At 42.0% G+C, this 54379-nt stretch carries 73 protein-coding genes, 2 tRNA genes and 4 pseudogenes (1 of these 79 cut by a window edge); 10 read left to right on the top strand and 69 right to left on the bottom strand.

Translation table 11 applies throughout. The features are described from left to right. A protein-coding gene (typA, locus tag C1E58_RS04935) for a translational GTPase TypA (protein ID WP_105209579.1) crosses the window boundary here: on the bottom strand, positions 1–382 show its beginning. 1466 nt of this gene lie to the left of the window's left edge; only the first 382 of its 1848 coding nucleotides appear in the window; its start codon is at positions 380–382; its stop codon lies off the left edge, out of view. Between the two features lie 280 nt (positions 383–662). Between typA and C1E58_RS04930 the strand changes: the two genes are divergently transcribed. From C1E58_RS04930 to C1E58_RS04920, 3 genes and pseudogenes are all read left to right on the top strand, one after another. Further along, positions 663–1412 (top strand): excalibur calcium-binding domain-containing protein, encoded by a 750-nt coding sequence (locus C1E58_RS04930; RefSeq protein WP_161951278.1) that lies wholly within the window; start codon positions 663–665, stop codon positions 1410–1412. An 8-nt stretch (positions 1413–1420) separates the two neighbouring features. Continuing rightward, complete coding sequence (locus tag C1E58_RS04925) at positions 1421–1846, top strand: thioredoxin family protein (protein ID WP_105113699.1); 426 nt, start codon at positions 1421–1423, stop codon at positions 1844–1846. A gap of 368 nt (positions 1847–2214) precedes the next feature. Next, positions 2215–2461: pseudogene (locus tag C1E58_RS04920) on the top strand (transposase); the annotation flags it as partial. A 161-nt stretch (positions 2462–2622) separates the two neighbouring features. On the opposite strand, the gene hpf reads toward C1E58_RS04920, so the two are convergent. The 3 genes from hpf to C1E58_RS04905 form a co-directional block, all read right to left on the bottom strand. Beyond that, positions 2623–3165 (bottom strand): ribosome hibernation-promoting factor, HPF/YfiA family, encoded by a 543-nt coding sequence (gene hpf, locus C1E58_RS04915; protein WP_105124376.1) that lies wholly within the window; start codon positions 3163–3165, stop codon positions 2623–2625. A 76-nt stretch (positions 3166–3241) separates the two neighbouring features. Beyond that, entirely contained in the window at positions 3242–3907 is a 666-nt protein-coding gene (locus tag C1E58_RS04910; RefSeq protein ID WP_105209577.1) for a ComF family protein, read from the bottom strand. After that, positions 3900–5192 carry a DEAD/DEAH box helicase gene (locus C1E58_RS04905; protein WP_105209576.1) on the bottom strand — a complete coding sequence of 431 codons (1293 nt, stop codon included), beginning with the start codon at positions 5190–5192 and terminating at the stop codon, positions 3900–3902. Before C1E58_RS04905 ends, C1E58_RS04910 begins: the two co-directional genes overlap by 8 nt. 56 nt (positions 5193–5248) lie before the next feature. Here C1E58_RS04905 and C1E58_RS04900 point away from each other — a divergent pair, with 56 nt between their 5' ends. Further along, positions 5249–5881 (top strand): YigZ family protein, encoded by a 633-nt coding sequence (locus C1E58_RS04900; RefSeq protein WP_161951277.1) that lies wholly within the window; start codon positions 5249–5251, stop codon positions 5879–5881. A gap of 372 nt (positions 5882–6253) precedes the next feature. Here C1E58_RS04900 and C1E58_RS04895 read toward each other — a convergent pair whose 3' ends face one another. From C1E58_RS04895 to C1E58_RS04605, 60 genes and pseudogenes are all read right to left on the bottom strand, one after another. Next, a complete protein-coding gene (locus C1E58_RS04895) occupies positions 6254–6916 on the bottom strand; it encodes a hypothetical protein (protein WP_105209574.1) in 663 nt (220 codons plus the stop codon). A 9-nt stretch (positions 6917–6925) separates the two neighbouring features. Then, on the bottom strand, positions 6926–7246 hold the full coding sequence (locus tag C1E58_RS04890) for a hypothetical protein (RefSeq protein ID WP_105209573.1): 321 nt from the start codon (positions 7244–7246) through the stop codon (positions 6926–6928). Between the two features lie 3 nt (positions 7247–7249). Then, positions 7250–7675, bottom strand: coding sequence for a hypothetical protein (locus C1E58_RS04885; protein ID WP_105209572.1), 426 nt, complete (start codon positions 7673–7675; stop codon positions 7250–7252). A gap of 18 nt (positions 7676–7693) precedes the next feature. Further along, entirely contained in the window at positions 7694–8380 is a 687-nt protein-coding gene (locus tag C1E58_RS04880; protein WP_105209571.1) for a CHAP domain-containing protein, read from the bottom strand. 86 nt (positions 8381–8466) lie between these two features. Beyond that, positions 8467–8721 carry a phage holin gene (locus C1E58_RS04875; RefSeq protein ID WP_105209570.1) on the bottom strand — a complete coding sequence of 85 codons (255 nt, stop codon included), beginning with the start codon at positions 8719–8721 and terminating at the stop codon, positions 8467–8469. A gap of 3 nt (positions 8722–8724) precedes the next feature. Further along, positions 8725–9138: a hypothetical protein gene (locus C1E58_RS04870; protein WP_105209569.1), complete on the bottom strand. Its 414-nt coding sequence runs from the start codon at positions 9136–9138 to the stop codon at positions 8725–8727. A gap of 2 nt (positions 9139–9140) precedes the next feature. Next, positions 9141–9386 (bottom strand): hypothetical protein, encoded by a 246-nt coding sequence (locus C1E58_RS04865; RefSeq protein WP_105209568.1) that lies wholly within the window; start codon positions 9384–9386, stop codon positions 9141–9143. Positions 9387–9388: 2 nt separating this feature from the next. Then, positions 9389–9598 carry a hypothetical protein gene (locus C1E58_RS04860; protein WP_105209567.1) on the bottom strand — a complete coding sequence of 70 codons (210 nt, stop codon included), beginning with the start codon at positions 9596–9598 and terminating at the stop codon, positions 9389–9391. 9 nt (positions 9599–9607) lie between these two features. Next, positions 9608–12964, bottom strand: a complete 3357-nt coding sequence (locus C1E58_RS12085) for a gp58-like family protein (RefSeq protein ID WP_419579956.1) — start codon at positions 12962–12964, stop codon at positions 9608–9610. A 31-nt stretch (positions 12965–12995) separates the two neighbouring features. After that, entirely contained in the window at positions 12996–13346 is a 351-nt protein-coding gene (locus tag C1E58_RS04850; protein WP_105209566.1) for a DUF6711 family protein, read from the bottom strand. A 9-nt stretch (positions 13347–13355) separates the two neighbouring features. Next, positions 13356–16514, bottom strand: a complete 3159-nt coding sequence (locus C1E58_RS04845; RefSeq protein WP_105209565.1) for a hypothetical protein — start codon at positions 16512–16514, stop codon at positions 13356–13358. Positions 16515–16538: 24 nt separating this feature from the next. Next, positions 16539–16826, bottom strand: coding sequence for a hypothetical protein (locus C1E58_RS04840; protein WP_238142242.1), 288 nt, complete (start codon positions 16824–16826; stop codon positions 16539–16541). Between the two features lie 98 nt (positions 16827–16924). Next, entirely contained in the window at positions 16925–17299 is a 375-nt protein-coding gene (locus tag C1E58_RS04835) for a DUF6096 family protein (protein ID WP_105209563.1), read from the bottom strand. Between the two features lie 10 nt (positions 17300–17309). Continuing rightward, a complete protein-coding gene (locus C1E58_RS04830; RefSeq protein WP_105209562.1) occupies positions 17310–17726 on the bottom strand; it encodes a phage tail tube protein in 417 nt (138 codons plus the stop codon). Positions 17727–17729: 3 nt separating this feature from the next. Beyond that, positions 17730–18098, bottom strand: coding sequence for a hypothetical protein (locus C1E58_RS04825; RefSeq protein ID WP_105209561.1), 369 nt, complete (start codon positions 18096–18098; stop codon positions 17730–17732). Beyond that, complete coding sequence (locus C1E58_RS04820) at positions 18095–18607, bottom strand: HK97-gp10 family putative phage morphogenesis protein (RefSeq protein ID WP_105209560.1); 513 nt, start codon at positions 18605–18607, stop codon at positions 18095–18097. Before C1E58_RS04820 ends, C1E58_RS04825 begins: the two co-directional genes overlap by 4 nt. After that, positions 18595–18885: a hypothetical protein gene (locus tag C1E58_RS04815; RefSeq protein ID WP_238142241.1), complete on the bottom strand. Its 291-nt coding sequence runs from the start codon at positions 18883–18885 to the stop codon at positions 18595–18597. Before C1E58_RS04815 ends, C1E58_RS04820 begins: the two co-directional genes overlap by 13 nt. Further along, positions 18875–19204: a phage head-tail connector protein gene (locus C1E58_RS04810; RefSeq protein WP_105209558.1), complete on the bottom strand. Its 330-nt coding sequence runs from the start codon at positions 19202–19204 to the stop codon at positions 18875–18877. The genes C1E58_RS04815 and C1E58_RS04810 overlap by 11 nt, the downstream gene beginning before the upstream one ends. Before the next feature lie 9 nt (positions 19205–19213). Beyond that, the gene (locus C1E58_RS04805) at positions 19214–19402 is read right to left on the bottom strand and encodes a hypothetical protein (RefSeq protein ID WP_105209557.1); all 189 of its coding nucleotides are present in this window, start codon (positions 19400–19402) and stop codon (positions 19214–19216) included. Further along, positions 19392–19550 carry a Rho termination factor N-terminal domain-containing protein gene (locus C1E58_RS04800; protein ID WP_105209556.1) on the bottom strand — a complete coding sequence of 53 codons (159 nt, stop codon included), beginning with the start codon at positions 19548–19550 and terminating at the stop codon, positions 19392–19394. The genes C1E58_RS04805 and C1E58_RS04800 overlap by 11 nt, the downstream gene beginning before the upstream one ends. Beyond that, entirely contained in the window at positions 19550–20398 is an 849-nt protein-coding gene (locus tag C1E58_RS04795; RefSeq protein ID WP_105209555.1) for a N4-gp56 family major capsid protein, read from the bottom strand. Before C1E58_RS04795 ends, C1E58_RS04800 begins: the two co-directional genes overlap by 1 nt. 6 nt (positions 20399–20404) lie before the next feature. Then, the gene (locus C1E58_RS04790) at positions 20405–21010 is read right to left on the bottom strand and encodes a DUF4355 domain-containing protein (protein WP_105209554.1); all 606 of its coding nucleotides are present in this window, start codon (positions 21008–21010) and stop codon (positions 20405–20407) included. 166 nt (positions 21011–21176) lie between these two features. Then, a complete protein-coding gene (locus C1E58_RS04785; RefSeq protein ID WP_105209553.1) occupies positions 21177–21410 on the bottom strand; it encodes a hypothetical protein in 234 nt (77 codons plus the stop codon). A 54-nt stretch (positions 21411–21464) separates the two neighbouring features. Continuing rightward, complete coding sequence (locus C1E58_RS12200; protein WP_044767090.1) at positions 21465–21701, bottom strand: hypothetical protein; 237 nt, start codon at positions 21699–21701, stop codon at positions 21465–21467. Further along, on the bottom strand, positions 21701–23224 hold the full coding sequence (locus tag C1E58_RS12375; protein WP_238142240.1) for a minor capsid protein: 1524 nt from the start codon (positions 23222–23224) through the stop codon (positions 21701–21703). The genes C1E58_RS12200 and C1E58_RS12375 overlap by 1 nt, the downstream gene beginning before the upstream one ends. Further along, on the bottom strand, positions 23112–23579 hold the full coding sequence (locus C1E58_RS04770) for a phage portal protein (protein WP_105209552.1): 468 nt from the start codon (positions 23577–23579) through the stop codon (positions 23112–23114). The genes C1E58_RS12375 and C1E58_RS04770 overlap by 113 nt, the downstream gene beginning before the upstream one ends. 301 nt (positions 23580–23880) lie before the next feature. Beyond that, positions 23881–24879, bottom strand: a pseudogene (locus C1E58_RS04765) (phage portal protein); the annotation flags it as partial. A gap of 11 nt (positions 24880–24890) precedes the next feature. Beyond that, a complete protein-coding gene (locus C1E58_RS04760; protein WP_105209550.1) occupies positions 24891–26123 on the bottom strand; it encodes a PBSX family phage terminase large subunit in 1233 nt (410 codons plus the stop codon). Next, a complete protein-coding gene (locus C1E58_RS04755) occupies positions 26113–26568 on the bottom strand; it encodes a stress-induced protein (protein WP_202862933.1) in 456 nt (151 codons plus the stop codon). Before C1E58_RS04755 ends, C1E58_RS04760 begins: the two co-directional genes overlap by 11 nt. A gap of 429 nt (positions 26569–26997) precedes the next feature. Then, a complete protein-coding gene (locus C1E58_RS04740) occupies positions 26998–28086 on the bottom strand; it encodes a DUF4417 domain-containing protein (RefSeq protein ID WP_105209547.1) in 1089 nt (362 codons plus the stop codon). A gap of 142 nt (positions 28087–28228) precedes the next feature. After that, a tRNA-OTHER gene (locus C1E58_RS12000) sits at positions 28229–28334 on the bottom strand. 3 nt (positions 28335–28337) lie between these two features. Beyond that, a tRNA-Ser gene (locus C1E58_RS04735) sits at positions 28338–28427 on the bottom strand. Positions 28428–28564: 137 nt separating this feature from the next. Next, the gene (locus C1E58_RS04730) at positions 28565–29086 is read right to left on the bottom strand and encodes an ArpU family phage packaging/lysis transcriptional regulator (RefSeq protein WP_161951275.1); all 522 of its coding nucleotides are present in this window, start codon (positions 29084–29086) and stop codon (positions 28565–28567) included. Next, on the bottom strand, positions 29077–29250 hold the full coding sequence (locus C1E58_RS12080) for a hypothetical protein (protein WP_161951274.1): 174 nt from the start codon (positions 29248–29250) through the stop codon (positions 29077–29079). The genes C1E58_RS04730 and C1E58_RS12080 overlap by 10 nt, the downstream gene beginning before the upstream one ends. A gap of 268 nt (positions 29251–29518) precedes the next feature. Continuing rightward, positions 29519–30049, bottom strand: coding sequence for a helix-turn-helix transcriptional regulator (locus C1E58_RS04725; protein WP_105209546.1), 531 nt, complete (start codon positions 30047–30049; stop codon positions 29519–29521). After that, positions 30042–30266, bottom strand: a complete 225-nt coding sequence (locus tag C1E58_RS04720; protein ID WP_105209545.1) for a hypothetical protein — start codon at positions 30264–30266, stop codon at positions 30042–30044. The genes C1E58_RS04725 and C1E58_RS04720 overlap by 8 nt, the downstream gene beginning before the upstream one ends. Then, complete coding sequence (locus C1E58_RS04715) at positions 30259–30615, bottom strand: YopX family protein (protein WP_161951273.1); 357 nt, start codon at positions 30613–30615, stop codon at positions 30259–30261. Before C1E58_RS04715 ends, C1E58_RS04720 begins: the two co-directional genes overlap by 8 nt. Continuing rightward, complete coding sequence (locus tag C1E58_RS12075) at positions 30599–30742, bottom strand: hypothetical protein (protein WP_161951272.1); 144 nt, start codon at positions 30740–30742, stop codon at positions 30599–30601. The genes C1E58_RS04715 and C1E58_RS12075 overlap by 17 nt, the downstream gene beginning before the upstream one ends. Beyond that, positions 30739–31245 (bottom strand): DUF1642 domain-containing protein, encoded by a 507-nt coding sequence (locus tag C1E58_RS04710; RefSeq protein WP_161951271.1) that lies wholly within the window; start codon positions 31243–31245, stop codon positions 30739–30741. The genes C1E58_RS12075 and C1E58_RS04710 overlap by 4 nt, the downstream gene beginning before the upstream one ends. Continuing rightward, the gene (locus C1E58_RS04705) at positions 31238–31570 is read right to left on the bottom strand and encodes a hypothetical protein (RefSeq protein ID WP_105209542.1); all 333 of its coding nucleotides are present in this window, start codon (positions 31568–31570) and stop codon (positions 31238–31240) included. The genes C1E58_RS04710 and C1E58_RS04705 overlap by 8 nt, the downstream gene beginning before the upstream one ends. After that, entirely contained in the window at positions 31557–31817 is a 261-nt protein-coding gene (locus C1E58_RS11995) for a hypothetical protein (protein ID WP_153055822.1), read from the bottom strand. The genes C1E58_RS04705 and C1E58_RS11995 overlap by 14 nt, the downstream gene beginning before the upstream one ends. Positions 31818–32080: 263 nt before the next feature. Next, a complete protein-coding gene (locus C1E58_RS04695) occupies positions 32081–32287 on the bottom strand; it encodes a hypothetical protein (RefSeq protein ID WP_105209540.1) in 207 nt (68 codons plus the stop codon). Further along, positions 32288–32590 (bottom strand): DUF1372 family protein, encoded by a 303-nt coding sequence (locus tag C1E58_RS04690; protein WP_105209539.1) that lies wholly within the window; start codon positions 32588–32590, stop codon positions 32288–32290. Next, positions 32587–32817, bottom strand: coding sequence for a DUF3310 domain-containing protein (locus C1E58_RS04685; RefSeq protein WP_105209538.1), 231 nt, complete (start codon positions 32815–32817; stop codon positions 32587–32589). The genes C1E58_RS04690 and C1E58_RS04685 overlap by 4 nt, the downstream gene beginning before the upstream one ends. Further along, positions 32804–33022: a hypothetical protein gene (locus C1E58_RS04680; RefSeq protein WP_105209537.1), complete on the bottom strand. Its 219-nt coding sequence runs from the start codon at positions 33020–33022 to the stop codon at positions 32804–32806. The genes C1E58_RS04685 and C1E58_RS04680 overlap by 14 nt, the downstream gene beginning before the upstream one ends. Beyond that, on the bottom strand, positions 33009–33416 hold the full coding sequence (locus tag C1E58_RS04675; protein WP_105209639.1) for a RusA family crossover junction endodeoxyribonuclease: 408 nt from the start codon (positions 33414–33416) through the stop codon (positions 33009–33011). The genes C1E58_RS04680 and C1E58_RS04675 overlap by 14 nt, the downstream gene beginning before the upstream one ends. Then, positions 33409–33591, bottom strand: coding sequence for a hypothetical protein (locus tag C1E58_RS04670; RefSeq protein WP_238142239.1), 183 nt, complete (start codon positions 33589–33591; stop codon positions 33409–33411). The genes C1E58_RS04675 and C1E58_RS04670 overlap by 8 nt, the downstream gene beginning before the upstream one ends. 389 nt (positions 33592–33980) lie before the next feature. Beyond that, on the bottom strand, positions 33981–36248 hold the full coding sequence (locus tag C1E58_RS04665; RefSeq protein ID WP_105209535.1) for an AAA family ATPase: 2268 nt from the start codon (positions 36246–36248) through the stop codon (positions 33981–33983). An 8-nt stretch (positions 36249–36256) separates the two neighbouring features. Next, a complete protein-coding gene (locus C1E58_RS04660; protein ID WP_105209534.1) occupies positions 36257–37840 on the bottom strand; it encodes a DEAD/DEAH box helicase in 1584 nt (527 codons plus the stop codon). Positions 37841–37849: 9 nt separating this feature from the next. Next, the gene (locus tag C1E58_RS04655) at positions 37850–38413 is read right to left on the bottom strand and encodes a hypothetical protein (RefSeq protein ID WP_105209533.1); all 564 of its coding nucleotides are present in this window, start codon (positions 38411–38413) and stop codon (positions 37850–37852) included. Positions 38414–38431: 18 nt separating this feature from the next. After that, positions 38432–39166, bottom strand: coding sequence for a hypothetical protein (locus tag C1E58_RS04650; RefSeq protein ID WP_105209532.1), 735 nt, complete (start codon positions 39164–39166; stop codon positions 38432–38434). A gap of 1 nt (position 39167) precedes the next feature. Further along, complete coding sequence (locus C1E58_RS04645; protein ID WP_105209531.1) at positions 39168–39587, bottom strand: hypothetical protein; 420 nt, start codon at positions 39585–39587, stop codon at positions 39168–39170. Positions 39588–39634: 47 nt separating this feature from the next. Next, positions 39635–40722: pseudogene (locus C1E58_RS04640) on the bottom strand (ATP-binding protein). A 500-nt stretch (positions 40723–41222) separates the two neighbouring features. Further along, positions 41223–42524, bottom strand: coding sequence for an AAA family ATPase (locus C1E58_RS04630; protein WP_105209530.1), 1302 nt, complete (start codon positions 42522–42524; stop codon positions 41223–41225). Next, positions 42508–42732, bottom strand: a complete 225-nt coding sequence (locus tag C1E58_RS04625) for a hypothetical protein (RefSeq protein ID WP_105209529.1) — start codon at positions 42730–42732, stop codon at positions 42508–42510. Before C1E58_RS04625 ends, C1E58_RS04630 begins: the two co-directional genes overlap by 17 nt. 12 nt (positions 42733–42744) lie before the next feature. Beyond that, the gene (locus tag C1E58_RS12070) at positions 42745–42897 is read right to left on the bottom strand and encodes a hypothetical protein (protein WP_161951270.1); all 153 of its coding nucleotides are present in this window, start codon (positions 42895–42897) and stop codon (positions 42745–42747) included. Further along, positions 42887–43135 (bottom strand): hypothetical protein, encoded by a 249-nt coding sequence (locus C1E58_RS04620; protein ID WP_105209528.1) that lies wholly within the window; start codon positions 43133–43135, stop codon positions 42887–42889. The genes C1E58_RS12070 and C1E58_RS04620 overlap by 11 nt, the downstream gene beginning before the upstream one ends. A gap of 40 nt (positions 43136–43175) precedes the next feature. Then, entirely contained in the window at positions 43176–43430 is a 255-nt protein-coding gene (locus C1E58_RS04615; RefSeq protein WP_002936992.1) for a hypothetical protein, read from the bottom strand. 73 nt (positions 43431–43503) lie between these two features. Next, positions 43504–43830 carry a hypothetical protein gene (locus tag C1E58_RS04610; RefSeq protein WP_105209527.1) on the bottom strand — a complete coding sequence of 109 codons (327 nt, stop codon included), beginning with the start codon at positions 43828–43830 and terminating at the stop codon, positions 43504–43506. A 70-nt stretch (positions 43831–43900) separates the two neighbouring features. After that, positions 43901–44101 (bottom strand): helix-turn-helix domain-containing protein, encoded by a 201-nt coding sequence (locus tag C1E58_RS04605; RefSeq protein ID WP_105209526.1) that lies wholly within the window; start codon positions 44099–44101, stop codon positions 43901–43903. A gap of 49 nt (positions 44102–44150) precedes the next feature. Between C1E58_RS04605 and C1E58_RS04600 the strand changes: the two genes are divergently transcribed. The 5 genes from C1E58_RS04600 to cysK all read left to right on the top strand — a co-directional run bounded on the left by C1E58_RS04600 (position 44151) and on the right by cysK (position 48546). Next, positions 44151–44666: a helix-turn-helix domain-containing protein gene (locus tag C1E58_RS04600; RefSeq protein WP_238142238.1), complete on the top strand. Its 516-nt coding sequence runs from the start codon at positions 44151–44153 to the stop codon at positions 44664–44666. A gap of 6 nt (positions 44667–44672) precedes the next feature. After that, the gene (locus tag C1E58_RS04595) at positions 44673–45056 is read left to right on the top strand and encodes an ImmA/IrrE family metallo-endopeptidase (RefSeq protein ID WP_105209525.1); all 384 of its coding nucleotides are present in this window, start codon (positions 44673–44675) and stop codon (positions 45054–45056) included. A gap of 12 nt (positions 45057–45068) precedes the next feature. Next, complete coding sequence (locus C1E58_RS04590) at positions 45069–45905, top strand: type II toxin-antitoxin system PemK/MazF family toxin (protein ID WP_105209524.1); 837 nt, start codon at positions 45069–45071, stop codon at positions 45903–45905. 328 nt (positions 45906–46233) lie between these two features. Beyond that, positions 46234–47391: a tyrosine-type recombinase/integrase gene (locus C1E58_RS04585; RefSeq protein WP_105209523.1), complete on the top strand. Its 1158-nt coding sequence runs from the start codon at positions 46234–46236 to the stop codon at positions 47389–47391. Between the two features lie 228 nt (positions 47392–47619). Further along, positions 47620–48546 carry a cysteine synthase A gene (gene cysK, locus C1E58_RS04580; RefSeq protein WP_105209522.1) on the top strand — a complete coding sequence of 309 codons (927 nt, stop codon included), beginning with the start codon at positions 47620–47622 and terminating at the stop codon, positions 48544–48546. Positions 48547–48566: 20 nt separating this feature from the next. Here cysK and C1E58_RS04575 read toward each other — a convergent pair whose 3' ends face one another. From C1E58_RS04575 to liaF, 5 genes are all read right to left on the bottom strand, one after another. Beyond that, a complete protein-coding gene (locus C1E58_RS04575) occupies positions 48567–48938 on the bottom strand; it encodes a S1 RNA-binding domain-containing protein (RefSeq protein ID WP_105114523.1) in 372 nt (123 codons plus the stop codon). 1 nt (position 48939) lies between these two features. Continuing rightward, positions 48940–50340 (bottom strand): bifunctional Cof-type HAD-IIB family hydrolase/peptidylprolyl isomerase, encoded by a 1401-nt coding sequence (locus C1E58_RS04570; RefSeq protein WP_105209521.1) that lies wholly within the window; start codon positions 50338–50340, stop codon positions 48940–48942. Between the two features lie 198 nt (positions 50341–50538). Beyond that, a complete protein-coding gene (locus tag C1E58_RS04565; RefSeq protein ID WP_105209520.1) occupies positions 50539–51180 on the bottom strand; it encodes a response regulator transcription factor in 642 nt (213 codons plus the stop codon). Then, positions 51152–52168 (bottom strand): sensor histidine kinase, encoded by a 1017-nt coding sequence (locus C1E58_RS04560; protein WP_105114520.1) that lies wholly within the window; start codon positions 52166–52168, stop codon positions 51152–51154. The genes C1E58_RS04565 and C1E58_RS04560 overlap by 29 nt, the downstream gene beginning before the upstream one ends. Further along, on the bottom strand, positions 52165–52860 hold the full coding sequence (gene liaF / locus C1E58_RS04555; protein WP_105209519.1) for a cell wall-active antibiotics response protein LiaF: 696 nt from the start codon (positions 52858–52860) through the stop codon (positions 52165–52167). Before liaF ends, C1E58_RS04560 begins: the two co-directional genes overlap by 4 nt. Positions 52861–52951: 91 nt before the next feature. Between liaF and C1E58_RS04550 the strand changes: the two are divergent. After that, positions 52952–54068, top strand: a pseudogene (locus C1E58_RS04550) (IS3 family transposase). Positions 54069–54379 lie beyond the last annotated feature (311 nt).

Here is a 54379-nt window from a genome sequence, read left to right as displayed (position 1 = left end):
CGATTGGTGTCAAGTTTTGCTCAAGAGCTTTTTTCAATACGAAACGAGTCTGTGGCATAGTCCCTTCGTAAGCATCCACGACAAGCACAACACCGTCAACCATTTTCATGATACGCTCAACCTCACCACCGAAGTCCGCGTGTCCTGGCGTATCCATGATGTTGATACGAGTACCGTTATAAGCTACGGCAGTGTTTTTAGCAAGGATAGTGATACCACGCTCTTTTTCAAGATCGTTAGAGTCCATGGCACGCTCATCAAGGTTTGTGCGCTCATCAAGCGTTTGAGATTGTTTCAATAATTCATCAACGAGGGTTGTTTTTCCGTGGTCAACGTGAGCAATAATGGCTACATTACGGATGTCTTCTCTAAGTTTTGTCATAATATCCTCTGTATCTTTTAATTTAACTAAAAAAGTATATCATAGATTAGCAAAAAAATCACAGATAATCACATTGTAAATGTTTTCAGACAGTAGTTTGGAAGAATCTATGAAAGAATCTGTAGCTAGCGTCGAAGCTATAGTTGAATAATCCGCTCTACCACCTATCTCTACCCATTTCAAACACTAGCCTTTTTATATAATAACATGTATAGAAAACACTTTTATTTTATGGTTGAATATGATATACTTAAAGAAATATGAAAGGAGATTCTTCAAAATGAAAGTGAAGACATTCGTTATATCGTTAGCTACTCTCTTTATCGGAGCAAGTATCCAAACAAGCGTTTCTGCAGATACTCCTATCTATCGCCTATATAACCGACAGAATGGTGAACATCTTTATACCACTGATGCAAATGAAAAAGATGTTTTATATAACCAACATGGTTGGGGATACGAAGGCATTGGTTGGAATGCCCCTGATACTGGCACCCCTGTATACAGGCTTTATAATGCAGGTCTACAAAACCATCTCTATACTAGCGACACCAATGAAGTAGCCGTTTTAACTGCTAAACATGGTTGGACTTCCGATAACAATGGACAGCCAGTATTCTACTCTGGTGGTACTGTTCCAATTTACCGCGTTTATAACTTCAAACTTCGTGGACTTCACCACTGGACAACCGACCTAAATGAATATAATGTTCTCCCTAGTCATGGCTGGTCACAAGAAGGTGTTAAATTCTATGCGACATCCCTAGGACAACAAATTACAACTCAGTATGTTACTCCTCCTGCACCGCCTACTGTACAAACAACTCAGACTCCTGTTCAAACCGAACCAGCAACACCTACACAAACTGAGCCAGCAACACCTACACAAACTGAGCCAGCAGCTCCATACTATCCGAATTGCTCTGCTGTTCCTGAACATTTGAAACCTATCCTATCCGGCCAACCTGGTTATGGCCCACATTTAGATAGAGATGGGGATGGCCGTGCATGCGAACCAACTAGGCAGTGATAGAAACTATGATTAAAAAATTTGTCAGCTGTATTTCTTTATTGCTCTGTTTAGTGATCTTCTATGCCTGCCAACCCTCTCAGGAAGCTAAATCAGAGGTTATCACCTCCACCCAGTCTATTTCGCTCGAAGAAGTGGAAGAAAAGATACAAAGCCAGGAAGACTTCTACCTCTATGTAGGACGTCCAACCTGTCCTTATTGTCAAAAATTCTTTCCAAATTTAGAAAAAGCCATTCAAGATACACAAGTCCCCGTTTACTATCTCAATACAGATGAAGAATCTAGTGACCTTGTAAAAAGTTTTGTATCGTCTCAAAATATACAAACAGTTCCTCACTTAACCTACTATCAAAATGGTGAGAAACAGGCTTATCTTGAAAAAGGTAGTCAAACTCCAATTGAAGAAATTGAGCAATTCTTGAAACAATATTAAATCATGACCACCCGTCGGAAACAATTGGATTCTATACCGTATTTCTTCGTTTCACTCCAACAACGTAGAAAGCGTTCGTTGAACTGCGTTCAAGTTAAGGCTATGACTACATGACTAAAGTCAGTTACAACAAACCTTTATCTTGTTCTAATGTTTCAACTTAACGTAGGATTTATGTATGTCAAATTTTAGTTTCAGTACGACTCCCTAAAACGAGACACAAAAAAACACTCCTATTGAACAGGAGTGTTTCAGATTGAAGAAAAAGTCCATTTTGGACAATTTTCTTCAATCTTTTTTCTTTATGTTGAAAATAAAAAACTCTCAGAAATACCGAAATATCAACGTTCCTAAGAGTTTATTGACTTCATTTCTTCAGTCTCATCGAACAGGAAATAGCCTCTGCTAATCCTATTTCCTAGACGGTATTTAAGACATTTCTAAAGGATAAAGACAAGGTTTTGAATGCTCTAGAATTGCCTTATTCCAACGCCAAATTGGAGGCTACCAACAATCTCATCAAAGTCATTAAAAGAAATGCCCTCGATTTCAGGAAGATGAAAACTTAAAAAATGCATTTTGATTGCCTTGAACAGTGAAAAGGGCTGGGGATAGCCCTTTTCAGCTTATCTCCTGAAAATAGGAAAGAGATAAAGAAAGAGAGAACGGATTTCGTCCTCTCTAGGTGTTAGCTTTTCATCTACCCACTACAGTTGACAAAGAGCCCTTTTTTTGAACATCAAAAAACAGCTACATGGTGTAGCTGTTCAGTATGCTTATTGGCGAACTTCTAAAAGTCCCAAATCTCCGTCCTCACGTTTATATAGGACATTGGTTGTTCCGTCGTTGGCATCAGTATAGATAAAGAAGTCATGTCCTAGCAATTCTAATTGAAGGATGGCTTCTTCCATATCCATTGGTTTCAAGTCAACTTGTTTGGTACGAACAACTTTTACTTCTTCTTCAACTTGTTCTACAAGTTCATCAGTAAAGACTTGGCCTGTGGCAACTTTTTGACGGTGTTTTCTTTCAATCTTGGTTTTGTTGCGACGAATTTGACGTTCAATTTTATCTACTACAAGGTCGATAGAGCCATACATTTCTTGTGAAATATCTTCGGCACGCAGAGTAACAGTTCCTACTGGAATCGTCACTTCCACTTTGGCACGTTTATCACGGTAAACTTTTAGATTGACCTTCGCATTCAACTCTTGGTCCTCATTGAAGTATTTCTCAATCTTTGCTACTTTCTCTTCTACATAAGTACGAAGTGCTTCTGTAACTTCAAGGTTTTCTCCACGAATACTGAATTTAATCATATTAGTACCTCTTTCTTGGCTTTCGCCTTTCTTCACTATTATTATATCACATTATTAAATAATTGCAACCGTTTTCTTATCTACAAAGTGAAAATGTTTTGATTTCTTTCTGTCCGGTTTTCATGAAAAGACTTTTTGCAAGCTGAATTGTAGCTCCTGTTGTGTAAATATCGTCGATTAATAAAATTTTTTCTGGTAGATTTTTTTCATCTAATAGGTAAAATGTTTGTTCTGTTTCTAACCTCTCTTCTCGACTTTTAGAAGATTGCTTTTTACTATCTCGTTTGCCCAGCAACTCTTGATAAGGAATCTTAGCGGCTTCTAATAGACCAGTCACCTGGTTAAAACCTCGTTCGTCTAATCGTTCTTGACTGAGGGGAATGGGAACGATGGTGTAATCGGAAAAATCTGCTAGTGCTTTTTTGAGTTCTGATGCAAAGATTTTTCTGAGAACATAGTCGCCTTGAAATTTGTATCGGCTAAAGTATGCTGCCATGGCTTCATTGTACTGAAAAATGGCCGTGTGGGAAACTGATTTTCCTTGGCTTAGCCAGTAGCGACAATCCTTGCAGCTTCCTTCTTCTCCGCTTTTAAAACAATGCGGACAGTGGCGCTCTGCTATTTTTTCAAAAGTAGCAAGACAAGCATGACAAACTCCTGACTGGGTTTTGCCAAAGAAAATTATCTCAGAAAAGGTTTGTCTGGATTTCAAGTTTTGATCACAGAGTAAGCAGTTAGACATAGCCGGCCTCCTTGTTCATTTGTTTGATTTCAGCAATGGCCTTTTCAATGGAACGGGTAGACCCCTCGTGGAAAAACTGGAGTAGGCCAGTCGGACGATCCATACTCCTGCCGACTCGACCTGCAATCTGCACAAGACTGGATGAGGTGTAGAGGTAATGATTAGCTTGGACAACGATGACATCAACACCAGGGAAGGTTACCCCACGTTCTAGAATGGTGGTAGAAATTAGGATTGTAACGTCTTTATTGCGAAAGCCTTCTACTATTTCAAGACGATTTTCAGTTTGACTGGATACAAAGCCAATTGTTTCATCTGGAAATGTTTTTTCCATTATCTTAGCAAAATCTTGACCTTTGGAAATTTCTGGTACAAAAATGAGCAAGGGAAAGCCTGATTTTCTCTGTTCTTGGATCGCCTTCGTAAGTTTGGGGACCAGTTTATTTTGCTTTAGGTTGGCATCAAACTTGGAAAACCAAACCTTTTGCGGCACAACAAGTGGATTTCCATGAAAACGTCTGGGTAGGCTGAGGCGTTTTAGTTTGCCTGTTTTGACTTTTTTATCCAATTCATCTGTTGATGTTGCTGTCAAAAATACTTGAACACCGTCTTCCTTGGCCGCATTATCTGCCGCTCGATAAAGCATGGGGTTGTCTGCGTAGGGGAAGGCGTCTACTTCATCAATCAAAACCAAATCAAAGGCCTGATAAAATTTTAACAACTGATGTGTCGTTGCAACAACGAGAGGCGTTCGGAAATAGGGTTCGGACTCTCCGTGTAAGAGACTAATGGGGACTGAAAAGTCATTTTGCAGTCGCTTATAGAGTTCGATGCAGACATCAATTCGTGGACTGGCCAGACAGACTGCCCCACCTTTGTCAATCACAGAGGCAACCGTGTGGTAAATCATTTCTGTCTTGCCAGCACCCGTTACGGCATGAACCAAGGTCGCTTGTCTTTTTTCAACATTTGCTAGCAAGCCGTCAGAAATCCCTGCTTGCCAATCGGTTAATGTCCCCTTCCATTTCAAACAAGAATTTACAGGAAATTCTTGTTGTGGAAAATGGTAGAGTCTTTCATCTGATCGGACCCTGCCCAAAAGCAAGCAGGCTCTACAGTAAGTTGCATCATTTGGCAACTTGTTTTCTTCTTCAAACACTGTTCCACATCGAAAGCAGGCATTCTTTTCAACAACACTGGGTATTGAAACTGCCTTTTCTCTTTCTTCTGCTGTCAACTGATACTTGGTAAAAAGTCTTCCATAGTAATCTTCTAATTCTTTCATCACTTATTTATTCGGAATTTCTTGTCAGTTTTGAAAAAAATTAGTACAATTTGGTTATGAAAGAATTTAAGACGATTAAAGAAGACGGTATTGTTGAGGAAGAGATAAAGAAATCACGCTTTATCTGTTTTATGAAACGAGTGACTAGCGAAGAGGAAGCTCGCGACTTTATCAACAAAATCAAGAAAGAACATTACAAGGCCACCCATAACTGCTCTGCTTTTGTCCTCGGAGAAAATATGGAAATCAAGCGTTCTTCAGATGATGGAGAGCCGTCTGGAACTGCTGGTGTGCCAATGCTGACGGTTTTAGAAAATCACGAACTGACCAATGTCGCAACGGTGGTTACTCGCTATTTTGGCGGCATCAAACTGGGTGCTGGTGGTTTAATCCGTGCTTACGCTGGAGCCGTTGCTAATGCAGTCAAGGAAATCGGTGTTGTGGAAGTCAAGGAACAAGAGGGAATCTCCATCACCATGTCCTATGCCCAATACCAAGAGTTTGCTAATTGGCGAGCGGAGCAAGGTTTGGAAGAATTCGATACCCAGTTCACGACCGAGGTTACAACCATGGTTTTTGTAGATAATGAATGCTTAGAACAAACCTTGGCAAGTCTGACAGAATTTTACCATGGTAAAGTCCATGCTGAGAAGGCTGACAGCCGAATTGTAGAGGTTCCTGTCTATTAAAAAAGACTATCGTTATGATAGTTTTTTTACTTATTATATAGCTGTTTATAGTTACAACTCCCCGACTATTCCCCGACCTCTGGACAAGGTCTTTTTTATGTCCGCAAAAACGTCATTTTGCCCATTTTGAGCAAATAGAAATCAAATCTCGCAACCATTATTGTCAAATTTGCGATTTTGTCAATAATACACATGATGTTTATTTTCTATGTACGAATAAAAATCGTGTAAACCATTGGTACGACTGCGTTTGTCTATTTTCCAAATAAATTCCATGTGCGAATTAATGTGCGGTTCCATCCTATCTTGAGATTATCTTGAGACTATTTTGAGCAAACAAAAAACGCCCCCAGCAATCGCTGAGGGCTTTTCTTACATCTTTGTACCTGGCAAAACCTCTGGCCAAGCTTCGTCGCTTATATATGTCAACATCGGCAAGCGCATGACTGCACCGGATGACTGCATGGTATCCTTGTAGTTGTGTATTCCAAGCCAGTTACTATCTCCAGTTCCAGCCAAATACAAAGTACCATCTAAGACTTTACCATCGTGGGCAATAGGCAGAAAGAGTGACACGGAACTACGGAAACCGACCGGCACTTCTCCTACTTTTAGTAAGCGCAAAGAGCCGTTGGAAAATCGGTAGCCATCCGTATTATTCTCCGGACGGAGTAGGGTTACAGTCCCCCACCGTCCACCAGTTGCGTTAATGAAGCACTGGTTGTTTATTCTCCTGATAGTCAAGTAGCCAGCCGTCAGCCCTGGAGTAGTAATTTTACGCCATCCAGTATCAGCATTTGAAACAACCCAAGCAGTCCCCCGCTTGCGCCACTCCCAAGCACCGCTATCTGCGCCATCAGTGGACAGATAGACCGTGCCAGCAATCTCGGAGCCTGTAATAACCCCAGTGGTCGTTTCTGGCTTGTCAGGGCGCCCAGGACCGACAAGGAAGCGGGCTGTGGGCTTACTCAGTTCGGCATTGATAGCCTTAATGTCTGCACCTACAGCCTCCGCAAATTGAGTAAGATTATTCATAATCTACTCCTAAACCTTTGCGGCTGTGTAAGTGGCAACCAGATCAAGATTGGCAATATTGTCCAACTGGTTCCCATGGTTCGCCAATTTTTCAACGATAGCACTCTCAGCACTGCTATTCATATTTTTAATGGCATCTGCCAGCTCCTTGAGCGTGTCCAACTGCTCTGGCACACCTTCCCCAAGGATTTCCGATTTGATAGCGGTCTTGAATTCAGCAATCGCCTGGGTGACACTTTCCTGTGTCGCCTTAGTCGCCAGTTGGGCATTGATAGCCTTGATATCTGTCCCCACAGCCGTAGCAAACTGTGTTAATTTACTTGTATTCATTGTTTACACCTTCCCGATATTATAAAACATAAGCAAGTCAGGAATGTCCTGCTCTTGCTCTACATACTCTTTGACAATGCCTTTTAAGCCATAGAGCTCAATTGCCTTGCCCGAAACATACTCGCCAAGATTTTCATTGACCGTCAGAATAGCTGAATCAGTCGACGGAAAAACATAGCCCGCATGCTCTACCTCCACCACATAACTCCCAACAGGTAGGGCTTTTTCTAAACGGAAGCTGACCACATTGTCCGCCACTTCTGCTTCAAACTCCGTCATACCCTTGGAACTATGGATGAGCTGGACCCTTGCGGGCCCGTTTAGGCGCATTTTATCATCCGTTTTTAACTTGAGCTTAAAGACAGATGAGGTGTCGCCTTGCTTGACAATTGAACCATTGACCCATGATAATGTTGTTTTATTAGCCATAGGACCTCCAAAAAGGCCTTATTTTAGACCTTTGATTAGTTTGTTAACTGTCTCATCATCCAAGCGATCCAAATTAGACTTGTGTTGGAAGTTGTCAAATGTCGCCTGTGAGATTTGCATATGTGGCACACCCTTGTCCCAAAATGCGACAGGGTCTTTTGCGTCAAGCAATGCGTAAAATGTACCGCCTGCTACTAAGGCGATTCCACGTCCTGGTGCTGAAATTGTAAACATATCTTGTTCCTCTACTTTCTTTTCTTCTGGTTGTTGCGCTTCCTCTTCATACGGTGGGTAAAACCATCCCACCAACCGGCTGATTCGTTGGCTAGTATATTGGGCAGGGCTACCTACATAGAGGTTTCCTGCCAAATTTTGCTCCACAGTCTGGGCAATATCCCCATCCACACTGATAATCACACCAGTGTGACCATAATTGACCCCATCCCTTGCTACATAATCTTTGACAAAGATTGCACCAGGTTTAGGACGGGCTGATGTTGGTAAGCGGTGAACCTCAAAACCATGTTGCTGGGCTGAGGTCAATAAATCAATAGCATTGCCCCACAAGGGTTTGCCAAAGAATTTTCCACAAATCCAGTTAGGCAAATCCACGCACTGCATGCCGTAAGCCCCGTCATAATTCACACCAGCACCACGGTCTGCCAGGTCGGTGACAAATGTAACGGCTTCATTCGCTGTTGTCATGTGCTAGATCCTTTCTATCCAAAAACGGACTAAGTACAAAAGCAAGGGGCGCAAGCACCACCAAAGCCACTATACAGATGACTAATTTAAGCTTTTCCATGTCTATCCACCTTTGGTCTATGATAATGCAAGGCCTGCTGGCTATCTGCCACTCCTGCCGTCGTCGGGTCGTTGATGATTCCAACAACCGTCAAAATAGACATGACAGTGCCAAAGATAGCCTCCCAATTTTCAGGTACCCAGTTAAACCCCAGTTGTTGCATCAATAACACGCCTAACGGTACCAAGGTCCACCAAAAAGTACTATTGCGTAAACGTACTCCCCAGTTGATTTTATTCATAATCTACTCCTTTTCTAGCGGTAATTCGCAATAAATGCCGTACATGGTCTCAATCTCTCCATTACCACCCAAAACCTTGTAACTCTCAAAGAGCTTAGCAATCTCCCTACGCTCCTCAAGTGTGGTCCAACCACGTTCAATGGCTGTGTCCAAATCCTTGTAAAGCGTATAGCGCCGACTGCTTCGACTGCTGCTTTTAAGACTGTCCATCTCATTTTTGACATCTTTTAAATCTGTCTGATTATCGTCTGCGACTTTTTGCAAGGTTGTCAAACGAGCATTGATGGTGGTCAACTCATTTTTTGCATTTGACCCTATCTTAGCTATCACAATACCGCCGACTGTGGTCAAAAATGGACCCGCAATCGGCGTGATAGCTGTTAAGATTTGGATGATAAGGTTTGGTTCATGTTCCATGATTAGGCTTCCGCGCTTGCCAACTCGGCAAGGATAGCATCTTCAATCTCGTAGCGTTTTTCTCTAAATGCTGCTTCTTGCTTGCGCATTTCCAGGCGGTTGCTACTATAGAGAGTCGGATTTTGTACCCATTCAGAAACGGTAGAAACTCCATTTTCGTCAATGTTTACATTGTAAGTCTTAGCGATTTCTTCGCCAATTTTCAAATTACCGACCAAGGTGGTCATTTTCTTAATTTCAAGTGCCATGTTTATTCTCCTTCAATGATTTCTGCTGGTTTTGTAGCTTCGTCCAGTTGCTGAGTCAGTTCTTTATTTTTCGCTTCTAATTCGGCGATGTATTCCCTCGCTGTTGCCAGCTGCAAAGATAAGATGTTCTTTACCGTCATCTCTTCGGTCAAACGTTTGGAAGTGTCCTCTAAAGACATCCGCAAAGCGTGTTCAATGTATTCTTGTTGCATATGTTTCTCCTATTGGATTCTATTAAATACGTTTGTAAGATTATCTTTAATTAGTTTATACGTATCTGGCGTCATGCCTCCGTGTCCGATTTGTTGGAAACATGCTCGGACAGCATCTAAAAATGTTCTTAAGCTGACTGCGTTTTGACCTACATAGTAATCAAATGCGTACACATTATTCCATCGATTGCTTAATCGACCTAAATTGAGCATGCCGGATGATTGTGGATAGAAAGCCATTCTATTTTTAAAAACAAATCCATCTGGTTGTCCGCCACCGCCATCTACAACGAATTCATCAGCATATGCATAGATTTTATCTATAAGACCGCCTCTATCATCCGAACGGGACTGGATTTGGATACCAGTAAATGTCGCAGTGCCAATAAATTCATCCAAAGCAACACGGCTAGCCCCAATGGTTGTATAGGTACCACCGTCCTTCGACGCAAATTTAATAAACTGTGACTGTCCATCAGTTACACGACGAATAGCAGATTTATCACTGTTAAATTCGATAGATGGACTACCATTTTTAAATGTTAGTTTGCCAGTAAGTAAATCAAAGGTTGTTCGTTCGTTTAAAGATTTTAAAACACCGCTCTGTATCTGCGTAGCGGATAGGGTTACTGTTTGAAGACTTGTTGCCACAACACTATTTGCAAAGAAGTTTTTAACATTAGCTACATCAGCAGCGAGTTTATCAAAAAGAGCTTTATCAACTTTCAATTTTTCGGCAGTAATACTGTTCGCTCTGAAGCGTTCTCCGCTAATATAGCCGCTCGTAATCTTACCAGCGTCTAGACTAGCAATTTTGGCGGATGCAATAGCTGCATCATCTATAACCGTCTGGCCAGTAATATGTACCAACTTACCATCAATCTTAACAGACCCGTCCTTGTTTAAATTGAGCTGATTAAGCACCGTGCCAGCACTTGTCAGATTTTGCACTGCCCAGGAACCTGCAAGTTGGCTTACTTGTGTAGCTGTACCCCTGATAGTATCCTTAACTTCCGTTTGAAACAAGCTGTCAGCCATGACCATACGAGCCACTTTTTCTCTGACTGCATCTTCAGTAGATCCAATGATTCTTTCGTAGAGTTGGGATGTCGTCTGGACACGTTGGAAGTCGGTCTGGTCCGCCTTACCGTTTACTTGAGTTTGTAGGTTCACAAACTGGCCATCAACTGTGTTCCTGTATTCAGCGATTTTAGTATCTGCGTAGGATTGCTGGTCTTCTTCAGCTGTTTTATAATCGGTGGGAAGCGACCCTTTTTCAAATTGAATTTTCAGGTTTGGATCATCTCCAAAAACATCATTACTAAAACTGAATTGGATATATTTAGCATTGGGTAGAATGGAAATATCCCGTTTAAAATATAGCGATGTTTTATTTGGGTAAATAGAAAGATAACTATTATCAATCGTTTGACCTTCATTATTTAACTGAATCGCACCAATCCAACTAAAATTATTAATTGACTTCGACCAAGCTTGTAATACATACCTGGCTTTATCGTCAACAGCGATTGGAACACCGTATGCATAGGGTGCGGAAGGTATATTTTCGCCTTTTTTAGATTTATAAAAACCTTTGACAGCTTTTGATAAACTTAATAGATTAGTTCCGCCAATCTGAATACTTTCAAACCGCTCCCGAACCCCATCAATCCCGCTCTGCAAGTCAGCAGTCTTACGATTGATACTATCAATCTGCCCTGTCTGACTATTTACGGTCTGCGATAGAGCCTCATATTGGGTTCTCGTTTGACTTAGGCTATCTTCAACTGTCCGCGTCCTATTGGTCACGCTAGCAATATTTTGAGTAGCCTCATTCATGGTTCGCGACAGCTCTGAGACTGTTGACCTCGTCCCATCTGCCAGGTTTTCAACTGTGGTCACACGATTGGTTAGATCCGTCTGAGCCTGCGCCTGTGCCAATAAAGTCCTAGCTTGCGACGCAACATCAGTCCGAATTGTCCCCACCGACTGTTCCATCTGATTGACTTTGGCAGTAGATTGATTCACCAAATTTGTCAACGTAGACCGTGTCTGTTCTACATTTGCTTGTGTGCTTTCAGCAATTGTTTTCGCTGCATTAGCCAAATCCGTCGAAGCACCAGCTCTACGCAAGCTCTCTTCAATTTGCCTGTCCTGCTCTTGTTGGTTAGTCTGGAATTGCCTGTCCAACTCCTCTACACGGCCAGCAATTTCTTGCTTGATGTTATCTGCATACAGCTCTGCGGCTGCCTTTGACTTTTCGAGGTCGTCGTCTAATTCCTTTTTGTACTCTTCTGCCTTTCGGTCAAATTCCGCATTGGCATACTCAAGTTGTTGTTGAATTTCTGCATCGATTTGAGTAGACATCTGCTCAATCTGCTTGGTTAAGAAACCTTTATAGCTGTACTGAGTGTCATTCCCAGCCTTACTATCTGCACTAATCTTGGATTTTAGACCACCTTTGAAATTAAAAGATTGACTCAATACAGGGACTTTGTAAGTCTCGTTTTTATTTGTCTTGAGAGTTACCCACTGACCGACATCTAACTTCAAATGCCCTTGCCAATCAAGTGAAAACGGGTAGTACTTGATTTCTTTCAAATCATAGTACAAATCATCCAATAGATTTTGGTTCATGAAACTATTTTCGAGCTCCAAAGACCGCCCCGTCCGCAATCCGACTGTCAGGGTTTCCTTGTCTTTCTTGCAGGTAATACCCGCTATTTGGTACTGAATTTCACTCTTGGTTAGACCGTGCAAAAAATAATTATCAGCCGTGACAGTAATTCTTGAATCTGTCAAACCGCGGATTTCCAACTTTCCTCTGCGGTTGAAAAAAGCAGAAAAGCCAAGCAATTGAATCGCCTGACTTAACACTTCGCGAAAAGTAATGTCTTTTTTATCCGCTTTGGCTTCGATATGTCTCTGAATGGCTCTCAAACCAAGATTGTCTGTCTCTAGCTCTACTCCAGTCTTTACACAAATCTCGCGAATAACATCCCGAATCTGTGCTGGGTAAGTCAGATCAGAAATATATGGTTGGTTCAACTTAAACATGCCATCCATTAAGTCTAGTTCAGTGGTATTCCTGTTGCGGTCAATACTGATATCATTGACAAAATACTCACCCATGGCGACCCATTCATAACTATCGCCCACCAGAAGCCCGATTTCTGGGTATATCTTATCCAACTTGTTAAAAGTAGTAATGATAGATGTAAAGGTCAATTTAGCCGAACCAGCAACGGTACCGCCTGGTTTAAAGGTGTCACCGCTGATATATCCATAATTAAAACTAGCTTCTTTGATGTCGCTAGAAGTATAGGTGCCTGCACGAATAGCAAACACCCTATCTTTAGCTAACATAGCTTGGTTAAATGTTACCGTGTGAACCACCTTACCTCTCTATTAAACTAAATTTTAAACCGCTCCAGGGTTTGAATTTTTCTGTAAATGTATACGCTGGCGCGGTCCTGTCGCCGACGTAAAAGGTTTTTGACGTTTGCCCAAGGATAGGGTCTGGATAGGATACTTCAAAGAAAACAGGCTGGACAGCGTTCTGTATGTGTGCCATCTCAGCCTGTGTCAACATACCCCATTCGCATTCTAATTTGCGCTTGGTTGTAATCCTGTCCCTTACCATATCGCCATTAGCGTTTCGGCCTGTTTCTCCATCCACATCATTGACAGATACTTGAAAAGATTTAGGAGGTACGACCGTAGCTCCATTGATAATCAATTGACTCATATTATCCTCCTAAATGTTTAGTAACAGTTCGCCAGCTTGGGCTTGCGCTTTGTTTATCTCTTCAATCGCAAAACGACCGAATTCTCTGCTACCGATATTGATAACGATGTCACCATTCGGCAATCCAGATGATTGTGGTAATCCACCACCCAAAGCATTGACTACCGCACCACCGACGACACGACCCATAGTTTGCAAGAAACCTGTATTTTCTAATGGCATAACTACCTCTTTACCAGCTTCACCAATCATGGCAACAGTCGGACTGTCCACGATACCACCACGGGCCAAGCGTGGAAGATTCACATAACCAATACGTCCGATACTAACACCAGGTATTTTATTAATCAAACCGATTGCGCCATTTATCATACCGATAAAGCTGTTAACAACATTTTCAACTGTTGCGATTGCGCCATTCATCCCAGACTTAAACGCACCAGAAACGGCGGTCGCTACTGCACTACCAATGTTACTGAACCAGCTAACGATGTTATCATAAATGCCACGGAAGAAGCCTGCTACGTTGCTGAAGGCGTTTGTAATACCATTCCATGCCTCGGAAAACTTCTGACTGAACCATTGACCGACATTAGAAAATGTATTTTCTACTTCTTTCCATCTTGCAGTAAACCATTGGCCTAGACCTTGGAAGATACGTACAATAGCATCCCACCCAGCCTGTAAAATAGCAATAATGGTATCCCAAACACCTTTCAAGAAGGACAAAATAGCATCCCAAACGAACTTGAAGATGGAAGCTAATAATTCCCAAATTCCTTCTGCGATTTGAACAATTCCGTTCCAAGCCTTTTCCCAATCGCCAGTGAATACACCCACCAGAAACTCGATGATTCCGCCTAATATTTTTAAAACAGCGCCTAAAACATCAAAAACAACTGCCCAAGCCTGTACAAACCAATCGGCTAGCATTTGGAATGTCGGAACAAGGACTGGCAAAATATTAGCAGCAATCCAATCGAATAGCGGTACTAAGATAGCTTCCCATACCAATTTTAGAATATCCACAATCTGACCGAATGCATATAAAAAGTTATTAACAAACGGTTGGATATGATTGTCAAATAATCCAGCAAACTTCTCTCCGATACCATCTAACACCGGTTGAACATCGTTGTTCCAGCTATCTATTAAGGTTCCGAAGATAGAACTGAAACCCTCAGTAAATGAATCAAAGAACGGTTTTACATGCTCATCGTAGGTCTGGTTTAATCCTTCAAACGTATTTTTGAATAGTTTTTTGATAGATTCGAAAGTAGGCTCAAAGGCAGAAAGCAATCCATTTAAAGCGGTAGTTATTTTATCTTGGTTATCAACTAGCGCTTGTTCTATACCGCTTAGTATATCGCGCCCTAATTTCAAACCAAGTTCAACAATCCCCATTGTCCCATAGGTTATCGCTGAAAGAATATCTGCACCGATATTTGTCGCAGCTGCACTTGTAAATACGTCATAAAACGTTTGACCGAGCATTTGAGCGATATTTCCAATGCTTGCGACTGCATCGCCTGCTATATCGAACTGACGTATCAGCCAACCTTTTATATCCAGTTTGGTTTCGTTTAGTGATTTATTTAAACTTTCGGCGATAAATACCGCAATCCCCATGATGATGTTGGCTACGGCGCCTGTGACTTGACCTAAAGCAAATGCTAACTTCTCTCCGAACCTTGCAGCTGCTTGCAATACAGTGCCATCAGCAAAAATATCTTTCAGAGATTGCCAGATACCTGCTAGAGCAGTTTTAAAGCGGTCAAGACTATCAGCTCTGAACGACATGTTAAAGCCGTCTTTAAAGAGATTGGATAATTTAGACAAATAATCAAAAAGAGGTTTTAACACTTTGTCCCACCCATCAAAAATACTTTTGAATTGGGTGTCCATGTCTTCAAGAGCGATTTCAGGCAAGATATCAGCAGGACCTCCGCCACCTTTACCACCTTTTCCGCCTCTTCCTCCGCCTCCGCCGCCACCAGGGCTTCCGGAGCCAGATCCAGCACCATCCGAACCATCATCTTTGTTCAGATTAAGGGTAGTAATTTCATCAAAACCAGCTAATCCCATCAGCTCCTTTGCTGCCTTCTTAGCTGATTTGGCAGTATCGTCTAGATTGCCTGCGGTGCCTCCGGAAGCATCATCGACACCACCCATTGCGTCACCCAAATCACCAACGGCGTCGTTGGCTTTTTGCGCTCCTTGGGCGACATTGCCCAAAGCACTGCCGTTTTTCACCTTAGCCTTTTTGTTGAACATCAAACCAATAAACTCAGCGAGCTTGGCAGTGACATTTTTCAGAACCATGGCAAAGGAATTAAGTACAGGCATCATAGCGTTGATAATCGGCAACATAGCATTACCGATGTTTAATGCTGCATCACTCAATAACGATTTAAACAAGCTAATACGCCCATTCACAGTCTGCTGAAGAGTATCGCCGTACTTGGCTGTCGCTTGCTCCAAAATCGCCATCAAGCGGATTTGTTGCTGGGTATTGTAATCCAATTGTTGCCAAGATTGTCCATTCGCAAATCTCTTAAATGCGTTTGTGGACTCAATCATGGCGACACCAACTTGAATTCCAAGGTCTTCAATCGCTTCTGTGTTCCCCAATAAACCTGACCGAATGCGTTCCATAACGTCTGTCATAGTTCGCCCGGTACCTTGGGCAATAACGGCTGATGTCTGCAACATTTTGCCTGTGTAAGCACTTAGTTTGTTGGAATCCTTGATGAAGTTGGAAAATAAGTTAGAATAAACCGCTCCATACTTGGTAGCCTCGCCGACGCTCATGTTCATAGCGTTGGCGTTGTTATCAATCCATTTTAAAAATGCTTGGGAACTTTCGCCCATCTGTCGTTTGATTTGATTGACCGAAGCACTGACTTCAAGGGCCATCTGGGTAGAGTACATGCCCAACTGAACCATCTTTCGTCCTAGGTAAGCCAAAGCAGCGATTTTCCCTAAACCAGCCAATGCCGAAGCGATACCGTTCGCCTGCTTAGTAACTCCAGTCCTCAGCCCTTTTGTGCTGTTCTCAATCTTGTTTTGAGTCTGTTTCATCTGAGATTCCAATTGCTTCATCTTCTTCTGAAACGGTGCTATCTCACCTTCAACAATAACTCTCAACTCTTCTAAGGTAACAGCCATAGTTCCCCTCCTTCCTATGTTATCTTATTCGGAAGTTGTAAACCTTCCTCTCATTCTCTCTGCGTAAGCTCTCATCTGCTCCTGATGGATTTTCAAATCACGCTCAATGCGAGCTTGTTCAATCTGAACCCTATCCTCTTCAAATAAAGTAGGATAGAACTCCCAAATGTCTGGCGCCTCACCTTTTTCCTGAAACATCAGAGAAACAAAGCGAGCTATCATCTGCGATTGAATAAAGTGATGAGAAGCTATTTCCTTCTGCTTCTGGAATTGTTGCCTGTTGTAACTCTCAACCAACTCTTTCAATTCCAAAAGAGTGTATTCCCAAAAAGAAAACGGGTCTATCCCTGCATCTAATGCGGTTGGATAAAACCCGCTAATCAATTCTGCGACCGAACAAGGACCAGAACCTACTCGACTACTGTCAACGTCGGATCTTCCTTCTCCTTGTTCCGTGGAATAAAACCCGATACTTCGAACAAAGGTACGATGATATCAGTCATCAATTCAGTTTGTCCATAACCTTCATCAATGTAATCATCGAACAAGTCATAGACATCATCCAACTTGATACCATGATGGAACTTCTGCAAAGCACCTTGAACAACCAACAACATGACCTTCAAAGGTGGTAGATTAAACTGCTCGCCTGGTTGTGGCATAAAGATTTTGAGCAAATTAACACCCAATTTTTCTTCAACCTCACAGGCTTGGCGAGTGCTAAGACGCAATTTATAGTCTGTTCCCTTGACTGTCCAAATGATATATGGTTTACGTGTTGACATCTATACCTCCTTAAAGCGCTACTGGGTCTGTAAATTCTAGATCTGACTGCAGAGCCAATTTCAGTGTAAATTCAATGGCAGAGTTGACACCGCCGCCACCTAGTTTGACCGCAATCTGAGCTGAGAAGCGAACAGTAGTCCCGTCTGGGTACTCTTGTTCAAAGTGACGAATAGCTTTTGAATCAGACAACTTGCGCAAAGTGCGATAACTAGAAGTTGTTTTGGAATTCTCATACTTGAATTTATATTCCAATTCGCCAGCGTCACCAATACCAAATTCATACTGCTTAATGGTATCCGCAAGGGTCGTATTCTCAACTTTCTCAGGATCAATTCCAAGTTCTGGAACTTCTTTCAAGCCCTCGATAACTGTATAGCCAGACCCCTTGGTCTCGCTCATTTTCAATTTAATTCCGTTTGCTAACATGTTTTATCCTTCCATTCTGTATTGGTAAACGATGCGGGAGTTTAGATCTAAAATCCCTTCAAATCGCATGACTTTGTGTCGTAAGTGCGTTGGGTCGGGTGTATTCACGCTGGATGTACGTTTTAGCCCGAGGGATGCAAAAATCGCATCAATCGCTACCGCTAATTCTGACGTGCTATCATTGTGGAAAATATCGACCTTGTAGCGCAAATAAGACATCTGTTCTGTATCATCTGTAATCTCGTAAGGCTTGTTTTCCTCTTCTAAGTAGATGATAACCGGGAAATTCTCCCAATCTTGCGGATAAGTATCTGTCACATTATCCGCAACCTCTTTCAATTTCTTGTAAATGATGGGCTTAATATTTATCATTTGCTGACCTCTTCAATTAACTTACGTTTGACAAATCTATTGATGTTCTTCGTGACTCGCTCTTCATTATCCTTGAGGGCTGGATAAAGATACGGCTGAGCAACCTGCCCAAACATCTTGTAAAACTCGCCAATCTTTTGAAAACGATAAGGGCCAACATCAATCTGGGACTCATGGACATACCAAGGGGTGCTGCGATAAGATACATTAACATTCGGCGAAATCCCTGCATGGTTTGCAGCGCCTTTTGGACCTGTACCAAATTCGACAAATCCACCGTGGTCTGATGTGCTCACTATCTCAGCTCTTGGATTGCCAGATTTTGACATCCTAACTTTTATCCCTATTCTCAAATCGTCATTATTAGCAGGGGCACGTAATATGGCGTCTGCCTGGACAACGTTTTTAGCGCTGTTGTGGACAGCTTTTGCCATGATTTCGGTCTGTTGCTGTCCTGATAGTCGCCTTAATTTTGCGATTAACCTATCAGCACCAATCAAACGCGACATTGTTCCAACTCCAAGACTTGATGATTTGTATATCGCTTAATGGATATAACTTTATGGGTTACTTTGTCGCTATTGATACAAAATCCGTCACCTTCATCGACAAGTGTTTCACGGTCTACCAAGCAATTCAGGATATAAGCTAGTCTCTGGCCATATATCTCAGCTTGTAAACGACCGCTAGCAGGCCATATCTCAGCACGAATTTCAGTAGCAACATCGCTGTAAATAGCTTTCTTGATACCCTCATCGCTTGTTACAACAACAGCTTTACGGATCAAATACGGTTTCAGTCGGTTTCGCTTCAAACGCACGACCTGCCACCCTTGCGAGTCTATGACTTCGGATACCATTCAAAATAGTATCAGACAGCCCGTCTTTATAGGACACAGACACGCCCCCTTCGCTTCGTGATGTTTCGCCTTCGCTTCCTTGACGATTATGCAATTCAAGTGCCACTTCCAGCTGCATACCCTCAAGTGCTGGTGTAAGCTGACTGCGGTTCGTTTCGGTCAAAATGATATTTTTTGCCCTCAAAAGCAAAGACGAGAGGATTCTATAATCGCTCTCGCCTGTCAAAATTTTCAAATCTTCTAGCATATCCGCCCCCTATTTTGCAGGAGCTTCTGCTCCTTTGGTCTTGATTTCTTCAATGTAATCAGCCAAATTCACGTCTTGCAATTTAGCATTTTTCTTCATTTGGTCATGGCGTTCCTTGGTTAGTTCGATGACATCGTTAACACGATAGATAAAACCAAGTTCATCGTCTGTAAACTCTTTTACAACTTTAAAGCGCATTTAGAGCCTCCTTCAATTCTTCCTTGGTCATGGTAGTGTAACCTTTGATTTGCTTCTCCTTAGCCAAGGCTTGCAATTCTTTGGTTGTCATCTCTGACAGATTCCGCTCCGTTTGTTCTTCACGGTGACGACGCAACAACATCCCCATTACGAATTTCCTCCAAATTTCACAACTTTGGTGTCGTCGTACAAATAAACGCCGTAGTACTCATCTCCTGAATAAACTGTTGTTTTCTTCAAGATGTCACGGTCGCTTTCGATTTGCACATTTCGCTTAAGATTAATTACAAAAGCACCATATTTCGCATCATCGTCCATATCTGTTTGGAGCGGAGATACTTTAACAAGAAAGCCTTTGCTTTCTTCAACCTTGTTAGTGCGGACAATTTGTACTCCCGAAACTTCGCCAAAAGTCCCTGAAACAACGACATCTGCTCCAATTTCAGAACCTTTCAACCAAGTTTTACCTGCATCTGCACGCAACTTGATTGCGTCTTTAGGATTGACAAGAGCGACATAGCGACAATCCTCTTCATCTGAAAAAATTGTCAGCGCTTTGTCGATAGCATCAACTGTCGTAGGAGCTTCTGCAATGAATTGAGTTGCAGTTTTTGCGACTGCGACCAGGTCATTATCTACCTTATTCGCGATAGCTAGAGCAATTTGGTTCGCGCCTTCGCTGTACACATCGCCATGGCCTACCAACGCTGCCTTATCTGTGATTTCAATAGCTTTACCAGCTTGTTTGATAGTCATTGTGGTCTTATCTGTCCCAAGTTGGTCGATTGGAATAGCCTGGCCTTCTGTGATTTCAGTAGCATCGCCAGAATACGTCCATTTAGGTACTGTCAAAGTATCCCCTGGGACACCTACCAATGCCGTTTCTACAAACGCAAGCGGTGTAAATTTGATAAGTTTAGGCAGTTTGTAAGATACCATATCTGCCATAACTTCGGGGTTAATCATCTGTGTGGTTGTTGTCATTCCTGTTGCCATATTTTATTATCCTCGTAACTTTCTATATAATTCTGGGTCACGCTCAAAAAGTTCATTCCGACTACGCACGCCCATGCGATTGAATTGTTCTTTTGTGATTTCACCAGTTTGCGCTGGTGCTTTCTTCATCGGCGCACTACCTTTGGTCTTGTCAGCAACACCTTTCAAGACTGCTGCTTCCCAAGTCTTTTGGATGGCATCGATGGAATCGCGTACACTGTCAGCGTCAGCAAGATTAACCACGTCGACCAGTTCGATTGGTAAGCCGCGCTCGCTTAAAATCGTCTTAGCTTCTGCAGTTAGCTCTCTGCGTGTGATTTCTGCCTCACGGTCAGCAAGGTCCTGTTCACGCTTGTCAAGCTGGTACTTCTGCTTGTCTTCGGCGTTCATCTTGGCTAATTTCTTAGCTTCATCTTGTTTGTTTTGAAACTGTTCCTCAGCGTCTTTGTGAGCCTTAGCAACTGCACGATTCACATTTTGTTGAATCATCTCAGTGACTTCCGCTTGGGTGTACGTCTTTTCTGCTGTAGCCTCTGTTTTTGTCTTCTCCTGAGTGTCGACTTCCTCTTGAGAAACTCCATCAACTACACCATTTTCAACTAAATCTGCCATAAAGGCCCTCCTTGTTTAAAGTCCTGTCGGACTGTAATATCTTGCACAGTTTAGTGCCGTAAGCATGTTTTGGGCAAAAAGAAAACTAGTCGATTTCGACCAGTTTTGAGTAATTTAAAGTATTTTCGAGCAGTCTTTCCTGCTGTCAAGATGTCGGACCACCTCCTCAACGTTTCCAAAATGGTTTCTTGGTAGGGCTGTTGGCCACTTGCTTCTCGATTTTGTCAAACCTTGAATTCGTAGCCTGGGCGTTTAATTTAACAATGTCATACAAATCATTGATATTGTTAGCGTGATTTCGTAATGCGTCCGTTAATAACATATTTTCTGCTATCAATTGAGCGACTTTATTCTCCAATCTCTCAATTCGTGACCATTTCTTCTTAATTCGCTTGTTCATGGGTTCCTCCTGTATTTGGGTATAAGAAAAGCACTCTCACGAGCGCTTCATCTTTTAATACCAAGCTAAAATTTTTGAATCAACCAGCGTGCCTGCTTTAAGTAAGCGTAGTACTTCAGCCCGAGCCTTATTGGCATAATAAGGCACACCAAGTTCCTTGTCTCGATTGGCCTGGACAGCAATCACAACCTCATCACCCTTAATTTCAATCATACCAACATCATCAGTATTCTCTGGATGATAAAAGTAACCCTGACTGCCAGAGTTTTTGATTTTTTCCAGTTTAATCATTACAAATCACCTCGCTCTATCTGCCACTTAATCAGCTCACTCAAGTAGTCATACTTTTTCTGCGTGATTTTATGAGCAGTATCATAATCCATCCCCTCTGCCATAAGTTTGCTCTCCATCAGTTCGTGATGAAGGAGGGTAATATCGTGTTTTTGAATACCCTTGCCACTAAAAAGCCTGTCCCAAGATTGAGCCATGTCATAATCAGGGTCAAAACGCTTGGAACCACCTTCTAGTTCGTAATAGTTTTCAAAAACATGGTCATAAATAGCTTGCACATCTCGCTCAGCAAAACCCGTATGCTTTGCAATACGAGTCACTTCACGTACTGTACTACGATTTCGAACTGACTCATAGTATTGTTCAGCGTGCTTTTTCCGATGAATTTCATCAGGGTCATTCTTGGCGTTCCAAGCTCCGTAGATCGCTCCACCATTCTTCATACCTTGATTATACAACTTTTGTGCGCTGTTTTCAACCAAATCGGTAGTTTTTCCTACATACTTCCTATACCAGTCCTCATAAGTCATATTTCCTGGCACCTGGATAGTCTTGCCCGTCTCTGGGTCTCTTGCGCTTCTGGTTGCTTTGGCTAGCCATTCATCATCATCTAGCGCGATAGTGACTGTCCTGCACCACGGATGTAATGGCGGGTAGTTTTTACCCTTCACCCTTTCGCTGACCCGATAAACTTCTCCATCGTGTTCCCGACAGACGCTGGATGTCCTCAAGTCTAACACAGCCACAAGCCTGTATCGCTCCACTTCCGCTTCTTCATAGGCTAAGGCTTCCATCTCTGCATGGAAATGACTCGCTTCTGTCCGTACCAACCTACGGGAATTATAACTGCCTTTGCCGAATTGTGCGTTGATAGCCTCCGCGGTCTCATGTGCTGACCGACCTGTTAACAAACTGACCGCTAACTGCTTTTGCAATTCATTCGCCAAGACCTGAGTATTCCCCCAAATCCTCTTAGAATAATTTGCCCCCAACCATGGTTGTTGTTGGATGGCTCTGATTTCCTCTAGGTCAATCCTGTTAAATGCAAACGCTACGCCCGACTGCTGTTGTAAATCAAAAACAGAGTGATAATACGCATCTGGAATGAACTCATCATAGAAGGCTCTAGAAGCCTCATTTTCAGCTTTATAAAGTTGGGTAGGGAAATTATCCACCTCCCTCTGTAGAGCCTCATATCGCTCAATTCTGGAAGCGTAGGGAGCCGAATCTAGCAGAATAAGCAACTGGCGAATCTCTTCGCTGTCCGTTGTATTCTGTAAAGCTAATTTTAACTCTCGAATATCCGACAGGTTCTTGACATTAGCCAATACCCTTGCAGCTTCATCTTCCGTCAGTCCATGGTCCCTGCGGTAACTCTCAAAGATTTGATCAATCTTGGATGTGATATGTCTACTTGCTAGCTTGTGGATTTCGTCGAGTTGCTTTGCGGTTTGTTCTGCCTGGTCCATCGCCTGAACCATTCGCTGTGCTTTCCGCTTCTCCCAATACTTCAGATTGTCCATCTGTCACATCCTCTTTATACGGTAAATTCTGGCTAAATGCTGGCTCCTCCTGTGCGGTCTCTTTTTCCTTTTCAAGTGCTTCAATCTCTGCATCTGGGTCTTCCACGAATGGCAAGAGGGAAATAAGCTGGCGCAGACTGACCTTGTCTTTCAGATTGCTGATGATTTGGGAAAGCTCCAACAAATTCTTCGGCAAACCACGGCTAAACTGCGGAATAATTGCCTTGGCGTTTTCGTAAATCTGAGACCAGTTGTAATAACTCGCAAAAATCTGTATGCGCTTGTGTAGGGATTTGATATAATATCGCTCTTTGGTCTTGGTAATCATCTCAAGCCCCAAAAGCTTAAATTCCATAGCTCATTTTTGTTATCGTAGTGGCTCTTTATCCTCTACTTCTTATGGTTTCCCATAAGTTCAGACTATCTCTTCACCCCAAAGGGGTGCTGGATTTCGTGGGCGTTTCTGCATATAAAAAAGACGGGAACGCCGTCTTTTAAACTTAGCTTACTTCACCTAGTCGTTAAACCTTACTGACATTTCTGTCAGCAGTGGTAATTGATTAGCTTCGATAATACGTTAGGTATTATCGTTTTGCGCCTTCCAATTTTAACCCAGTTTATTACCTTGAAATTACTTTCAAGGAGGGCAACTATTTCACCCCCGATGTATTCCCTGCAAAGTTCTCATCTGACAGATTCGGTACATGGCTGAATGTATAAATGTCTTCTTTCAATGACTTGCGCAGTACTTCAACAGATGCTTCATCCAAGACATTCTTCAAAAACTCTGCGCTTGCGTCTTTTGGTAATTCCAACAAACCTTCTTCACGCAATATTTCCATGGCCTCTCTCGCTTCTTCTGGTGTATCTGCTAGTGCTGCACCATACAAGACCAGAATAGACTCGATAGCTTGTTCTTTGTCATTAACGCGGTTGCCCATCAGCGAGTTATAGGCATCAATCAAGCTAATCTGTTGCTCATAATCTCCGACCATATAACGATTATTCCGGTATTCAATAATAGGCAGAGCTCCGAGATTATGCGGGATACCTTCTTCGGATTCTTTCTTCTCTTCGCGCAAAGACATACTATACTGTAGATTTTCAGTCAATACCTGGGCTCGATAATAACTTTCTTCCGTCACATCGTCCTTTGTTTGATAATAATAGACCGCAAATAAAGGTTTCTGCTCTATCGAATCATCATAGACGATAAAGGTGTTCTCAGGTTCTAGACTACGCGTTACTAGCTCATTTTCATCTTCTTTGACATAGATGTACTCATAGGCTCGGCCATAGATTGCCATGTTCAAAGCGTTGTCCGAGTCTGTCGAATCAACATCTGCATTATCAAAAGCTTCTAGTAAATCTTCGATGTCCATGTCATCCGTCTTAGGATAGCGAATGGCATTGCCCATGAAATAACCTGTAGACGTATCTGCAATGTCTTTAGCATGATTGGCAACAGTCTTGAAATTAGGCAAATTGCTTCTGCGTGTGTGCTTCTCGATAGCGTGCTTGCCTAAGTAATAGTCCTTTAATTTCTTGAGCTTACTACTGGTTCGGTCATGTTTTAAAATCAATTTGTAAATGATATCTTTATCTAAATTCTGCTCATCATACAATGAGCGACTATAGACTAATGTTTCTTCCATTTTGCTCCCTTCTACAAGCCAAATAGTGACTTACGTTTGACTTTGGCTTTAGGTTTAGCCATATGCGAATAAATCGCATACCGCAACGCGTCTAGCACATCATCATTCTTCTTTTCTGGTTCGCCTGTTTTCTCATTCCAGACATATTGATAAATTTCATCCTTGAACTTGTCAACCTTTTCAGAACAAACAAAAAAGCGACCTTGCTTCATCAGCTTAGCCACTTGTTCGATTCCGCTCAAAACAGATTTATCTGCGTTCACGCATTTTAGATGCTCCCGTTCAAAGCGGGCGACATGCTCGGGACGGGCAGAATCAGAATAGAAATAGATATTCCCATACCTTGATTTGATATCTTGAGCAATCTCTACCCAATAATCAATTTCTTGGTACTGTGCCGAATGTTCTTCTAAGAGATAGACACGACCATCTGTCGTTTGTCCACAAACAACAATAGACCCATGGTGTTCATATCCCCAGTCAACACCAGCGTAGTAGATTGTGATGTCATCTATCGGAATATCCTTACCAGGTATTAACATATCTTCCTTGAAATCACGATAGACAGCACCCTCACCGCTGACCCAACGCCCATAGATACCGCGTTCTGTAAACATTCCGCTTGGTGTTGTTGCAATAAGATTGTCGATATATCTCTGGTTCAAAAATGTATTATCAAATATCGTAAAATGATTGGCGATAATGCTCTTGTCATCTGCTTTGTCTATGTAATCTTTTTTCAACCAATGATTCGGGTGGTCTGGGTTGGTATCGCAAATAATACGAGCGCCTAAACCAGAACAACGCTTGCGGATTTCGTCAAATACTTCTTTATTTGCTAGCGTTGCTTCGTTGATATAAGCCCCGTAAGCCGTCATACCACGAATAGCCCGCAAACCAGCGACAGAGCCTGTGAAAGTCGTGACCACATAGACGCCAAACAATGTGAAGTTCCCATGTTTATCAAACTTGAAATCAATACCATACTTCTCTGATAGTTCCTGCAGAATGTTGGTCCGCAAGGTACCAGCACTAGTAGCACCAAGGATGTACATAGGATTATCCACACCGCAAGACTTAGCGTTTTTCTTGGCTCTACGCAATTCCATCAGGAATAAATCATTATCCAGCTGAGTCTTCCCTGCACGGACAGCCCCATGGTTAATCATCATGTACCAATCTTCACGCAAAGCCCGTTTTAAGATGCTGAGTTGCTTATCGTGGTATAGTCTGTCAATTCCCATTTATTTCCTCTTCTAACTTATCTAACAGTCTACCAAGTGCAGTTTCATGTGGTTCGTTGCTCTCCAACGATAATTCGCGCTTTTCGTTTTCTAGCTGCAAAGCTTTTATGCGCTCTCGTTGTTCTTGTTTATCCAATCGGTCTTTTGTATCTATAGCAACCAGTTTACTAATCTGTTCAAAAGCTCTAACATCGCCTTTCATAGCCTTCTGCATCATGACCATTGCAATAGCCATTTCATTTGTTGCTTCAAAACCTAAATCTTCTAATTGCTTTTTGGCAACCGAACTTGTTACATCCGCCTGTAAAATAGTCTCAAATGCTTTTTTTAGATTTGATTTTTTTCTTCTAGCCTTTCCAGAAGCAATTCCAGCTTTTTTAGCATTTTCTCGGCGTTCATTCGGAGTTCGTTCGCTATTAGGAATTAAGTTTTGTCCATTTGCCATCGCCTCACTTCCCTCATTCTAAAAATTATCTGCATCGCCGTAAGCGTCCGAGAACTATCTACCTTGAAAATACCAGTCATTGAATTTGCTTGTCTGGCTTTTTTTGAATCTTTCGTATGTTGTGGTAGTAGTTTGGGCCCACGCTTCTCTAGCCGCCTCTCTCTGTTTATCAAGTCTAGCCCGTCTTTTCTCATTACCTCTCTTTGCAGCTTCGTCGTATATTTTTTTTCCTTTGTTAAAGTTATCTAAATTTTTTTGAGCTCTTTTTTTTGGCTGCTCCCGATGCGTTCTCAACTTCTGCCTTTAATTTTTTGTACATCTTTAAGCGATAAGAACTCGGTCCGTTTTTTCTAGATTCTTTTATAGCCTTCGCCCACTGGCTTGCACTTTTTATTCCTCCGCCGATACTAGCTCCTCTACCTCCCATAGCTAGGTTCCTTTCTCTTTCATTCTTTTTGTTGTTTCGTTATCAAAATAAAAAACTTCTATGTCTTTATAGTCGTACTCAACTTCACCGCCATAAACAATCAACTGTTTTGGCGATAACTTCTCAATCATCGTATCCATACCAGAACGCCATACAGCCATCTGTTCAGAAGATTTTTTAACCCCGATAGTTGATACTGCGAGAGTTGCATTTCGGGGCAAACCATCAAAGCAAAATGCAAAACTCTCATGACATGACCAAGATACAGTTGGAATAACTGTACAGCCATAGTCTTGCATGATTTGTCCGATCAAACGCGATCTGTATACATTCCAAATCTGCATAGCTATCGGCATGTCTAGGTAAAGACTAAAATCCGGCGTTAAGACACAATCAAATTCAGTAAGTTTTTCGATATAAAATTCTGGCCTCTGCCAAATCCTTTCGAATTGGTAGTCATCTAGAAAAAAGTGTATCCCAGCAGAATAATCTGGCTTGTTAAGAATATAGTTAAAACCTTGTAACTTACTCGGTACATAGGTAACTGGCTCAAGTGATGGAATGTTATATTTGCCGTCGACACGAGTTACGTCATAATCTTGCAAGTTATATTGGTTGACAGTAGTTTCTCTATGTGATTCACTGTAATGTTCTTCGTCATTTATTCCACCCCCACGGGACTCACTCATTGATGATTCATTTTCTGAAGTTAATTCAAAATCCGATAGATCAAAACCAAAATCTGACATGTCAATCGTTTCAAAGGACTCAAGTTCTAAGGCAAGCGCGTCTTTGTCCCAACTCGAATACTCGGCTACACGATTATCTGCCAGTCTATACGCTCGAACCTGTTCCTCCGTAAGGTTGTCAGCATAAGCAATAGGTATTGTGCTTAAACCAATTGAAAACGCCGCTTTGAGCCTTGTATGTCCCGTTATTATCACATTGTTTTCATCGACTAAAATAGGTTGTTGAAAACCAAATTTTTTTATTGAAGCCGCTACTTTTTTAACAGCTTCCCCATCGTTGTTTCTGGCATTATTGTAATAAGGGAAGATATTATTGATTGGCACATACTCAATTTTTAGCAATCTTGTCACCTCCTCCAAAAATCCAAAAAGACCACATTCCTGCGGTCTCTCTGAGTGAAATATTCAGTCCCTCGCATGATACTAGCAAACATGGTCTTAAGGTCCTTATTTATTATTTTATTTTTAGCGCTAGTTTTTAAAACGGGAACAGCAGGAATCGAACCTGCACATAGCGTTATGCCGTGGACGTCGCACGGACTTGCTCAGGGCGCTACCCTTGCCAATTTCCAATCTTGGCTCATGTTCCCGGAAGGAGAGTGTGGGATTCGAACCCACGGACCGCACGTAGGCGGCCACCCGTCTAGCAAACGGGCGCATTCGACCAACTCTGCCAACTCTCCATAACAGATACCACACACGATTTTCTAAGGAGATTGGTTGTCAATTAATAATGACTGAAAAATGTAAATACATATCTCTTCTCGGTATCCGATAATACTATTTTACTACATAAAAACGCTCATTCACTTGCAAGTTACTAGCAAATGTCTCCCAAAAATTTACGAAAAACCAGCAACTCACCGCCACGGTAATTCTCAGCGAACTCAATCGCTCCACGCTCGAGCATACGATAAAACTCGCTTTCAGAATACCCTAAATCGGTATAGATAGCTTTATCTTGCTTAATGTGCCACTTGCAATACTTCTCAATCAGTATCTGCCTAATGTACGGGTCTATAACTCTGTTAATCGCTTTGGTGATTTCTTCTAACTCATCGCACGCAGCAACTCTATTTGTGACCTGGATTTCAGTAGCTTTGTTAGTAAATCCACTTGGTTTTGGTTCAAAAGAGTACGTGGCAGTCACTTTTGGTGTGTATTCCTCGCCGGCCATTCTAGCGTACCGTCTGTATAATTCTAGCACTTCGTAAGCGTTCTTCTTCGTAAAATACTTATCTATTTCTTTAAATAACCGCACTGCCGTACTCCTTTTGTGATATAATAGTTTTAGGTTTTTACTCACAGTCAGTACAAGTGTGCTGGCTTTTTTTACTTCCATGAAATGATACTTTTTTCTTGCCTAACCGCTGACTGATTCTTCAACAATTGAATTTCTTGCTCGTATTTTTTAGCCATTGTTTGCCAATAATCAATTTCTTCTTTGCGTTCTAATGCCACTGCAATCCAAAAATCACGATCTTTTCTTAATTCTTTTTCAATCAATGCTTGCCCTCCAAAATATTGTCTGACACCCACACCACAATAGAGCGCCAGACGGTGAATATCTAGGTAAGTTCTTTCTTTATTTGCAATATTTCCCTTGTTTTACCACAATCCACAAGGGACAACGACTGTAAAGTTTTATATTTCTGTGGCTGACCGTACTGCCATTGGTCCATAATGTGTATATTTATTTCGCAAAGGAGTTCCTCCTTCTTTTTTTATTTTGGCAGAATGACCAACCGACCTGCGACAATCGGGAGGCCTTAAGTCATCGCCACGCAATGACCGGGCTTTCAATTTCCGCTTTCCATGAAGTTCTGTCCAGTGGATTTAGCTGACAGAAAGTCGGTCGATGTTTTCGGGACTTCGGTTTATGTTGACTCTTTAATTCGTAGTACATGCGGTTGATTTCCGCTAAGTATCTCATCTGTGGTGTCGCACCGTCCAACCAACCTTTAACAGTCGTGCCATGACCAGCTCCTATCAATTGCGCTAGCCTGTCATACGATATCCCTAGTCGAAGTCTGATATAGCCTACTTTCCTAATGATATCGATGCCATCGTCTTTGATATGGTCTTTAGTATCTTCGTGCATCTTCTGCAATTTATGTATAACATCAGGTGGATTGGTATGTTTGCGTTCCCAATGACATATAGTTGTTTTAGGGACTTCCAATAGTTCCGCAAGCTCTTTCTGCGTCATGCCAAGCTTCAACCGCAGGTCTTTCAACGTGCCTTCTACATACGGTTCTGGCTCGGGTTTAGGTGCATGTTTGTTAAAACGATGCCGTTTAATCATATAATTCCTCCAACGCTACCCACTTAAATTGTGGGTGTTTTACTGCTTCTTCTTTGGTGCATTTGTAGGCAACTGCCTTCATAAAGTTCTTTTCATCGTAACCATCTAGAAAGAAAGTCCCTCCGTTATAATGTCTATCCAATACAAGCGGATAATACTCAAACAATCTCGGCTCTGGCACATCAACCAGCAGGATGCCTAGTTTTTGGTTAGTCATTGGTTGCCTCCCTAAAGTCTGGATGTTCTGTCAATTCAGGATTTTCAAAAATATTCCCTACCTTCTCAAAAACGCTGCTGACATAATAACAAACAGGTCCAAACATTCCATGGTGCAATCTTACAGGTAACAATTCTCCAGAGTGCATTCTAACCACATCTCCTTCAAAAATCTCCTGGCCGTTGACATCGAACAGCCCAGTGGATTGCATGAGGGTAACGTCGTTGTTTTGTGTCAACTCATCAAAATCATCATCATCAAGATAAATATTTCCATCACTAACGAAAACTTCCTCTGGTTTATACCAATCATTCGTTGCTGGGTTGTATGCTCTAAACTTCGGTATCATTTTCTGCCTCCTTCTTAACATCTCTCACTACCCAAATTCTACCGTTGCAAATCTTCTTCACCAACTTACCTTCAAGCGCTTCTTTTATTTCGTTAATAGCTAAACTACGTTTTTCCGACCTCATCACTCCACCTCCACAGGCTCAGCCCACTCCCACGCCCACTCAAAATCCTGTTTGATTTCGGATTCGGTGAGGTGGGTATTTGGGTCTTTTTTCCATTTGTCGTCTGGTGTGTTGCCAGAGAAAGCACCTGTTCCAATGTGAACTCTCCCTTTTTCTTTAGTCAAGAATACCACGCTAAATCTATTGTTCGGATTCGGTATCTCAACCGTATACAGCTTTTCCATCTCGACCTCGTAGCTGTCCAGCCAGGCACGGGCGAAAGTTTCTTGATTGTACGAATATTGAAACCATTTTTCAAGTTCTTCCGACATTGACCAATGTTCCAGTGCGCTACTTAACGTAAAATTTTGTTGTTTCGCATGATCATACCACTCCGCCACGAACTTCGGCACCACAACCTTCTGCGGTTCGTGGATTTGGTCAATTAGTTCAAAAGTGTTATCTAAAAAACTTCTGACATCTGTATATAATGCTTCTGCTTGTTTTTCAAGTTCCTGCTTATTCATCTGTTTCCTCACTTTCTCGGTAGTTATACTCATTTATCAATTCAAGCAACACATGCGTGCCGTCACCTTTTAAATATTCAACTTCTTCATCTGTCAAATCCCGCTCGCTCAACCATGCAGAGAAATCAACAACATTATCTACGTCGTACTCCCAATAATCTCCCCAATCCCAATAATATGTGTCATGTGTAACCTGAGTTCCATCTGGAAATTCCAAAACCATGTACGGATTGCTTGCCACACCATAACTAAAACAAAGCTCACACGTTCCGAATTGTGTTTCTTCTGGGTTGCTACCAACATCAATTACTTTAATTCCTTTCATCTGTTTCCTCCAAATGTTCCTTTCTCCAACGCTTATTCCGTGCGTCCATTATTTCCCTATCTTTAATCCAAGGGTGATTCTTGCTACGTGGTTCATGCCGAACTTTGATACCATAACGGTAGGTGTACTCCCTCAAATTCTTGGTAGTATCCCCCGTCCTTTCAGCTATCTCACGATAAGTCAAACCTTGATTGGCTAATTTTCTGATTTCTGCTTCGTTACGGAAAATACAGTTGTGTTTATGCACTCCTAGTCTGCTCGCTTGACCTATAATAGCTATCTTATTTCGCTTAAATATTTCACACAAAGATTCCATTGGTACTATCGGATATAGTTGTCGTAGTTTTTCTTTTTCTTCAGCTGACCAGCGTCGCCAAAACAAACCGCCTTTATTTGTGCCTCTCATCAATCTGTAAACCTTAATTTTTACAGCAGTAGGAGTCCTCCCCAAAAACTCAGCGACGTCTTGAAGGCTGCTCTCTTTGTCCTCTGCAGCCAGCCGTAGAAAATCTAGTTCGTCTTCTGTCCATGTTTTACCACCGATAAAAACTCACCTCTTTTCTGCGTAGCGTACAAATAAGCCACACCATTCTTCCTGTTAACGTAATACCGCATCTGTCCATCCTTGGACTCGTACACATCCTGCGCCTCTCCTAGATGGATATTGGGCTTAGCATTGATTTTGTGACAGGTTGTTATAATCTCATCGACTGTCATCTACTTCTTCCGTCCTTTCAAATACTCAGGCATATCCTGCCCGATTTCAATCTCGTTGTACTGTTCTCTGGTCACCAAGAACTTTCCATACGTACCAACTTCGACATAGTAGTGACCGTCGATAATGCCCTTGTCTGTGACCTTACCAATCATCTCTGCGCCAGTGTTATCGACTTGGTAGATGATGACTGGTTGTTTTAATTTCTGACTCAACTCATCAAACTTGTACACGACTATTAGAGGTGTCGCCAAGATTGAAAACCAAATATAAAAGTTAGCAATCGCTGAAAGATACTTCTTCATACTTCCTCCATCTCCTCAATCAACCAATCCAAATGTTGTCTAGCTTTCTTCAAATCCTCGACACCATTTTTTTGTTGGAACCGTAACAGGTACTTGATGACATTCCCCCAATAGTAGGCGCGCTCACCTGCAAGATTGCCGATAAAATTCTTGACAACATCCAAAGCTTCCATACCATACTTACCTTGGTAGTGTTTTGGTTTGGTCACATTGTTAAATTGTTCCATTTGCTTTCTCCTCTAGCCACTCGAAAATCATTTCAAACTGATTCATGACCAGTCTGTCATTGTTGTACTTCTTGCTGATTTCCGCCATAGATACCACAACCCAGTTCCAGTATGCCTGTGTATTAAATCCAACTTCTTGCATCTTCTGGTTACTGGCTCGCATCCATGCAGGTACTTCTTTTTCAAAAAATTCAATGTAATTCATCCAGCACCTCTACTTTGATATAAATACCGACTTGATCAGACCAAAACTTTTCGACAATCTCGCTGGCCACTTGGGCATCATCTTCCCAAAATCCAACTGCAGACATACAGTCCTTTAACAACTTTTGCAGATTATCTGTATCAGGCTTAGTCGTCTTGTACTGGCCATGCTTCGTTTTCTTTGTCCGAGGAAATAACCATTTGACTGTCAGACGAATTGGACCCTGCAGCTTATCTGGAGGAACGTGCCTTGCCAATAATGCCTCATATTTTGCCCTGGCATCTGCTAATTTTTCTGGCTCATAAAATTGTGGCTTCCCGTTGATCACTCGGACCTGTTTTTGCTGATGTGTCACAGTCGGTATTTTTTTCATCGGCAGGAAAAATTCAAGCACCATAGTCCACCCCACACCATCGACCAGTGTCAGGATCGTAGACGATATAGCCTGCTGATTTTAATTGTTCCATTACCCAATCTTGAATTTCTGGAGCATCTGCTAACCATTTTAGTACTTGAGATTTTTCGCGAGCAAAATCTTGTCCAGGTAATGTGTGATATAGTGGCGGCATATTTTTTGCTATTAACAATTTTTTTGAGCGTCGTTTATGATTTTTATTTTTAGCTCCCAGTGTCCTAGACATATTTATTTTACCTTTCCATATTTTTTATTTTTTCGCCTTAAGTCCAGAGTGAAGGACAGGGTTACAGGGTTACAAGGGGCGGATGCATAGCCCCCTTGTTCCTGTACCTGTTCTTCTGGACCTCTAGGGACATTTCCCAAATATCTACACTATGGAATAGTTAGATATTCTGTCCCTCGGTTTGTCCCTCGGACATATCGAATAATTAATCGAAATGTCCCTCGTTTTTAACTCTTCAGGGACACAAGGTCATATCGAAAAATGTCCATGTGTCCCTAGGGACATATCGAATAATGTCCTTCGATATGTCCCTGTCCCTATTCATCAATATTTGAGTTTTTTGGTACGATTTCCTTATTTACAATGTCAAATTTCCCATTGTTTTTTATCCATCTGCGGACCGTTTTTTCGCTCACTGGCTTCTCTTCGGTAGAGAAATAATCCACCAAACCCTCGAGAGTAACAGGCTCAATTCCATCATTTAAGACACTAATTGCAGTTTCGACTTTTTTGGCTTTATCCTCTTTAGTTTCTTTCTTTTCGAAATTCTTCTTCCAGGGAGAGCCTTTTGAATTAGTATCATCCAATTGAATATCAGCCAGCACGCCCGATATATCTACGTAATGCACTGGATAGCTGAACCACATATTGACTGGCTTAAACTTGGCAAACTCCCGCAGCGTACCTTCCACACGCCAAGCAGTAGAAATTTCAACAGCATGCACCACCTTGGCAATCTCGTCTGTATAGACCTTGCGGACCAATACATCCTTGATAGCTTTTTCAAAGTGATCCCGCATTTGCGCTCTACTTTCTAAGTCGTCCAAGCTGACATACTGTTGGTAGTAGTCCAAAGCTCGCTCCTGCAAAGCTCTTTGGTAAATACTGCAGCTAGCCTTGTCAGACCTCATCTTAATCAAGTCATCTGTCAGTTCTAGCTCCACTAAGTCAATCAAGGCATCTGGATCACGGGCAAATACTCCTGAGCCACTTGCACGGTCCATGGACTTCTTGCCGCCTTGGCTACCTTTTGAGTGGTGGTGGCAGTAAATCACGCTACAACCAAGCTCGGTCGCTACCTTGTCAAATTGATTGGTAAAGTGTGCCATCTGGTCTGCACTGTTTTCGTCGCCCGTCAAGACCTTGTAAATCGGGTCGATGATGACAGCTATATAGTCCTTTTTCAAGGCTCTACGGATGAGCTTCGGTGCTAGTTTGTCCATTGGAACGGTCTTACCACGTAAGTTCCAGATGTCAATGTTTTGGATATTATTAGCTGGCACACCCATAGCTGTATAGACATCCTTAAAACGATGTAATGCCGATGGTCTGTCCAGCTCCAGATTGACATAGAGAACCTTGCCTTTGGTACATTCCCAGCCCAGCCACTTGATACCTTCTGCAATAGCAATTGAGAGCTCAATCAAGGCAAACGACTTCCCGGCCTTAGACGGACCTGCCATGAGTAACTTGTGCCCCTGTCTGAGCACGCCTTTGATGAGTTCTGGTGCTAACTCTGGCATATTCTCCCAAGAGTCTGCAAGTCCTTCTGGATCTGGCAGGTCATCGTTTAGATCCTCGATCCATTGGTACCATTCTTCGTAGTTGGTCTTACCGATGTTAGTATCAATCAAAAACTGCTTCTTGCCGTTTCGCATGATACCAGGCATCCGAGATAATCGACTGGGGTTACGGTTTTGGGTATCAATGTCCAGTCCGTTCTTCTTACAGATTTGATAGATGTAGTCCACACGCTTCCGGTATTCTTGGTAATCTCTAGCATCTACCTTGACGATAGCGTGCAGGGATTTCTTCCCGCTGTGGACCAAGGCAGCAATCGGCAATTCCAGCTCTTTAAACAGAGCGTACTGCTTACCCAGCTCCATGCTGTCGGATTCGACCAGGGCATATCTAAAGTCAGTCACGTTGTCATTCTTAACACCTTTCCCATCCAATGGGTTGAAACGAATCCATGCCCCTGCTTCTTCCTTATAGTCACCAAAGACCGCTCCAATATCACCGTTACAACTCTGCAAGAGCTGGATCAATTCACCAGCCGTCCTATCGAACGCACCTTGTGTAGGTTTGTATATCGGCCCATTATCAGTATCTATCTGATAGGTCTGTGTGACATAGCCAACGTTATCCGTGCTATTGAAGATTGTTTCCAAGTAAGTAATCAATTCCTGAACTGGTGCCCAGTTGAGAGGCTCACGAATCTCTTTCGATTCCACCCAGTTCTTGTCGACAATCTTATAATCACGGTCAATAGTGTCATTCCAGCCTAATTCATGGGTATCATCGGTCATTTTAAATTCAGACACCCAGCCATTGTCTTTAGCCATTTGAGTGATAGTTGCCCCAGTTACTGCACCAAGACTACCACCTTGGAATGTATCCCACTTCTTAAAACACTCCCCACGCTTGTATCTAATAGGGTCCTTCTGTGACCATACATCCCAATCCATCGCAGTATAGCCCTCTTGTTTAAGAGCCATCCCTACATTAACCCAGTCCTGATATGACAGAGCGGCTGGGTTAATGTAATCAAGCAATGGGATGAGGTCAAATTCTCTTTCTGTCATTTACTCTCCTATCCTGGTTGATATTCTTCTGGCACGATGCCATTTGGCATTCTCCAACCATTGGCAGAGATACGGTCTATCATATTACTAGCCGCTTCAAACGACCACATACCGACACTCTTAAAGCCACGTTGCTCCAGAAATCTAATCTGCTTCGGTGTGGTAAGACCAGCATCTCTTCGTTTGTTAAGTCTATCCAACAACTTGCTTGCTTTACCAAAGTTGCCAATTTCGTCTGTGAAGATACCGAACTTCTCCAATGCTTGTAATTGTTTTTCGGTTGGAGGTGTCATATCTATTCCAAATTCCGGCACATAGTCCACCAAATCTTCCGCATGGATGGACATTTCAAATTGCAACGGATCCACTAGCTTACGCTTGCGTTTCCGCATTTCTTCCAGTTGTTTAGCTAGTGCTTCTTCACGTTGAGCTACTACATCTTCTGCTGATTTGACTTCTAACTCTTCAATGTCAAAGAGTGCACCAGCTTCTTCTTCCATGTTCTCAACCATCTTCTTGGCTACTTCTTCTGTGCCTGCGATAAGATGAGCAGGTCGGCAAAGCTCATGGCGTTCTGTGTGCCACAGGAAGTCCAATAGCAATAGATTTTCTTTCCCTGGAAATAAACGAGTACCACGGCCCACCATTTGGCTATACAGAGCCCGTACCTTAGTCGGTCTAAGAACGACTACACAATCAACTGACGGGCAATCCCAGCCCTCTGTCAAGAGCATAGAGTTACAAAGGACATTGTACTTATCCTTGTCAAAGTCTTCCAAGACCTCTGCACGGTCTTTGGACTCTCCATTGACTTCGGCAGCCTTAAACCCTTTAGCATTTAAGATGTCACGAAATTTTTGCGATGTCTTTACCAATGGCAGAAATACCACGGTCTTACGGTCCGCACACTGCTTGACCATCTCATCGGCTATCTGCTCAAGGTATGGATCCAGCGCAGTACCAAGGTCACTCGCCTTGAAATCTCCCGACTGCATAGACACACTTGATAAATCCAAGGTCAAGGGAATTGTTACAGCAGTAATCTTTGACAGGTAGCCAGACTTGATAGCCTGCACCAAGGAATATTCATAGGCTAGACTGTCGAAATACTGCCCTAGGTTTCGCTTGTCAGATCTGTCAGGTGTTGCCGTAACACCAAGAACATTGCTGTCGTCAAAGTGTTGTAAGACACGCTGATAGCCATCTGAGATAGCATGATGAGCTTCGTCAATGATAATAGTGTCAAAGTAATTCGGCGGAAACTGGCTCAACCGCTTCTCGCGTTGCAAAGTCTGTACTGACCCGACCACAACCCGAAACCATGAGCCGATAGAGGTACTTTCTGCTTTTTCCAAGGCTGTGCCCAGTCCAGTAGCAGTCATTAGCTTGTCAGAGGCTTGTTCCAGCAATTCTGACCTATGAGCAAGGACGAGCACACGCTCGCCCATTCGCACACGGTCTTCGATAATTTTGGAAAAGACAATCGTCTTGCCACATCCTGTTGGTAGGACCAATAGGGTCCGCTTGCGACCTGATTGCCATTCCTGCTGGACTGCACCACGAGCCTCCTCTTGATAATCTCGTAGTTGCATCTACACCTCCTAAAATCCTGTAAAGCCACCTTGAGCTGGTTGTGTCGGCTGTGTTGGTTGTTGGTACTGTGCCTGTGGTTGTTGATAAGCAGGTTGTGTCGGCTGGCCAGCATTTAGCACTTTAGACCAATCAACATCATCTGCATAGATCATAGACTTGATATTGTCAAATTCCTGGTCAGCATATTTACCAGTCCCCTTGCGTTTGTTAACGCTACAAACACCTTTAGCACCAATAATGTTCCAGTTCATGCGCGATGGCTCACCATGTTTCTTCTGGCCAATCGCACCGAAGAATGCTGATAACATCCCCTCTGTTGAAGTGTGCAAGAACAGATTGTGTTTCAGTTGTGCTGTGCCTTCTGCAGTTTCAATCTCGATAGATACAACTGCTTTGTTACATGCAGGTAGCTTTCCTGGATTTTGAGGATTAGGCGTGTGACGGGTTCGTTCGATACCCGTCACCGTAAATTGATAATCGCCTGGAGTAAGTGTGACGAATCCGCCACCATCCAAGGTAATTTCATCTTCCCATCCAAGTTCGCGTTCTGGTTGATTGTATTGTTGTGTCATTCTGATATTCTCCTTTAATTAAGCTAAGATTGTGATGTTGGCTTGTTCGCCAAGTTTAGATTTTAAGTAAGTAGCAATGTTATTAATTGCATCCAGTTTCCATTTGCCACCATCAGCTTCAAACAAGGCCATGTAGCCTGCTTTGTCGATGCGATAGATAAACTGGCTAGCAGGTTGTTCCACCTCTGCAAATGTCCGATATGGTCGCAAAGTAACAGGGTTTGGTGCTTTGGCTTGACCAAGGCTTGCTACACCCGTCTTGATAGTTGCAGTTTGGCTCACACCGTTATCAACGATTTCTGTACCATTGTCAATCTTCAAAGCACTAGCAAATTCAAGGACTGTGCCACGGTCTTCAGCGTCTACAAATCGAGACTGCAGCATGATGTTAAAGTCAGATGCTTCTTCATATCGTCCAAAATGGATGTCTGGCGTCATTGACCTAACTTCGACCAATGTCGCACGATTAGCGTCTTTATCCAGTTCTTCGTAAACAGTTACTTCTTTTGGACTTTCAACAACAACCAATACACGTTTGTTTCCTAGCTGATCCAAATCAGTCTTCAAATAATCTACTAGACTATCTAAGGTATTAAGATAAAGCCGAGGTGGAATTGGTCTAGCATCTAGCTCTCTCAAAGAGTGCACATTTCCGTCATAATAGAGCTTACCATTGCCTGCAGCAATAATCTTTTCTTCTTTGTTTGCTAATTCAACCGCATATTCCAACGCATCTTTTATATTTTCCGTCATTTTAGTTACCTACTTTCTTTTTGTTAAAATCAATCACATCTTCATTGATACCTTTTTCGATTTCTTCTACTGGTTGTCCAGTATCTGTGCGAAGCTGTGCCTTATCGTCAAAATACATTTGACCAGGCATGTTACTCTTAAGCTCGTTCGCATAAGTCTTGCCGTCTTTCTTGCCGACAAGTACTGTAGTAGCGACACCTGTTTGTGGTGCAAGCGTGGATTTAACATCCATGCTTGTGCTGACCACTTCTCGACTGTCATCAGCTTTCATGGTTAGCGTGATGACTAGCTTACGAGCAACCTTGCTATCAGTATTTGGATCAAGGATATTGTCGAAGACTTTCTCCAATTCCTTATCAACCTTTTCCTGTAATCCACCCTCACCGAGAGCGGATAAGTCCAACTTAATTGTTTTATCCATTTAGCTTTAACCTCGCTATCATTTCTAAGACCCAAAATGGTCTGAATCTAGTTACCTTCGACTGTAAAGGGCATCTCTGGATTAGTCCGTACTTTTGTGTTAATAACATTCAGCACCTTATCCCAGACAGTTACCATATATTCCCAATAACCTGCATCTATCGCTTCAACCTGTGTCCCCAGCGGATAGATACCGTTGACATAGGTAGCCTGCAAAACCTCATCTTGCGTGACCTTACTACCAATCATCAAATCACGTAGACTTTGTGGGATTAGCAGACTGATGTCTGATGTCGGTGTTGACTGAGTTGGCTGTGTAGGTACCACTTCTTGAACCTGTTCTTGTACTGCGTGCGCGGGTTCATGTGCAGGTTGTTCTTGTACTGGAGCTGGCTGTGCTTGCGTTTGTGTCGAAAAGATGTGCGCAATCCCAGCAAAGTCCATAGGCAGTTCTTCCGGCAAGTTATGACGGTTCTTGGCGTCCCAGCTTGGCGAGTGCGTTGTCTGCATGACACGTTGACCACCCTGTGCCTTCTGCTTCTTGGTCTTCTCATCAGTTACGATGAATGTTTTGTAATTGAGGAAAAGGACCATATCAGCCCATTCCTTGACCTTGGCAGATACGTTGGTTTCCGTTTTCTTGTTGCTCAACTTGAGCTCGTAACGGTCATAGCCACCTAATTTTCATCTGGCTTGGTAAATTTCTTTACCTGGGCATGAGCAGTTAGCACCACGTTGATACCAAGCTCCACAAGCTCCTGCAGTCTATCCAATAGCCGTCCAATTTCTTCAATGAGATAGGTGTATCCTGCACCCCAACCAAAGTCTTCGATACCGCTTTTGCCGTGTTGAGCGCAGATGTATTTCAATGCCAAGGCTTCTGCCCAGTCAATCGTGTCAATGACCAAGGTCTGACAGATTGTCGGATTGGCCTTGACAAATGCGATATGATTCATTAGCATGGTCCAGCTTGTCGGCTTGTCAGCCCGTGCCACATCCATGTTATCCGTAGAGCCTTCTGTGTCAATAAAGAGCGGATTGGGAAATTGAGCTGCTAGACTAGACTTGCCAATCCCCTCTGGACCATAGATGACCACACGTTGAGCCCGTGCCCGTTTACCTTTTGTAATTTGCATTTTTTACCTCCTATTTTTCGCTTGAATTTTTGAGTCTACCCATCTGCAATTTGACGGTTCGTAATTTCCGTCAACATCTATACGATCGATAGTACAACTCCCTCTCGGAGTATTTGGATCATATCCATTAGCAAACGCCCATTTTCTAAAGTTCAAATAATCTTTCCATTCCGCGCAAACTGTGATACCTCTTCCACCATAATTCGCATACCGATTATGTGTTTTTAGATAGCACCTTTGTTTCATGCCCATCCATACTCTGTACAGTCGCTCTCCAGTAAAACCATGAGTACGCTTTGCATTACCTGTTTTTGCGTGTCTTACTCTAGAACAACCACAGGTTGTTGATGAACCATTCCTAAGAGATGACCCTCTAGTAATGATTTCTCTGCCACAATCGCACCGACATTTCCAAAACACTTCTCTCCCTGTATATTGAGACCGCTCTACTACAGTTAATTCACCGAATCTATGCCCTGTAATATCAATAAATTGTCCCATTAAAATCCACCTTCCCAAGAAGGTTTGGTAGTTGTATTTTTATTAGATTCATGGTTTGGATTTTCTTCGGAATATCCATCGGTGATTATTATCGAACACTCATCACCAGTAGATACTCGTGTTGCGATGGCTTGTAGACCTTCACGTTTCAGCCATTCGCCAAACTCCTGCAGCGTGACTTGGTCCATTTGCTCCAACTTGTCGATGAGCACAAAACCACATTCTGGCTTGAGTTTGCGGACAATAGCAGTGGCAACTTGCAGTTGTTGGCTACCACTCATGTTGTCCCAGCGCTGACCAAGATAGAGCAATTCACCGTCATCAACTGACAGACCTTCCAACGGCAAGTCTGCATTGGTCAGCAAATCACGCTTCTGCTTGCGAACATCTTCGATTTCGACTGACAAGGCATTGTACTTCTGACGAATTTCTTTAGCATCTTCCTCGGCTTTTTCTTTATCAAGATTTGCTCGAACCTTGCGGTTAATATCATCAATCTGCTGGATATTCGCTTCAATTTCAGCAGTTGATTCATCGTGTAGCTCAATCGCATCTTTTTGCGCGATAGCCAAGTCCTGCTTGTACTTATCACGTTCATCAATCGCTTTGGCCAGCTCCTGTTTCAATCGGTCCACAGCAGACTCAGCGTTTTCATATTGCATTTTGATAGTGGCTACATTTTGACGCTTCCGAGCATTCTCGCCATTCTTGGCTAAGATTGCTTGTTGTTGCTGGATGAGGTCTGCGATACTAATTAACTCTTTCGGTGCTTCTGGATAGTATTCCTGTTCCTTGGCAAACTTCTCCTTCTGGTCAGCAATCACGCCGATAGCGTGACGGTTATTATAGAGCTCTTTTTCCTTGAGTTCCAACTCTGCCAGTTGGTTGCCAACACCGATAATCTGCAAAAGCGTTTCAGCTTTCTCTTTTGGTGTACTGTCCATAAACTTAGGCAGATTGATAGCGAGTTCTTCCACAAAGCTATCCAGCAGCTGCTGACCGCCTTTCTGACCATTTGGATCAATGACCTTTAGACTGGCATTCTTCCCCTTGCGCTCAACAATCAAACCATTAGACATCACGATTTTAAGCGTTGGTGGTACCTGTGAGCCCTCACGCTGAGCTTGACTAGGCTTGTACTTATTACCACCCAGAGCCCAAGCAATTGCATCTAGCACACTTGTCTTACCCTGGTTATTATTCCCGCCGACGATTGTCAAACCTGTTGCAGACGGCTCGATTTTGACCGCCTTGATACGCTTGACATTTTCTATTTCGAGCCTATTAATTGTTACTGTCATAGCTTCCTCCGATAATTAAACGACTTTCTTTGACGACTTTTTCTGTGCTGATAACCTCAGCATGATTCAACGCATATAGCAATAGCGATGTTGATACCGTTGCGATAGTCAAATCACATTCGTTGGCAATTTCTACGATTTGGTCGTAGGCTTCCTTGCTGCAACGTACATGATGATAGGTTGTCTTAGTTTCTTTCTTTACTTCCATTTGATTTCCTTTCTACTTACAAATCCCACTATTTTTCATCACAACCGCCACAGAATCTACAATCGTTCTCAAGAACCGATTTTCTGTCTGCAAGTCGTTTACCTTATTCCGTAGTTGAACATATTCTTCAACACTGATTTCAACTGTTGTGTGATTATCCTGCATACCGTGCCATCTCCTTATCCACTTGCTGGGCATTTCTCTTTAGCCCGTTACGAACCGTTTCTGTGTTGCAGGTACTCTGATACCCCATACCTGCCTTAAAGCCGTACAGGTAGTCTCTGCGACGAATTTCTTCGAACTCTTCACGCATCCGTTGTCTTTCCAGTTTCCTCTGTTCCACAATGCCTGCTGCCAACATCGGCAGGGCGAAAATTGATAATGATAATAATGCTTCTGTCATAAATTATTTCCTCGTTTCAGACCTTGTCCAGATTGGTCTTTTAGTCTTTTTCGCTAAGCCAAATTTTAATGGCTCTTTTTTTCCATTTTGTTCCCTCTTGTTCTTTAGGGAAATTTGGTAATTTTCTGTATTTATCAAAGACGGTCCCGTCAACCTTTAGAAATCTGATGCAATCCTTTCGGTTCATCATTTCTGGGAAACCGTCGTCGTTGTCCTTTTCTAGTAAAATCTCGTTTACAACGTCTCTTATTATCGATTTTATCCAGTCGGACAAGTCAACAAATATCTTGTCCATAATAGACCTCCTATGTTATAATTTAAGTGAATATTTTTGTAAGCCACTGTTCCCGCAGTAGTTTTTTTGCGTGCTAGGCATAGCCTGCAGTCTTTGCAAATATATGCCATATCCCACGTTTGATATGTCCGCAATCGTAAATAGTTCCAGATAAGCCATTAGTGACAACGACATATAAACTATCGTTTGGTAGGATATCATCTTTATACTTTTCGTACAAATCTGATAATCTGACATTATCGCATTCCGTCTGCACATCTAGTTTTGTCAGATTTCCAAAGATAATATCGCCACTAAACACAGTCACGATTTCTCCGAAAATTTTGGTATTCCCGTCGACCACACTACCTAAAACAACTGGATTGTGTCCGCATGGAATCCCTAGCAAGTTTTCATCCATCCCCTTCTCCTTTCTAGTTTGTTAGTTGGGTAGTTCCTACATGATAAAAAATCATGTATGTTTTAAAAAATTAACGTCCAAGTAAATCAGACGAACTTACTTCAAAGAATTCGCACAATTTTAATAGATTATCGCCTTTAATGACTGTAATGTCATCTTCCCATGCTCCAATTGTTTGATAAGCAACACCGATTTTTGAAGCAAGTTCTTTTTGGCTCATCTTATTATTCTTTGCACGAAGTTCTGCAATTGTGATTTTTGGTTTTGCCATTCAGTTCTCCTTTCACATGATTTTAAGTCATTTCCTTGACTTTGACTATATGATACATGATTATAAATCATCTGTCAAGCGTTTTTTTGATTTTTTTTCATCTTTTTTTGATATTTGCACAAAATCACTTGATATTAAATCACTTTTTACTTATAATATACCTATGAATAGAGAGGTAAAAACCATGGCTGATGCAAAGATAAAATACCCTGAAGTAGGGCAAAGAATTAGAGAGCTGAGAGAAATGAGAGGGTTCGAGCAATTAGACATAGCTAATCAACTTGGTTACAAATCTCAAAGCACAATTTCAAAATGGGAGAGCGGAGTGAATTTGCCAACTGGCAAAAAACTAATTTTATTGGCTGAAATGCTAGATACTTCCACAGACTACATTCTTCATGGAAAAATTAGCGACACCCCCACAAAGGAACCCACTCCCGCAATCGACTTCAAGGAAATGGCAGCAGAGTCCATGTCTTATGACGGCATGCCTCTCAACGATGAGGATATCGACCTCATTGCCTCTATCCTCGAAACTCGCATGAAAAACAGAGATAAGGAATAGTTGCCTATGATGACACCAGAATCAGTCTGCGCAGAGCGTGGCATTGATTTAGTCTATTTTGACGGTAGAGATACGGACAAGAAAGGCATATACAACAAGCGTGCGAACATGATTGCAGTTGACGCCTATTTGGATGAAATCCAACACAAGAAAGTCATCTACCACGAAATGGGCCATGAAAATCACGACCCGGCACAATACGACCGAAGACGTGAACAGTATGAATTACAAGCGGATAGGAATATGATCCATTACCTGGTCAAAGAAGAATTGGCCTTGATGGACGATGTCAGAGAATTTAATTACGTTCGCTTTATGGAAAAGTACAAATTAAAGACCATAGCCGATGAAGCTATGATCAAGGAAGAGTATTTAAATTTAGTTGGTTGAAAGGAGAAACAGATGGCTAGCGGCAGAACAAATGACGAAATTGCGCTTTATGTCGCACAAACGATTACAGAATTAGAGGAGTATCTTCATCATTTGACTAAGAATGGTGACCCGGATGATGCTCGAGCTGACAAAATCAGTCAATGGGTTGAGTCTTGGACAAAATATTTGAAACAGGAAAAGAAATTCAATCCTAGAAGTATCCCCGCTTTTAAACGCGGTAGCATTGTTTACGTAGATTTAGGTTTCAATGTTGGCACCGAATACGGCGGCATTCACTACGCCATTGTGTTAAACAAGAAAGATTCACGAAATAACACCCTCTTGCATATTCTTCCGCTTACTTCAATAAAAGAGACAACAGATGTAGACAATCTTAAATACTACCAATTATCATTATCTAATGAAATCCATCGATTGCTTATTCAGAAAGCGCAGAATAATATCAAGTTAATCACTGAAAAAAAGATTATTTTTGAAGAAAAGCAAGAAAAAATAGATCAGAAAATCGCCGAACTCAAGTCAATATTAAAAGATCAGGTAGTTTCAGAGGATTTAAATCCAAGATTTGAAGAATACTTCGAGAACGAACTATCCAATGTGACTTCTGAGCAACAAGAGGTAGATAAAATCGTCAGAGATATGACTGCACAATCAGAATATCTTGAAAAATTGATTAACAAAATCAAAAATTTAAAAATGGGAAGTATTGCTCTTTTGAACCAAGTAACAACAATCAGCAAATTAAGACTATTGGACCCAATTAACAAGAAATCTTTGCTGACAGATATAACCTTGTCTGCTGAAACTCTTGACATAATCGACGATGCACTCAAAAATATTTTATAATATCTGTTGACAAAAATAAGAACAAAGGTTACAATTGAATCATAAGGTCGCTAGACGACAAAATAAATGATTTCGTCCCTTGAGGACAATTTGAAACCTCTGTTCATCGAGCAGAGGTTTTTTCTATGAATTCTCCCTCAAAAAAACAAATAAAAAAATCCCCACACTTCCAACCGACCAAAGCCGAAGTGTAGGGTAGTCCAATAAGCAAAGACCAGCTTTTCAGCAGGACCTTTTGCGTACTCTAATTATATCACTTTAAGGAGGTGATGCCAATATCCTTTCGAAAAAACCTTGTCCAGATTGGTCTTACAGAAAGGAAAAGAGAATGAAATATACAAAAACAAAATACCCAAATATTTTTACGTACGAAACCCAAAAAGGATTGCGTTACTATGTCCGCAGAGGATACTTTGTTAATGGTAGCAAGAAAGAATTTAACAAGAGCGGACTACGAAGCTTAAAGGACGCCCAGAGAATTCTAAGGGATATTGAAGAAAGAATTTATCATGATGAAATGGATGTCAACCTAGAACTGACTTTAAATGAATACTGGGAAATCTACTCAGCAAAGAAAGAAAAAACAGGTCAATGGAATGACACATCCATCTACACTAACGCAGGCATTTATCGTACCATGATAAAAGAAAAGTGGGGAAACCTCCCGCTTAAAAAAATAAATCGCAACGATTATGAAGAACATCTGGCAGAAATGCTTGGCCAGTACCGCAGAAATAGTGTGCTTACCAGTAATCGACTTTTGAATTCCATTTTAAACGATGCTGTCAAAAATGGAAATCTTAGACAAAATAAATTGTCCGGCATTTATCTCGGGGAATCAGAGTTAGAACCTCTTAATAAAGAGTTAAAAATCGATGATTTTCAAACGTGGATAAAAACCGCAGAAGAATTACTATCGACCACACATTTTGCATTTGTCTACCTGACTATTTTTGGACTTCGACGCGGGGAAGTCTGTGGCATCAGGTTCATGGACGTTACTTTCGATTCGAATAATCGAGCAGTCTTAAATATAAGAGACTCTCGTTCCAACAGGACAAAAGATGGTGCTGGAAGAACAAAAACAGAAAGTTCTGTGCGTTACGTCGTTTTAAATGACAGAGGCAGTGAGTTGTTGTTACAGATCATGGAGACAGCAAAACAAGTCAAAAAGAAAGCGGACGTCATTGTTGAGCAGGAAAAGGATTACCTGAGCATCCGAATAAAGAATAATAAATACTATTTGGAAAGACCTGCTTTTTTAAACAAAATTTTTAAACGAGTAAGTGGGGAATGTGGCATCTATATCACTCCGCACATTATGCGTCACTTCTTTACCACTCAATCGCTCATTGCTGGAGCTAGACCAGAAGATGTCATGCAGTTCCTGGGGCATTCAAGCCTTCAAACAACCAAACAATATACCCATATCAAAGAAGAACGCGCACATAATGTTACTGATCTATTTGACAAGAAAGTTCTATAATTTTCCCCGACTTCTTCCCGACAATTCCCCGACAACTACACCGAGTTACGACAATATCAACAATAAACATTTTTTAAAAAAGCTAGTAATATCAACGTTTTCAAATTGTTACATAAATACCACGACTGGTTAGATATAGCTTTTTCTTAACGTTATGATAGTTTTTTTATATTATACTTTTTTGAAGTTCTACTATATACTAGTAGTAACATCATTTGGAGGTGCCTTATGGCTATTTATCAAAATATTACGCAATTAGTTGGAAAAACTCCGATTATCAAACTTAACAATATTGTTCCTGAAGGTGCTGCTGAGGTCTATGTCAAATTGGAAGCTTTCAACCCAGGTTCTTCTGTCAAAGACCGTATCGCCTTGGCTATGATTGAAGATGCTGAGAAGGCTGGTACCATCAAACCTGGAGATACTATTGTTGAGCCAACCAGCGGAAATACTGGTATCGGTCTTGCTTGGGTCGGTGCAGCAAAAGGCTATAAAGTGATTATCGTTATGCCTGAAACCATGAGCATCGAGCGTCGCAAAATCATCCAAGCCTATGGAGCTGAGCTTGTCTTAACCCCAGGTAGTGAGGGAATGAAGGGGGCTATTGCCAAGGCAAAAGAGATTGCGGAAGAAAAAAATGGCTGGGTGCCTTTCCAGTTTGCCAATCCATCCAATCCAAAAGTTCATGAAGATACAACAGGGCAGGAAATTTTGGAAGACTTTGGGGCAAGAGGTCTGGATGCCTTTGTATCTGGTGTTGGTACTGGTGGAACTGTTTCTGGTGTTTCGCGTGTATTAAAAGCTGCCAACCCAAACATCGCCATCTATGCTGTCGAAGCTGATGAATCGGCAGTCCTATCTGGTGAAGCACCTGGCCCACATAAAATCCAAGGTATTTCAGCAGGTTTCATTCCTGATACGCTGGATACAGCAGCCTATGATGGCATTATTCGTGTTAAATCAGACGATGCCTTGGCTACCGGACGCGCAATTGGTGGACAGGAAGGTTTCCTTGTGGGTATTTCATCTGGAGCAGCGATCCACGCGGCTATTGAAGTTGCGAAAGAATTGGGAGCTGGTAAAAAAGTATTGGCTATCTTGGCAGATAACGGTGAGCGGTACTTGTCTACTGCCCTCTATGAATTTGATAATTAAAAGAAGGTTGGGATTTTTCCCTAAACCTTCTTTTCTTTTTGTTCTTTGAGGTAGGCTTTCGATTCTTTTATCCACTTCGGAAGACTTTTGGCCAATGGTGTAAAGCCGATTTTATTTCGTTCATTGGTGAAACGGTGGTGACGAGGAATTTTTTGGTGTTCTTCTTCCAGTGTTCGGATAGATAGGCTGGCCTTTTCAGTATATTCATCAAAGTCAACAACCTGTACCAAGACCTCTTGACCAATCTTAACGTGGTCATAAATGTTATCAACAAATCCCGTCTTGATTTCAGAAATATGAATCAAACCAGTTGTCCCATTTTCTAAATCCACAAAAGCTCCATAGGGCTGGATACCCGACACCGTCCCCTTGATCTTATCGCCAATCCTCATCTTAATCCTCAATTTCGATGGTTTCGATGACTACATCTTCAAGCGGACGGTCTGCTGAGTCTGTATCAACTCCAGCAATGGCATCAAGAACAGCAAATGAGGCTTCATTAGCTAGGTGACCGAATACGGTATGGCGTTGGTCTAAATGTGGTGTGCCCCCATTTTCAACATAGGTTGCTGCAATTTCTTTTGGCCAGCCACCACGTTCTAATTCTTTAGCATTGTAAGGGAAGTTTTCATTTTGTACGATAAAGAATTGACTTCCATTTGTATTTGGTCCTGCATTGGCCATAGACAAGGCACCACGAAGGTTAAAGGCTTCCATTGAAAACTCATCTTCAAATGAAGCGCCATAAATGGACTCGCCACCCATGCCTGTACCAGTTGGGTCTCCACCTTGAATCATGAAATCTTTGATAATGCGGTGGAAAATAATGCCGTCATAGTAGCCATCTTTTGAGAGGGCAACAAAGTTTGCAACTGTCTTTGGAGCAATTTCTGGGAACAATTTTACAGTTAGCTCACCATGATTAGTCTTGATATGAGCAATCGGTCCTTCAACATTTTCCAAATCTAATTGTGGGAAGTATTTTTCTTTTTCTACCATACCTAATTTCTCCAAGGCATCGAAAATGCCATCTTCTTCTACTTTTTTCGTAATATAATCTGCACGCTTTTGCAATTCGGGATGAGAATGCCCCATAGCAATGCTAATGCCGGCATAATCGAACAACTCAATGTCATTCAGTCCATCTCCAAAGACCAGAACATTTTCAGGTTTCAAGCCAAGTTTTTCAACCACTTTAGCTACACCAGCAGCCTTGGAAGAGTCTTTCAAGACAATATCCGATGAAATAGCATCCCAACGAACGGTGCGTAAATCAGTTTGCAATTCTTCTGGCAATTCAACTTCCTGACCGTCCTTTTCAAAGGTCAGCATTTGGTAAATAGCATTGTCTTTGTAGAATTCTGGGTCAGTTTCCAAACCCTCGTAAATCAGATCAATGACCTGACTAATCCGCTCCGTCCGAGCAGACAAGGTTCCTTTTTGGCTCCCCAGTAAACCATATTCAATACCAACTTCCTTGGTCCAGGAAATGACTTTCTCCACCAGTTCCTGAGGAAGCGGTTGGTGATGAACAAGTTTTCCTTTGGCATCTTCAACATAGGAACCGTTAATCATGGCAAAGAAATCAGGCTGGAGGGCCTTGATTTCTGGCACCAAACCATAGGGGGTTCGACCAGATGCAATCCCGGTCAAAATCCCCTTTTCTTTCAATGATTTAAAAACCTGCTGAATGGAATCAGGAATATAGCCTGTGTTCTTGACACGCAAGGTATCATCAATATCAAAGAAGACAATCTTTATTTTTTTGGCTTTGTATTTTAATTTTGCATCCACTATTTTGGTATCCTTTCTGGACTTAGCATCAAGCTCAATCCACTTATCTGAGTTCGTGTCAACATCTCAGCGCAGTGGTTGATTGGCAGATTTGTTCGTATTTCACACTCCAAATCCGACCTAATCAACTGTGCGGGGGTGGTAAGACGAACTCTTTTTAAATACTTTTGAGTTCTTTACCACTCCCCCATTATACCATTATTCTTCCTCTTGTGCTACCAGGCCATGTTGAAAGGCGTAGACAACTGCTTGTGTTCTGTCGCTAACAGCGAGTTTCGAAAGAATATTGGAAACGTGGGTTTTGACTGTTTTCAAGGAAATGAAGGACTCATCCGCGATCCGTTGGTTGTCATACCCCTTAGCTAATAGAGTTAGAATTTCACGTTCGCGGGCTGTTAAATCATCGTGCAAGTCAGGGTGGCGTTTATGATGCTCCACCTTTTTCTCCACTTCTGTTTCAATGGCAAATTCCCCACGCGCTACCTTGCGAATGGCTGTCAAAATTTCATCTGCACTAGAAGTCTTTAACATATAACCTTTTGCCCCAGCTTCTAATACAGGATAAATTTTCTCATTGTCTAGGTAGGAGGTCAAAATGACAATCCGTGCTTGAGGCCATTCTTTGAGCAGAGCCAAGGTAGCTTCTACACCTGTCATCTTTGGCATAACTAAGTCCATGACTACCACATCTGGCTTGACTTCTAGGGCCTTGCTCAAGCCCTCTTCACCATCACTAGCCTCGGCAACAACTTCCACATCTGGCTGCAAATTTAAGTAACTTTTTAAACCAAGACGGACCATTTCATGATCGTCAACCAACATCACTCGAATTGTATTCATCTTCTTTTCCTTTCAATAATGGGATACGGATATCAATGGCGACACCCTTATTCAGTGCCGAGCGAATCTGAATGGTCCCCGCCATATCTTCTACCCGTTCCCGAATATTTTGTAGACCATAGCTGAGCTCCCCATCCTGTTCCTGCTGGAAACCAACTCCGTCATCTGTCATTTTCAGCTGTAACTCTGTTTCTTTTTGAATGAGATAAACATCTAAATGCTTGGCCTTGGCATGACGCAGGGTATTACTAATAATTTCCTGGGCAATTCGAAAGAGGTGTTCCTCAATTAACTTGGGTAATTCTTCCACTTCATGTTGGAAATGGACGATGATATTACTCTTATCACTGACTTCTCGCAAGATAAGTTCAAAGCCCTCTACCAAGGTCTTGCTCTCTAGCTCACTCGGTCGGAGATGCAGTAGCAAGATTCGCAAATCCCTCTGGGCAGACTCAATCATATCCTTGACCAGAATCAACTGCTCCTGCAAGGTTTCCTGGGGTAGATTGGGTAAGCTGGAGGATAGACCTGATAAAATCATGCTGGTCGCAAATAATTCTTGACTGACCGTATCATGCAAATCTCTAGCAATCCGCTTCCGTTCACCTTCAACAATTTCTTCTCTCTTGACCAAGTCCTGATTATCCACCAGTTGCACCTGGCGGGTCAAATTTCTCACCTTATCAGATAACTGGAGCAGGAGTTGATCATTCTCATTATCTGTTCGGATACTTTTATTTTTCAAAATAGCCTGTAACTTCGCTCGCATGACCTGAGTGGAAGCCAGGCTCACCGTTTGGACCATGACTGCTAAAAAGAGGGTCAGTACGATAACAAGCAGAATGAGAGTGAATACAAGTTGTTCCGTAGAGGTCCATAAATTGACATCCAAAAGCGAATGGTTGAGGAGGGGCAGGGTAGAGGAAATGACCACGAAGACAATCAGGCTGGCAAACCAAGCCAAGAGGAAATAGGTACGTTTTCTCATACGCGAACCACCTCCACATCTCCGAAAATATTATTGGTCACAACCTTTACGCGTTTATGGAATTCCTGATAGTCTGGACTATTGATTGCTATACTTTCATTCCGCAAATCCCATTGAGATTGACCTAGGAAATTAACTCTTCCATAGATACTCGTCGCCGACAAGGAAACTTCAACATCAATGGGAACAATAATTTTGGTACGTCCAAAAGTTTTACGAATGACCACAATATTATCCCGCCCTACCAAGACTGTCTTATCCAAATCAACCACATCATTACCAAACAAGCGGACAATATTGATATCTTCAAAACCAAAACGGTCTTGTGAATGGTCATGATTGCCAAACCACCTATTTTTTTCTTTTTGCACCTGCAAAGCATAGTCGCTAAATACAATCTGGGTGTACTGGTTGCGTTTCTCATAGCGCGAGAAAAAATTGATAAACATATAAACAACGAGTAGCATAACCCCTATGATGAAGTAAGGATTTAAAACAAATACCAGAAACAATAGTGACAGTGAGCTGACCAGTAACACACTATTTAAACGTCGTCCTAGAAAATACCAAGCAAGTAACAGCAAGGCTGAGAAGAGCAACAAGGTCCGACTGGCCTCATTGGCAACAACATCAAAAGCTGCCATGGTAAAGAGCATACTTTCTATCAGCAGAAAAAATTGAACTTTTCTCATAATAGCATCCTTTCCCTACTATTGTAACAAATTTTAGGCAAAAGAGGGAGCGGGATAGAACTCGGCAATTCGAAATAGTTATCAACAATTCATCATTACGGATAAGTTCAAACAACAAATCGTTGATTTTCACAATGCGAGAAGAAAGCACAGTGAACTGAACAAAGAATATGATTTGACTTCCTCGACTTGTAACAAATGAATCCGGCAGGAGAGAATAAATATTTCCTTCAAGTCTGTTGATAATTTTACAGCTGTGCAAGTGAACTGATTGAACTCAGAAAACGAAATAAAGAACTTGAAATGCATTTAGTTATCCTAAAACAAGCGGCTGTGAGTATGGCACGAAAAGGCAAATAATCACTGCTAACAAGGATAAACATAGTATTTCAGCTATGTGTTGTTGGTTGAGCATTCCTCGCTCTAGCTATTACTACGAAGTTGTAGAACTAATATCTGAAGCGGAGCTTGAAGAAATAGTGAAGCACATTTTTCTTGACAGTAAGTCCAGATATGACGCTAGAAAAATCAATAAATATCTGGAAACACAAGATAGCAATTTGTCTCGTCGTCGGATTCGTCGCATCATGAAGAGGCTGAATTTAGTATCGGTTTAGCAGAAAGTAGCTTTTAAATTGCATTCTAAAGGAAGAATGAAGTCCCCACCCCAAACCCTCTGGCTAGATAATTCAACTAAGAAAAGCCACTTGAAGCGATTGTAACTGACTTGACCTGCATTCTTGTTGGCAATCGCTGAGCTTATGTTTGCATAATCATTGACATCTTTAACCGTGATATTATTGGATTGCACAAGATTGCAGAGCTTGTCAAAAAAGCCATTCAAAGCATTCCTAACGCTCTGACTAAAGTCAAGATATTTCATCATTCTGACCATAGTAAGGAGTTTGATAATCAGCTGATAGATGACCTGTTAGAGGTTTTTAGCATCACCCGTTCACTTAGTCAAGCTGTTTTTCCTATGACAATGCCGTAGCTGAGAGCACTTATCATTCCTTCAAACTTGAGAAAAATCTTCCATTCACTAAAAGAATTAACTCTTAAAATCAAGGTGTAAATCCTATGGTGGAATCACCACCGCAAACATGGTCTTTCCACACTATCAAACGCCAATGACTGTGTCCAATTATTTCTTCCCACTGTATAGCGAAAATCATGTCGGAGACAGAAGGCAAGAATTTGTTGTTTAATTTTCTTCAGAGCCACTTTGTGGTCTGTTCTCATACGGATATATCCTTTGACTTGTTCATCCTCAGCAGTAGGAATATGAACAGGCCGATAGCTACGAAAGGCCAGAGCTTTTGCGAGCTGAGCCGCATCTTTCTTATCTGTCTTGACATGCTTAGCTCCTTTCTTCATTACCGTTGTAGGTGCCATCACGATACAGAGAATCCCGTGAACTTGTAGCTAGTGATATAGGGTAAATCCAAGACATCCAGCTTCATAGCCACATAATACTTCTGCATCTTGACCATACAAGCGACGAAGCTCATTCACATAG

The sequence above is a fragment of the Streptococcus suis genome (assembly GCF_002964575.1).
GTDB classification, from domain to species: Bacteria; Bacillota; Bacilli; order Lactobacillales; family Streptococcaceae; genus Streptococcus; species Streptococcus suis_R.
This window is presented reverse-complemented; position numbering and strand designations above follow the sequence as displayed.

What these genes read in the sequence shown, in the direction of transcription:
- C1E58_RS04930 (WP_161951278.1), top strand. Translation starts at nt 663, where the DNA reads ATGAAAGTGAAGACATTCGTTATATCGTTAGCTACTCTCTTTATCGGA.
- C1E58_RS04925 (WP_105113699.1), top strand. Translation starts at nt 1,421, where the DNA reads ATGATTAAAAAATTTGTCAGCTGTATTTCTTTATTGCTCTGTTTAGTG.
- hpf (WP_105124376.1), bottom strand. Translation starts at nt 3,165, where the DNA reads ATGATTAAATTCAGTATTCGTGGAGAAAACCTTGAAGTTACAGAAGCA.
- C1E58_RS04910 (WP_105209577.1), bottom strand. Translation starts at nt 3,907, where the DNA reads ATGTCTAACTGCTTACTCTGTGATCAAAACTTGAAATCCAGACAAACC.
- C1E58_RS04905 (WP_105209576.1), bottom strand. Translation starts at nt 5,192, where the DNA reads ATGAAAGAATTAGAAGATTACTATGGAAGACTTTTTACCAAGTATCAG.
- C1E58_RS04900 (WP_161951277.1), top strand. Translation starts at nt 5,249, where the DNA reads ATGAAAGAATTTAAGACGATTAAAGAAGACGGTATTGTTGAGGAAGAG.
- C1E58_RS04895 (WP_105209574.1), bottom strand. Translation starts at nt 6,916, where the DNA reads ATGAATAATCTTACTCAATTTGCGGAGGCTGTAGGTGCAGACATTAAG.
- C1E58_RS04890 (WP_105209573.1), bottom strand. Translation starts at nt 7,246, where the DNA reads ATGAATACAAGTAAATTAACACAGTTTGCTACGGCTGTGGGGACAGAT.
- C1E58_RS04885 (WP_105209572.1), bottom strand. Translation starts at nt 7,675, where the DNA reads ATGGCTAATAAAACAACATTATCATGGGTCAATGGTTCAATTGTCAAG.
- C1E58_RS04880 (WP_105209571.1), bottom strand. Translation starts at nt 8,380, where the DNA reads ATGACAACAGCGAATGAAGCCGTTACATTTGTCACCGACCTGGCAGAC.
- C1E58_RS04875 (WP_105209570.1), bottom strand. Translation starts at nt 8,721, where the DNA reads ATGAATAAAATCAACTGGGGAGTACGTTTACGCAATAGTACTTTTTGG.
- C1E58_RS04870 (WP_105209569.1), bottom strand. Translation starts at nt 9,138, where the DNA reads ATGGAACATGAACCAAACCTTATCATCCAAATCTTAACAGCTATCACG.
- C1E58_RS04865 (WP_105209568.1), bottom strand. Translation starts at nt 9,386, where the DNA reads ATGGCACTTGAAATTAAGAAAATGACCACCTTGGTCGGTAATTTGAAA.
- C1E58_RS04860 (WP_105209567.1), bottom strand. Translation starts at nt 9,598, where the DNA reads ATGCAACAAGAATACATTGAACACGCTTTGCGGATGTCTTTAGAGGAC.
- C1E58_RS12085 (WP_419579956.1), bottom strand. Translation starts at nt 12,964, where the DNA reads ATGTTAGCTAAAGATAGGGTGTTTGCTATTCGTGCAGGCACCTATACT.
- C1E58_RS04850 (WP_105209566.1), bottom strand. Translation starts at nt 13,346, where the DNA reads ATGAGTCAATTGATTATCAATGGAGCTACGGTCGTACCTCCTAAATCT.
- C1E58_RS04845 (WP_105209565.1), bottom strand. Translation starts at nt 16,514, where the DNA reads ATGGCTGTTACCTTAGAAGAGTTGAGAGTTATTGTTGAAGGTGAGATA.
- C1E58_RS04835 (WP_105209563.1), bottom strand. Translation starts at nt 17,299, where the DNA reads ATGTCAACACGTAAACCATATATCATTTGGACAGTCAAGGGAACAGAC.
- C1E58_RS04830 (WP_105209562.1), bottom strand. Translation starts at nt 17,726, where the DNA reads ATGTTAGCAAACGGAATTAAATTGAAAATGAGCGAGACCAAGGGGTCT.
- C1E58_RS04825 (WP_105209561.1), bottom strand. Translation starts at nt 18,098, where the DNA reads ATGATAAATATTAAGCCCATCATTTACAAGAAATTGAAAGAGGTTGCG.
- C1E58_RS04820 (WP_105209560.1), bottom strand. Translation starts at nt 18,607, where the DNA reads ATGTCGCGTTTGATTGGTGCTGATAGGTTAATCGCAAAATTAAGGCGA.
- C1E58_RS04810 (WP_105209558.1), bottom strand. Translation starts at nt 19,204, where the DNA reads ATGCTAGAAGATTTGAAAATTTTGACAGGCGAGAGCGATTATAGAATC.
- C1E58_RS04805 (WP_105209557.1), bottom strand. Translation starts at nt 19,402, where the DNA reads ATGCGCTTTAAAGTTGTAAAAGAGTTTACAGACGATGAACTTGGTTTT.
- C1E58_RS04800 (WP_105209556.1), bottom strand. Translation starts at nt 19,550, where the DNA reads ATGGGGATGTTGTTGCGTCGTCACCGTGAAGAACAAACGGAGCGGAAT.
- C1E58_RS04795 (WP_105209555.1), bottom strand. Translation starts at nt 20,398, where the DNA reads ATGGCAACAGGAATGACAACAACCACACAGATGATTAACCCCGAAGTT.
- C1E58_RS04790 (WP_105209554.1), bottom strand. Translation starts at nt 21,010, where the DNA reads ATGGCAGATTTAGTTGAAAATGGTGTAGTTGATGGAGTTTCTCAAGAG.
- C1E58_RS04785 (WP_105209553.1), bottom strand. Translation starts at nt 21,410, where the DNA reads ATGAACAAGCGAATTAAGAAGAAATGGTCACGAATTGAGAGATTGGAG.
- C1E58_RS12200 (WP_044767090.1), bottom strand. Translation starts at nt 21,701, where the DNA reads ATGATTAAACTGGAAAAAATCAAAAACTCTGGCAGTCAGGGTTACTTT.
- C1E58_RS12375 (WP_238142240.1), bottom strand. Translation starts at nt 23,224, where the DNA reads ATGGACAATCTGAAGTATTGGGAGAAGCGGAAAGCACAGCGAATGGTT.
- C1E58_RS04770 (WP_105209552.1), bottom strand. Translation starts at nt 23,579, where the DNA reads ATGGAATTTAAGCTTTTGGGGCTTGAGATGATTACCAAGACCAAAGAG.
- C1E58_RS04760 (WP_105209550.1), bottom strand. Translation starts at nt 26,123, where the DNA reads ATGGGAATTGACAGACTATACCACGATAAGCAACTCAGCATCTTAAAA.
- C1E58_RS04755 (WP_202862933.1), bottom strand. Translation starts at nt 26,568, where the DNA reads ATGGCAAATGGACAAAACTTAATTCCTAATAGCGAACGAACTCCGAAT.
- C1E58_RS04730 (WP_161951275.1), bottom strand. Translation starts at nt 29,086, where the DNA reads ATGGAAGTAAAAAAAGCCAGCACACTTGTACTGACTGTGAGTAAAAAC.
- C1E58_RS04725 (WP_105209546.1), bottom strand. Translation starts at nt 30,049, where the DNA reads ATGATTAAACGGCATCGTTTTAACAAACATGCACCTAAACCCGAGCCA.
- C1E58_RS04720 (WP_105209545.1), bottom strand. Translation starts at nt 30,266, where the DNA reads ATGACTAACCAAAAACTAGGCATCCTGCTGGTTGATGTGCCAGAGCCG.
- C1E58_RS04715 (WP_161951273.1), bottom strand. Translation starts at nt 30,615, where the DNA reads ATGATACCGAAGTTTAGAGCATACAACCCAGCAACGAATGATTGGTAT.
- C1E58_RS04710 (WP_161951271.1), bottom strand. Translation starts at nt 31,245, where the DNA reads ATGAATAAGCAGGAACTTGAAAAACAAGCAGAAGCATTATATACAGAT.
- C1E58_RS04705 (WP_105209542.1), bottom strand. Translation starts at nt 31,570, where the DNA reads ATGAAAGGAATTAAAGTAATTGATGTTGGTAGCAACCCAGAAGAAACA.
- C1E58_RS04695 (WP_105209540.1), bottom strand. Translation starts at nt 32,287, where the DNA reads ATGACAGTCGATGAGATTATAACAACCTGTCACAAAATCAATGCTAAG.
- C1E58_RS04690 (WP_105209539.1), bottom strand. Translation starts at nt 32,590, where the DNA reads ATGAAGAAGTATCTTTCAGCGATTGCTAACTTTTATATTTGGTTTTCA.
- C1E58_RS04685 (WP_105209538.1), bottom strand. Translation starts at nt 32,817, where the DNA reads ATGGAACAATTTAACAATGTGACCAAACCAAAACACTACCAAGGTAAG.
- C1E58_RS04680 (WP_105209537.1), bottom strand. Translation starts at nt 33,022, where the DNA reads ATGAATTACATTGAATTTTTTGAAAAAGAAGTACCTGCATGGATGCGA.
- C1E58_RS04670 (WP_238142239.1), bottom strand. Translation starts at nt 33,591, where the DNA reads ATGCCGCCACTATATCACACATTACCTGGACAAGATTTTGCTCGCGAA.
- C1E58_RS04665 (WP_105209535.1), bottom strand. Translation starts at nt 36,248, where the DNA reads ATGACAGAAAGAGAATTTGACCTCATCCCATTGCTTGATTACATTAAC.
- C1E58_RS04660 (WP_105209534.1), bottom strand. Translation starts at nt 37,840, where the DNA reads ATGCAACTACGAGATTATCAAGAGGAGGCTCGTGGTGCAGTCCAGCAG.
- C1E58_RS04655 (WP_105209533.1), bottom strand. Translation starts at nt 38,413, where the DNA reads ATGACACAACAATACAATCAACCAGAACGCGAACTTGGATGGGAAGAT.
- C1E58_RS04650 (WP_105209532.1), bottom strand. Translation starts at nt 39,166, where the DNA reads ATGACGGAAAATATAAAAGATGCGTTGGAATATGCGGTTGAATTAGCA.
- C1E58_RS04645 (WP_105209531.1), bottom strand. Translation starts at nt 39,587, where the DNA reads ATGGATAAAACAATTAAGTTGGACTTATCCGCTCTCGGTGAGGGTGGA.
- C1E58_RS04630 (WP_105209530.1), bottom strand. Translation starts at nt 42,524, where the DNA reads ATGACAGTAACAATTAATAGGCTCGAAATAGAAAATGTCAAGCGTATC.
- C1E58_RS04625 (WP_105209529.1), bottom strand. Translation starts at nt 42,732, where the DNA reads ATGGAAGTAAAGAAAGAAACTAAGACAACCTATCATCATGTACGTTGC.
- C1E58_RS12070 (WP_161951270.1), bottom strand. Translation starts at nt 42,897, where the DNA reads ATGCAGGATAATCACACAACAGTTGAAATCAGTGTTGAAGAATATGTT.
- C1E58_RS04620 (WP_105209528.1), bottom strand. Translation starts at nt 43,135, where the DNA reads ATGACAGAAGCATTATTATCATTATCAATTTTCGCCCTGCCGATGTTG.
- C1E58_RS04615 (WP_002936992.1), bottom strand. Translation starts at nt 43,430, where the DNA reads ATGGACAAGATATTTGTTGACTTGTCCGACTGGATAAAATCGATAATA.
- C1E58_RS04610 (WP_105209527.1), bottom strand. Translation starts at nt 43,830, where the DNA reads ATGGATGAAAACTTGCTAGGGATTCCATGCGGACACAATCCAGTTGTT.
- C1E58_RS04605 (WP_105209526.1), bottom strand. Translation starts at nt 44,101, where the DNA reads ATGGCAAAACCAAAAATCACAATTGCAGAACTTCGTGCAAAGAATAAT.
- C1E58_RS04600 (WP_238142238.1), top strand. Translation starts at nt 44,151, where the DNA reads ATGATACATGATTATAAATCATCTGTCAAGCGTTTTTTTGATTTTTTT.
- C1E58_RS04595 (WP_105209525.1), top strand. Translation starts at nt 44,673, where the DNA reads ATGATGACACCAGAATCAGTCTGCGCAGAGCGTGGCATTGATTTAGTC.
- C1E58_RS04590 (WP_105209524.1), top strand. Translation starts at nt 45,069, where the DNA reads ATGGCTAGCGGCAGAACAAATGACGAAATTGCGCTTTATGTCGCACAA.
- C1E58_RS04585 (WP_105209523.1), top strand. Translation starts at nt 46,234, where the DNA reads ATGAAATATACAAAAACAAAATACCCAAATATTTTTACGTACGAAACC.
- cysK (WP_105209522.1), top strand. Translation starts at nt 47,620, where the DNA reads ATGGCTATTTATCAAAATATTACGCAATTAGTTGGAAAAACTCCGATT.
- C1E58_RS04575 (WP_105114523.1), bottom strand. Translation starts at nt 48,938, where the DNA reads ATGAGGATTGGCGATAAGATCAAGGGGACGGTGTCGGGTATCCAGCCC.
- C1E58_RS04565 (WP_105209520.1), bottom strand. Translation starts at nt 51,180, where the DNA reads ATGAATACAATTCGAGTGATGTTGGTTGACGATCATGAAATGGTCCGT.
- C1E58_RS04560 (WP_105114520.1), bottom strand. Translation starts at nt 52,168, where the DNA reads ATGAGAAAACGTACCTATTTCCTCTTGGCTTGGTTTGCCAGCCTGATT.
- liaF (WP_105209519.1), bottom strand. Translation starts at nt 52,860, where the DNA reads ATGAGAAAAGTTCAATTTTTTCTGCTGATAGAAAGTATGCTCTTTACC.